Here is a 46,323-nt window from a genome sequence, read left to right on the forward strand (position 1 = left end):
ATCGCCGACAGCGCCTGGTGCGGCTGATCCAGGCGCGGGATCGCGGCGAACAGCGCGCGCGTATAGGGATGCGCCGGCCCGGCGAAGATGTTCGCGACCGGCCCTTCCTCAACGATCTGGCCCGCATACATCACCGCCACCCGGTCCGCGATCTGCGCCACCACGCCAAGGTTGTGGGTGATGAACAGCACCGCCATGCCGTGCCGTTCCCGCAGATCCGCGAGCAGCCCCAGCACCTGCGCCTGGATCGTCACGTCGAGCGCGGTCGTCGGCTCGTCGGCCAGCAGCACGGCAGGCTCGCAGGCCAGCGCCATCGCGATCATCACGCGCTGCCGCATCCCGCCCGAGAACTGGTGCGGATATTCCCGCAGCCGGGTCGCGGCCGAGGGGATCTTCACCTCCTCGAACAGCGCGCGCGCCTTCTCCAGCGCGGCGGCACGCGACAGCCCCTTGTGGATGACCAGCGCCTCGGCGACCTGGTCGCCCACCGTCATCACCGGGTTCAAGGAGGTCATCGGCTCCTGGAAGATCATGCCGATGCGGTCGCCGCGCAGCTTCTCCCACTGCTTCTCCGGCAGGCCCGCAACCTCCTGCCCCTCGAGCAGGATCTTCCCGCCCGCCACGCGGCCGAGCGGCGGCTGCACAAGTCCCATGATCGACAGCGCGGTGACCGACTTGCCGCAGCCGCTCTCACCGACCAGTGCCAGGGTCTCGTTGCGCGCAAGGCTGAAGGACACGCCGCGCACGGCCGATCGCCAGGTTCCGGCGATGCGGAACTCGGTGCGCAGATCCTCGACCGCGAGGGCAGCGGGCGCTGTCATCATCGCAGCGTGACTTCGCTGCGCGATGCTGTCCAGCATCGTCGTACACCGTTGCGGCCGCGGCGCGCCGGGGCTAGCGATGCTCCGGGCGCCGACGCCCGGCCACCAGGAGGGATCGCGCGATGCGCAGCATGGTCTTCGCCGAGGCGCTGCTGCCCGAGGGCTGGCGCCGCGACGTGCGCGTGGAAGTGGATGCGGACGGCCGCATCGCAACCGTCACGCCCGATGCGGCTCCCGGCCGCCTGGTCGCGCTGCCCGGCATGCCGGACCTGCATTCCCACGCCTTCCAGCGCGGCATGGCGGGCCTCACGGAACATGCCGGCGCCAGCGACGATTCCTTCTGGACCTGGCGCGAGCTCATGTACCGCTTCCTCGCGCACCTCACGCCCGAGGACGTCGAGGCCATCGCCACCCTCGCCTATGCCGAGATGCTCGAAGGCGGCTTCACTCGCGTCGGCGAATTCCACTACCTGCATCACGCCCCCGACGGCACGCCCCATGCCGACCGCGCCGAGATGGCCGTGCGCATCGCCGCGGCCGCGCAGGCGACCGGCATCAACCTCACCCTGCTGCCGTCCTTCTATGCCCATGGCGAGATCGGCGGCGCACCGCCCGTGCCGGGCCAGCGCCGCTTCCTCAATGACCTCGACGGCTTCGCGGCGTTGGTGGAGGGCAGCCGCCGCGCCATCGCCGGCCTGCCCGGCGCCAATCTCGGCCTTGCGCCGCATTCCCTGCGCGCCGCGACGATCGAGGAGATCCGCGCCGTCGCCGCCATGGCGCGGCACGGCGAACCTCTGCACATCCACGCCGCCGAACAGGTGAAGGAAGTCGAGGCCTCGATCCGCATCCTGGGCCTGCCGCCGATCGCCGCACTGCTTGAGGCCGGGCTGCTCTCCGACCGCTGGTGCCTGATCCATGCGACGCATGGCACGGCGGGGGAACTCGCGCAGGTGGCGGCATGCGGCGCTGTTTCGGGCCTCTGCCCGGTGACCGAGAGCAACCTTGGCGACGGCATCTTCCCCGCGCCGGGCTTCCGCGAAGCCGGCGGGCTGTTCGGCGTCGGCACGGATTCCAACGTGCTGATCTCCGCCCCGCTGGAACTCCGCACGCTCGAGTATTCGCAGCGCCTCGCCCTGCGCTCGCGCAACGTGCTCGCGCCGCGCGGCGGCTCGACCGGGCAGGCGCTGTGGCAATCGGCCGTCGCGGGCGGCAGCCGCGCGCTCGCCGCCGGTCCCGCCGGCATCGCGCCTGGCGCCTGGGCGGACCTGGTGCTGCTGGATCCCGCCGCCCCTGCCTTCGCCGCGCGCTCCGGCGAGCGGATGCTCGACAGCCTGCTCTTCGCCGCGCGCGACGGTGCGATCCACGAGGTCTGGGTGCGCGGCACGCGCGTCGTCGCGGACGGCGTCCACCCGCTGCGCGCCAGGGCGGAACGGCGCGTCGCCGCCATCCTCGCGCGCATCCTCGCGGCGTAGCGCCGTCACGCCGCGCTCATCGCCGCGGCGGCGCGGCGCAGCGTCGGGTCGAAGGGATTCAGCTGCCGGCTGATCGCCGCGGCTTCCTGCTTCAGCATGCCTGCAATGATCGGCTTGCGTTCCGCCGACAGCCGGTCGGTGGTGGTGCCGATCGACAGCGCCGCGACGGCGCGCCCGTCGCCATCCATGATCGGCACGCCCACGCCCGCCATGCCCGGGATCAGCCCGCTGGCGCCGCCGCAGAAGCCCTCGCGCCGCACCTGGATCAGCTCGGCCCGCAGCGAGGCCTCGTCCGGCCCGCCATAGTCGCGCATGCGCGGCAGGTTGTGGCGGATGATCTCGTCCTGCTCCGCCGCGGGCAGGAAGGCAAGGATCGCCACCGACCCCTGCCCGATGCCGAGCGGCACCCGCCCCCCGATATCCCCCGTGAAGGACCGGATCGGCAGCGGCCCCGCGCTGCGCTCGATGCACACCGCATCGTAGCCGTTGTGGACCAGCAGAAACAGCGTCTCGCCCAGCGAGGCCGTCAACCGCAGCAGCGTCGGCCGCGCCAGGTCGCGCAGCCCCATCACGTCCCCCGCCTTCGCCGCGAGGAGGAACAGGTCGAGGCCCAGCGTGTAGCGCTTGCCGCGCGCATCGAAGGCGACCATGCCCTCGGCGCCGAGCGCGCGCAGGATGCGATGCACGGTCGGCCGCGGCAGCGCGGCGCGCTCGGCGAGGTCGGTAAGGCGTATCCCGCCCCCGCCCGCCGCGCCGATGAGGCGCAACAGGCTGAAGACCCGCGCGACGCTACCGGCCGCACCCGCCTCCTGTTCCATCGATCCAGCGCTCATCGTTCGTCGGGCACGACAAAATTCCGTAGAATGAAATTCTTTGGCGAAAACTGCCGATGGATGAAATTAGCGCTTGCCGCGCGTCAAAATGCAACGGGATAGTCACGGCCGTTCGAAGTTTCTTCCGCGAGAGGGGCAATCAGCATGGCCCGTTGGCGTGTCGGCGTGGATTCCGGTGGAACCTTCACGGATGTCTGCCTCTTCGACGAGGAAGCGGGCCGCGTCGAGGTCTGGAAGGTCTCCTCCACCCCCGACGACCCCTCCCGCGGCATTGCCCAGGGCGTCGAGGAAGGCATGCGTCGCGTCGCCCCCGACGCCGCGCAACCCGGCGCCCCCGTCGCCTATTTCGGCCACGGCACCACGGTCGCGACGAATGCGCTGATCCAGCATCGCGGCGTGAAGACCGGCCTCGTCACCACCGACGGCTTCCGCGACCTGCTCGAGATCGGCCGCCAGAAGCGTCCCGACCTCTATGACATGCAGGCGGACAAGCCGCCGACCCTGGTCTCGCGCGACCTGCGCCACGAGGTGCCCGAGCGCGTGCGCCATGATGGCCGCATCGACCTCGCCCTCGATGAGGACCGCATGCGCGCCGCCGCCAAGGCGCTGAAGGAAGCCGGGGTCAAGGCGATCGCCGTCTCCTTCCTCTATGGCTTCATCCGCCCCGAGCACGAGAAGCGCGCCGTCGAGATCCTCCGCGAGGAGATGCCCGACGTCTTCATCAGCGCAGGCCACGAGATCGCCCCCGAATTCCGCGAGTTCGAGCGCCTCTCGACCGTGGTGCTGAACGCCTATCTCGGCCCGGTCATGCGCAACTACATCGAGCGCCTGACCCCGCGTCTGCGCGACATCGGCATGACCGCGACGCCGCACCTGACGCAGTCGAATGGCGGCGTCATCGGCTTCGGCACGGCCGCAGAAATGCCGGTCCGCGCCGTGCTCTCCGGCCCGTCGACCGGCGTCGTCGGCGCCCAGGCGATCGGCGCGCTGGCGGGCTACGAGGACCTGATCACCTTCGACATGGGCGGCACCTCGACCGACGTCGCGCTGCTCAATGGCGGGGCGTGCAAGCTGACCTCGGAGGCCATCGTGCATGGCTATCCGATCAAGGCGCCGATGCTCGACATCCACACGGTCGGCGCCGGCGGTGGGTCCATCGCCTATATCGATGCCGGCGGCCTGCTGAAGGTCGGCCCGCGCTCCTGCGGCGCGGATCCCGGCCCGGTCTGCTACGGGCGCGGCAACACCGAACCGGCCACCACCGACGCCAACGTGGTGCTGCAGACGCTGAACCCGCAATACCTGCTCGCCGGCCGCATGAAGGTCGACCAGGGCCTCGCGAAGGACGCCATCGGGCGGCTCGCCACGCAGCTCGGCCTCGGCGTGATGGAAACGGCCCAGGGCATCATCTCCGTCGTCACCGCGAACATGGCGCGTGCGATCCGCGTCATCTCCGTGCAGCGCGGCTACGACCCGCGCGACTACACGCTGATGGCCTTCGGCGGCGCGGGTCCGCTGCATGCGGCGCGCCTGGCGCGCGAGCTCGACATGAAGCGCGTGCTGGTGCCGCCCTATCCCGGCATCCTCTGCGCCATGGGGCTGCTGCTGACCGACCTGCGCGCCGACTTCGCCGCGACCAAGCTGTTGCCGGCAACGGCGGAGTCGGTCGGCGAGGTCGCGGCGGCCTTCGACGGCCTCGCGACCCGCGCCGCCGAATGGTTCGCGCATGAGGAGATCGCGGCCCCCGACCGGCACCTCACCCGCACCGCCGACATGCGCTACGCCGGCCAGAACTACGAACTCGCCGTGCCGCTGCCCGATGGCCCCGTGACCGCGGCGACCATCGCCACGCTGGCCGAAGGCTTCGCCGAGGCGCACAAGCAGCGCTACGGCTTCGTCGCGGAAGGCGAGCCAGTGCAGCTCGTCACCCTGCGCCTCGAAGCCACCGGCCGCGTGAAGAAGGCAGAACTGAAGTCCTTCCCCGACGCCGGCCCCGACGCTTCCGGCGCCATCATCGGCGAGCGCGAGGTCTGGTTCCCCGAGGCCGGCGCCTTCGTCGCCACCCCGATCTACGCGCGCGAGAAGCTGAAGCCCGGCAACACCTTCACCGGCCCCGCCATCGTCGAGCAGATGGACACCACCACGGTCGTCCTGCCCGGCATGACGGCCCGCGTGGATGCCTACCTGAACCTGATCCTGGAGGTGGCGGCATGAACGACGCGCCCGCGACCCACGCCCCCGTGCTCGACCCCATTACCGTCGAGGTGATCGGCGCCGCCCTCTCCTCCATCGTGGAGGAGACGGGCGAGGCGCTGATCCGCGCCTCCTACTCCACCAACATCAAAGAGCGGCGCGACTGTTCCACCGCGCTGTTCGACACCAGCGGCAACACGCTCTGCCAGGCGGAACACATCCCGATCCACCTCGGCAGCTTCATCGGCATCGTCCCGCACATCCTGAAGCTGCACCGCGTCGAGGAGATGCAGCCCGGCGACGTCTTCGTCGGCAACGACGCCTATGAGGGCGGCGGCACCCACCTGCCCGACATCGTCCTGGCCGAGCCGATCTTCGTCGACGGCACCATCGTCGCCTGGACCGTGAACCTCGCCCACCATTCCGACTTCGCCGACCGCGGCCACGCGCACATCTACCAGGAAGGCCTTCGGATCCCGCCCGTGCGCCTCTACCGCGCGGGCGAGCTGCAGAAGGATGTCCTCGACCTCATCCTGCTGAACTGCCAGGTGCCGCGCGAACGCCTGTCCGACCTGCGCGCGCAGATGGCGGCGAACCGCGTCGGCGTGCAGCGCTTCCAGGCACTCTGCGCCAAGTATGGCACGGCCACGGTCATGGCCGCCGGCCACGCCCTGCTCGACTACGCCGAGCGCAAGATGCGCGCTGGCATTGCCGCGATGCCGGACGGCACCTGGACCTTCGAGGATGTCTTCGAGAGCACCGAGGTCACCGAGCAACTCCCGCTGCACGTGAAGGTCACGGTGCAGGGCGATTCCATGTCGCTCCACTTCGACAGCCCGAAGCAGCTGCGCGCCGGTCTGAACATGACTTGGACCGCGCTCGCGGCGACCGCCTACTACGTGGTGAAGTCGGTGGTCGACCCGACCATCCTGCCCAATGCCGGCCTGGCGCGGCCGCTGACGGTCACCGCCCCGCCCGGCACGGTGCTGAACTGCAGTCACCCGGCCGCGGTGAACGGGCGCGTGCAGACCTGCCAGCGCGTCTCCGACCTCATCCTCGGCGCCCTCGCCCAGGCGGTGCCGGACCGCGTGACCGCCTGCTCCAACTCCGTCTGCACCGTCGCGACCTTCATCGGCCAGCGCGAGGATGACGGCGCCATCTGGGTCTATCTCGAGACCATGGGCGGCGGCGCCGGCGCACGCGCGACCAAGGACGGGCTCGACGGCGTGCATGTCCACGTCACCAACACCTCGAACCTGCCGGTCGAGGCGCTCGAGATCGAATACCCGCTGACCCTGCTGCGCTACGAGCTCGTGGACGGATCGGGCGGCGCGGGAACCTACCGTGGCGGCATGGGCCTGCGGCGCGTCTACCGCGCCGATGCCGATTGCCGCGTGCGCGTCGATGTCTCGCGCCTCTCGTCTAAGTCCTGGGGACTGTTCGGCGGTGGCGCCGGCGGCCACGGCGCCGTGGAATGCGGCCCGGGCGTGGTGTTCGACAAGGACAACGCGGTGCTGAAGGCCGGACAGTGGTTCGCCGTGGTGAGCCCCGGCGCCGGCGGCTACGGCGCGCCGGACAAGCGCGACCGCGCCGCCGTGGCGCGCGACCTGGCGGAAGGCGTCATCAGCCCCGCGACCGCCCGGGAGGTCTACGGCTACACTGGCTGACACAGGGTTCCGCCTGGGCAAGAAGCAAGGAGAGTCTCGCATGGGTCCGACCACCTCCCGCCGTGCCGTGCTGGCCGGTTCCGCAGCCGCTGCGATGCTGCCGTTCCTCCGTATCCCCGGCGCCCGCGCCGGTACGCCGGGCGAGCTGACCTTCGGCCTCTCCTCCTTCCCGCCCAGCATCCAGCCCTGGGCGAACACCGGCACCGCCGCCGCGACGGTCAAGCTGATGATCTATCGCGGCCTCACCTCCTACGCGCCGGACGGCGCGCTGCGCGGCGAGCTCGCGGAATCCTGGCAGCCGATCGGCACCCAGGGCTGGGAATTCAAGCTGCGCGACGCCCGCTTCCAGAACGGGGAGAAGGTGACCTCGGCCGACGTGAAGTGGACGATCGAACAGATCGCCGCAGAACGCTCCACCGCCTATTTCCGCGCGGAGATGCAGGGTGTCGAGCGCATCGAGACGCCTGACGACCGCACCGTACGGATCTTCCTCAAGGCCCCCGTGGCGACGCTGCCCATCATGATGGCGTCCTACCACCTGCCGATCATCTCGCGGAATTCGCCCCGCGGCAGCTTCGTCGGCGCCGGGCCCTTCACGATCAAGGCGCAGGAACGCGGCGTCTCGATCGAGCTCGAGCCTTTCGCCGGTTTCTTCCGCCCGGGCCTGCCGAAGCTCAAGCGCATCCGCGCCATCGCCTATGCCGATGAGAACCTGCGCGTCGCCGCGCTGCGCTCGGGCGATGTCGACCTGATCGAATACGTGCCCTGGCAGTCGATGGATGCCATCGCCGCCGACCCGGCGCTGAAGCTCGACACCGTCGACGGCGCCTTCATGTTCCTGGTGTTCAACGGCACCCGCGCGCCGTTCAACGACCACCGCGTCCGCCGCGCCGTCGCGCATGCGATCAAGCGCGATGAGCTCGTGCGGGCCGCCTTCTTCGGCCGTGGCTCGGCGCTGATGCAGCTGCCCGTCGCGGAATCGAGCCCCTTCTACAATGCCGAGTTCAAGGAGGGCTGGAAGTACGATCCGGACCTCTCCAAGCGCCTCCTCGCCGAGGCCGGGCACGCCGGCGGCATCTCCTGTTCCCTGCTCTCGACCGCGCAGTACGGCATGCACAAGGACACCGCCGAGGTGGTGCAGCAGCACCTTGCCGCCGTCGGCATCCGTGCGGAGTTGAACCTGCCCGACTGGGCGACGCGCGTCGCGATCGGCAACCGCGGCCAGTACGACCTCGCGGTGATGGGCACGGCGGCCGATTCCAACGATCCGGACGGCATCGCGAACTTCATCGACGGTTCGCTCTCGCCCTCCTACGTGCGCTCCTTCGGCCTCAAGATCGACCGCATCACCGAACTTCTCGCGGCCGGCCGCGCCGAGTTCGACCAGGCCAAACGCCGCGACATCTATCGCGAGATGGAACGCATCGCGATCGAGCAGGCGCCGATGGTCGGCCTCACCTGGCGCAGCCAGGGCTACGCCATGCGTCGCCAGGTCACGGGCTTCACCAACCTGCCGGGCGCCCTGACCTTCTATTCGGGCCTGACCTTCGAGACGACCGACGTCGCCTGATCCGATGCTTGCCTTCGCCGCCCGCCGGCTGCTGGTCTCGCTCGGGCTCGTCTGGGTGGTGGCTTCGCTGGTCTTCCTGGTGATCCACCTCATCCCGGGCGATCCGGCGGAACTGCTGCTCTCGCAGGGCGGCATCGCGCCGGACCCGGCGGCGGTGGAGGAACTTCGCGAGCGGCTCGGCCTCAACGAGCCGCTCTGGACCCAGTACCTGACCTACATGGGCGGCCTGCTGCGCGGCGATTTCGGCCTCTCCCTGCAGGACGAGCACCCGATCGCCGAGGAGATCGCGCTGCGCCTGCCGCGCACCCTCGAACTCGTCGGCATGGCCGGTCTGCTCTCGGTGATCTTCGGCGTGCCGCTGGGCATCGCCGCGGCGATGCGGGCCGGCGGCGCGCTGGATCGGATCCTGTCGGCCTGGGCCGGCTTCGCGCTGTCGGTGCCGGTCTTCGTCGTCGGCACCCTCGCGGTGCTGGTGCTGGCCCAACAGTTGAAACTGGTCTCCGCCGGCGGCTACGTGCCGCTGGCGCGCGACCCGGGCCGGCACCTCGCGCTGCTGATGATGCCGGCGGCGACCATCGCCGTCGGCCTCGGCGCCGTGGTCTTCCGCGTCATGCGCTCCTCGGTGCTGGAAGTGCTGGAACGCGAGCATGTCCGCGCCGCCCAGGCGCGCGGCCTCGCCCCCGCCGCCATCATCCGGCGCCACGTCCTGCGCAATGCGCTGACGCCGGTCGTCACCGTGGTGGCGCTGCATCTCGGCTCGCTGCTCGGCGGCACGGTGCTGGTCGAATTCGTCTTCAACTGGCCCGGCCTCTCCGGCTACCTGGTCCGCGCCGTGGAGGCGCGCGACTACCCCGAGGTGCTGGGCATCGTCCTCGTCATCTCGACGCTGTTCGTGCTGCTGAACTTCCTCGTGGACCTGCTCTACGCGGTGATCGACCCGCGGGTCAGGCACGGCTGATGCGCCGATCCTCCATCCGGGCGCTCGCGGTGCCGGGCGTGCTTGTCCTGTTAGTGGTGCTCGTCGCGTTGGCGGCGCCGATCCTGCCGCTCGCCGATCCGGTCCGGCAGGACGTGGCGAACCGCCTGTCCGGGCCCTCCGCGGGGCATTGGCTCGGGCAGGACGAATACGGGCGCGACGTGCTGTCACGCATCATCTGGGGCGCGCGGGTCTCGCTGACCGTCGCCGCCGTCGCGGCGGCGCTCGCCGCGATCGTCGGCACGCTGCTCGGCATCCTCGGCGGCTATTTCCGCGGCCTGGTGGAACTCGTCACGGTGCGCGTCGCGGAGATCGTCCTCTGCTTCCCGCCGCTGCTGCTGGCGCTGCTGGTCGTCACGCTGCTCGGCCCCGGTGCCGGCACGCTGGTCTTTTCGCTCGCCATCCTCTTCGCCCCCGGCTTCGCCCGCGTGGCGTACGCCGAAACGCTCTCCGCCCGCGCCCTCGACTACGTCACGGCGCAGCAGGCGCTCGGCGCGCGCACGCGGCGCATCCTGTTCCTCACCCTGCTGCCGAACATCGCGCCGCCGCTGATCGTGCAGTTCTCGCTCACCGTCGCGGCCGCGATGGTGCTGGAAAGCGGCCTGTCCTTCCTCGGCCTCGGCGTCGTGCCGCCCTCGCCCTCCTGGGGCCTGATGATCCGCGGCGCGCGGGCGAGCATGGAACAGGCGCCGCTCCTGCTCTTCTGGCCCTGCCTAGCACTGACCGGCACGGTGCTGGTGCTGAACCTGCTGTGCGACCGGCTGCGGGATGTGCTGGACCCGCGCGGCAAGGCCGCGGGTCGGCCCGGCTTCCTCGGCCGCCTCATCGCCCTGCCGCCGGCGCCCGCGCCGCGCCAGGCGCCGGGCCTGCTCACCGTGGACGGCCTCACCCTCTCCGTCCCCGGCCCCAAGGGCCCGATCGAGGTCGTGCGCGACGTCGGCTTCACGCTGGCGCCGGGCGAGACGCTCGCCATCGTCGGCGAAAGCGGCTCCGGCAAGACGCTGACCGGCCTCACGGTGATGGGCCTGCTGCCCGCCGCGGTGAAGCCGGTCGCCGGCAGCATCCTCTTCACCGGCCGCGACGGGCGCGTGCGCGACCTGCTGCGCCTGCCGGAGCCCGAGATGCGCAGCCTGCGTGGCCGCGACCTCGCGATGATCTTCCAGGATCCGTCCAGCAGCCTGAACCCGCTGCTGCGCATCGGCTCGCAACTGGCCGAGACGCTGCGCGCACATGGCGTGCGCAACGGCGTGCGGGACCGCGTCATCGGCCTGCTCCGCCAGGTCGGCCTGCCCGACCCCGAACGCGCCGCCGACGCCTATCCGCACGAGATCTCCGGCGGCCAGCGCCAGCGCGTGATGATCGCCGCCGCCATCGCCAACGGCCCGCGCCTGCTGCTCGCCGACGAACCGACCACCGCCCTCGACGTCACGGTGCAGGCGCAGATCCTCGCCCTGCTCGCCGATCTCAAGCGCGCCGAGGGCGGCATGGGCATGGCTTTCGTCACCCACAACCTCGCCGTCGTGGGCGAGATCGCCGACCGCGTGCTGGTGATGTACGCCGGCGAGGTGGTCGAGGAAGGCCCCGTCGCGGACGTCTTCGCCGCCCCGCGCCACCCCTACACGGCGGCCCTCATCGCCTCCATGCCAGAAGGCGATGCCGAACGCCTCACCGCCATTCCCGGTGCCGTGCCCCAGCCCTGGGCCATGCCGGCCGGCTGCCGCTTCGCCCCTCGTTGCACCCTTGCCGCCGAGGCCTGCCGCGCCACGGCGCCGGCGCTGACCGAGGTCGCACCCGGCCGGTCCTCCCGCTGCCTCCGGTGGAAGGAGGTCGCATGAACGCGCCACAGGACGCCCTCGTCCGCGGCGAGGGCATCACCCGCGCCTTCCATCGCCGCGGCGGGTTGTTCTCGCGCGGCACGCCGATGCTGGCGCTGCGCGGTGTCGATATCGCGGTGAAGCGCGGCGAGGCGGTCGGCGTCGTCGGTGAATCCGGCTGCGGCAAGAGCACCCTCGGCCGCGTGATGCTGCGCCTGTTGCCCCCGACGGACGGCCGCGTGCTGTTCGAGGGCGAGGATCTCGCGACCCTTCCCGCCGCCAGGCTGCGCGCGCTACGCCGGCGGATGCAACTCGTCTTCCAGGATCCCTATGGCAGCCTCGATCCGCGCCGCACCGTCGGCGCGCAGATCGCCGACGGCATGGTGATCCACGGCCTCGCGACCGGCGCCGAAGCCGCCGAGCGCGTCCCCGCGCTGCTGCGCCAGGTCGGCCTCGATCCCGACCATGCGAAGCGCCTGCCGCATGAATTCTCCGGCGGGCAGCGCCAGCGAATCGCCGTTGCGCGCGCGCTCTCGACGCAGCCCGATTTCATCGTCGCGGACGAACCGGTCTCCGCACTCGACGTCTCGATCCAGGCGCAGGTGGTGAACCTGCTCGCCGACCTGCGCGCGGAACTCGGCCTCGCGCTGATGTTCATCAGCCACGACCTGCACGTGGTCCGTCACCTCTGCGACCGCGTGGTGGTGATGTATCTCGGCCGCGTCATGGAGGAAGGCAGCGCCGCGGAGATCTTCCGCGCCCCCGCGCACCCCTATACGCGCGCCTTGCTCGCCGCGACGCCCTCGCTCCGCCATCGCGGCGCGGCCGCGGCCCCGCTCGCCGGCGAGGTGCCGAGCATCGCCCGCCCGCCTTCCGGCTGCGTCTTCCGCACGCGCTGCGCCTTCGCCCAGCCCCGCTGCGCCGAGGCCGTGCCGACTCTCGAATCCCTGCCCGGCGCCGGCGCGCGCCGCATCGCCTGTCACCGCGCCGCCGAACTTCCATGAACGAACAACAGGAGGACGCCCGATGATGGACCCGAAGGGCCGGGTGGCCATGATCTCGGGTGCAGCGCGCGGCATCGGGCGCGCGGTGACGGAACGCCTGCTCGCCGCCGGCTACACGGTCAGCGCCGGCGTGCGCGACCCGTCGCGCCTGCCCGCCCATCCCGCCCTGACCGGCCATCGCTTCGAAGCGACGGACCCCGCCAGCGCGGAATCCTGGGTCGCCGCCACGATCGCGCAGCACGGCCGCATCGACGCGCTGGTCAACGCCGCGGGCATCAACCCGAAGGCGCGGATGCTCGACACCGACGAGACGAATTTCGACGCCATGTGGACGGTCAACGCCAAGGGCCCGATGCGCGTCATCCGCGCCGCCTGGCCGCACCTCGTCGCCGCCGGCGAAGGGCGCGTCGTCAACATCTCCTCCCTCTCAGGCAAGCGCGTGCGCAACGAGAATCTCGGCTACGCCATGAGCAAGTTCGCGGTCATGGCTCTGACGCAGGAAGTGCGCCGCCAGGGCTGGGAGCACGGCATCCGCGCGACCGCCGTCTGCCCCGGCTTCGTCGACACCGACATGACCGCCCATGTCACCAAAGTCACCCGCGATGCCATGTCGCGCCCCGAGGACCTCGCCGCGCTGATCGAGGCCGTGCTGCGCCTGCCCAACACCGCGACCGTCGCGGAACTGCTGGTGAACTGCCGGCACGAGGACACGCTGTGAAACTCGTCCGCCTGCGCGATGCGTCCCGCCCCCGCATCACGCTGACGCTCGAGGGGCAGGCGATCGAGGCCCAGCAGGGCGACACGCTGCTGACGGCGCTGCTCGCCGCCGGCGCCGGCCACCTCCGCGAGAGCGAGTTTGGCGACGGCCCCCGCGCAGGCTTCTGCCTGATGGGCGCCTGCCAGGATTGCTGGGTGGTGGTCGAGGGCATGGGCCGGGTGCGCGCCTGCGCGACGCTCGCTGCCCAAGGCATGGAGGTCCGGCGCGGATGAAGGTCGCGGTGGTCGGCGCCGGCCCCGCCGGGGTGCGCGCCGTGGAACGACTGGTCGCGGCAGGCCTGTCGCCCGTATGGATCGACGAGGCCCCCGACGGCGGCGGCCGCATCTACCAGCGCCCGCCCGTGGGCCTCGCGCGCGATGCGCGCACCCTCTACGGCTTCGAGGCGAAGCGCGCGACTTCGGTGCACGACACGCTCGACGCGCTGAAGCCGAAGGTCGATTGGCGCCCCGAGACGCTGGTCTGGCACATCCGCCCCGAGGCGCGGACGCTGAACACCCTCTCCCGCGGCCGCCAGGCGGAGGTCGCCTACGACGCCGCCATCCTCTGCACCGGCGCGATGGATCGCGTCATCCCGGTGCCGGGCTGGACGCGGCCGGGTGTGACGACACTGGGTGCCGCGCAGATCGCGCTCAAGACGCAGGGCTGCGGCATCGGGCGGCGCGTCGCCTTCCTCGGCACCGGCCCGCTGCTCTGGCTCGTCGCCTACCAGTACGCGAAGGCGGGTGCGGAGGTCGTCGCGGTGCTCGACACCACCTCCTTCGCCACGAAGATGCGCGCAGCCCCTGGGCTGATGCTCGGCGGCATGACTTTCGCCAAAGGCCTCTACTACACCGCCTGGCTGCGCCGGCGCGGCATCCGCATCGCCGAGGGCGTCACGCCGATCGCCATCGACGGCGACGACAACGGCGTCACCGCCATCGCCTGGCGCGACGCGGCAGGACGCGAACACCGCGCCGAGTGCGACGCCGCCGGCATCGGCTGGGGCCTGAAGCCCGAAGCGCAACTCGCCGATCTCGCCCGCGTGCCGTTCCGCCATGACCCCGTGCAGGCGAACTGGGTGCCGGTGCGCGACGGCGCCGGGCGCACGCCGGTCGCAGGCATCTACCTCGCCGGGGACGGCGCGGGCATCGGCGGCGCCGAGGTCGCCGAGATCGCCGGCGCGCGCGCCGCGCTCGCGCTGCTGGCCGACGCGGGTCATCGCATCGACCCCATCGAGACCGTCACCCTCGACGGCCGCCTCGCGATGCAGGCGCGCTTCCGCGCCGCGCTGGAACGCGCCTTCCCCTTCCCCGCGCATCTCGCGCGCGGCATCGCCGACGACACGCTGCTATGCCGCTGCGAGGGCCTGCGCGCCGGCGAGCTCCGCGCCGCCGCCCGCGCGGAGGCCGCCACCGGCCCCGCCACCGAGGTGAACCGCGCGAAATCCTTCACCCGCGTCGGCATGGGCCGCTGCCAGGGCCGCGTCTGCGGCGCCGCGGCGGCCGAGGTGCTGGCCGCCGAACTCGGCTGCGACGTGGTCGCGACCGGGCGCCTGCGCGGACAACCCCCGGTCAAGCCGATCCCCATTCCCGCCCCGGTGAGCGCGCCATGACGACCGATTGCGATGTGCTGATCCAGGGCGGCGGCGGCGCCGGCTGCTCGGCGGCGCTGCATCTCGCGCAGCGCGGCGTGCGCGTCATCCTGCTCGAACGCGGCCTGGTCGGCAGCCAGGCCTCCGGCGTGAACTACGGCGGCGTGCGCCAGCAGGGCCGCAACCCGGCCGAACTGCCCATCGCGAAGCGATCGCGCGAACTGTGGGGACGGCTGAAGGACATCGCCGGCACGGATGCGGAATTCACCGTCACCGGCCACCTGAAGCTCGCCCGCAACGACGAGGAGGAGGCGGATCTCGTCGCCTATCTCGACGTCGCGAAGCAGTACGAGCTGCCGCTGCGCCTGGTGGGCCGCAATTCGATCCACCAGGAATATCCCTGGCTCGGCCCCAAGGTCGTCGCGGGATCCTTCGCGCCGGAGGATGGCGCGGCCAATCCGCGCCTGCTCTCCCCCGCGCTCGCCAACGCCGCGCGCGCCGCCGGCGCCGACATCCGCGAACATGCCGAGGTCGTCGCCCACGCCCATGACGGCACGCGCTTCCACCTGCGCACCACGAAGGGCGAGGAGTTCACCGCGCCCGTCCTGCTCAACATGGCCGGCTTCTGGGGCGGCAAGGTCGCTGAGGCCTTCGGCGAACCCGTGCCGATCGAACCGCTCAACCCCAACATGCTGGTGACCGAGCCGATCCGGTACTTCATCGAGCCCAACCTCGGCGTCGTCGGCGGCAATGTCTATCTGCGCCAGATCCCGCGCGGGAACGTCATCCTCGGCGGCGGGCACGGCGAATCCGATCCCTCGGTGCCCTGGTCCCGCCCGATGCCGGATGTGTCGGTCCGTGCGATGGAACTGGCGGTCGAACTCGTGCCCGCCATCGCCGGCGCGCAGGTCATCCGCTCCTGGTCCGGCATCGACGGCCGCATGCCCGACCGCATCCCGGTGATCGGGCCGAGCCGCACCACGCCCGGCCTCTTCCACGCCTTCGGCTTCTCCGGCCACGGCTTCCAGCTCGGCCCGGCGATCGGCGCGATCATGACCGAGCTCGTGCTCGACGGCCGCACCGACATCCCGCTCGAGGCCTTCCGCATCGACCGCTTCGGGACCACCGCCGCATGAAGATCACCCGCGCGCAGATCTACCTCTGCGAGATCGACGGCCGCCGCCCGCTCATCCTGCGCCTGTGGACCGATGACGGCACCCAGGGCCTGGGTGAGGCCGCACTCGCCTACGGCATCGGCGCGACCGGCGCCGTCGCGGTCATCGAGGAGATGCTGCGCCGGATCGTGCTCGGGCGGAATGCGCATGATGTCGAACCGATCTGGTCCGACCTCTACGACCACACCTTCTGGGCCAAGGGCGGCGGTCCCATCATCTACGCCGCGATCAGCGCGATCGAGACGGCACTGTGGGACATCAAGGGCCGCGCCCTCGGCGTGCCCGTCTACCAGCTGCTCGGCGGCGCCTACCGCCACGATGTCCGCTGCTACGCCAATGGCTGGTCCTTCCGCGCCGTCACACCCGAGGAGACGGCACGCGCGACCGAGATGCCGCTCAAGGCCGGCTACGACGCGCTGAAATTCTACCCGCTGGCGACGCCGATCCGGAACCACCCGAACGGCATCTTCGCCCATGTCTCCCGCCGCGAATTCGACCGTGACTTCGAGGACCTGGCCGTCGCCCGCGTGAAGGCCGTGCGCGACGCCGTCGGCCCGAAGGTCGAGCTCATGGTCGACATGAGCGCGGAACTCACGACCGACGCCATCCTCCGCCTCGGCCGCCGGCTCGAGGAGTTCGACCTCACCTTCTTCGAGGAACCCGTCGATCCCTTCGACCCCGAGGGCATCAAGACGGTCGCCGACGGGCTGCGCATCCCCATCGCCGCGGGCGAACGGCTCTACACCCGCTACGGCTTCCGTCGCCTCTTCGAACTGCGCGCGGTTGCCATCGTACAGCCCGACATCGGCATCGTCGGCGGCATGATGGAGACCAAGAAGATCGCGGCCATCGCCGAGATGTACAACATGCGCGTCCAGCCGCATCTCTGCGCCGGCCCGGTCGCGACCGCCGCGGCGCTGCAGCTCGATGCCTGCATCCCGAACTTCCTGATCCAGGAACTCTACCCCTTCCGCGTGCCGGAGCATTTCGACCTGGTCGATGCGCCGCTCGAACCGCAGGTGCGCAACGGCCGCGTCGCCATCCCGCAGCGCCCCGGACTCGGCGTCGACCTGGTCGAGGACCGCGTCGCCCCCTTCCTGCGCGCCGACATCTCCCTCGGGGACCTCTGATGACCGATACCGCCCTGCCGATGCATGTCCGCCCCGGCGTCTTCCTCCGCCGCGACCCCGCGGGCGATGCCGTCCCCGTCATCTTCGACATCCCGCGCAGCGGCGCCGAGTACCCACGGTCCTTCCGCCCGACCGCCCCCTTCGCCGACGTGCAGCGTTCCATCTCGATGTATGTCGAGGAAGCCTATGCCGGCGTGGTCGATGCCGGCGCGACCTGGCTTTACGCCTGCTTCCCCAACGTCTTCATCGACCCCAACCGCAACGAGCTCGACATCGACCCCGATGTGCTCGAGGGCGAGTGGCCCGAGCCGCTGAAGCCGGGCGAGAAGACCAAGATGGGCATCGGCCTGATCCCGATGGTCTGCGCCGGCGCCACGCGCCTCTACCCCAGCAAGCTGCCGGTCGCCGACGTGCGCGCACGCCTCGACGACTACTACTGGCCCTACCACCGCGAGCTCGGCCGCCTGCTGCAAGGCTTCCGCGACCGCCACGGCATGGCGCTGCACATGAGCTGCCATTCCATGCCCGCCATCGCCACCGCCGGCCAGGCCGATGCCGGCCAGCGCCGGTCCGACTTCGACCTCGGCGACCGCCACGGCACCACCTGCGGCGCCGAGGTGCGCGACCTCGTGGCCTCGGTCCTCAAGGGCTTCGGCTACAACGTCACCAACAACAAGCACTTCATCGGCGCGGAATGCGTCCGCAAGCATGGCGACCCGGCCAACGGCATCCACAGTCTGCAGATCGAGATGAACCGCGGCCTCTACATGGACGAGGCCGCGCGGACCCGCAGCGACGGCCTCGCCCGCGTCCGCGGCCACCTGGCCGAACTCGCCAGCCAGCTCGCGGCCTTCGCGCGGACGAAATCGCGCGGCTGACCGCGCGTCGGGCCTTGCCAGACGGCCCCGAATCCGTCGCCATGGCGCGGTTCGGGCAGACTGCGGGACAGACGGGGACCATGCACCAGGGATTGATGGAGGTCGGCGGGCTGCGGCTGTCCTTCGGCGGCCTCGCCGCGCTGGACGGCGTGTCCTTCGCCGTCGCGCCGGGACGCATCACCGCGCTGATCGGCCCGAACGGCGCGGGGAAGACGACGCTGTTCAACGCCGTCTCCGGACTCGTCCGCCCGCAGTCCGGCAGCGTCCGGCTGGAGGGGGAGGAGATCCTCGGCCTCAAGCCCGAGCAGATCACCGCCCGCGGCATGGTCCGTTCCTTCCAGATCGCCCGCGGCTTCCCGAAGCTCTCGGTCTTCGAGCACCTGATGCTCTATGGCCAGGACCAGCCGGGCGAGAACTGGACCGCCGCGCTGCTGGGTGCCGCCGCCGCGCGACGCCGCGAACAGGCGCTGGCCGAACAGGCGCTTGCCGTCGCGAAGCGGCTCAGGCTCGCCCATGTCATCGACAACCAGGTGACCGCGCTGTCCGGCGGCCAGAAGAAGCTGCTCGAGATCGGCCGCGCCCTCATGGCCGAACCGCGCCTGATGCTGCTCGACGAACCCGCCGCCGGCGTGAACCCGACACTCGCCGAGGAGATCGGCGACCTGCTCCGCGCCATCGTCGCCGAAGGCCGCACCATCCTCCTGGTCGAACATGACATGGCGCTGATCGAGCGCATCTCCGACCACGTCGTCGTCATGGCCGCCGGCCGCACCCTGGCCGAAGGCTCCTTCGCGCAGGTCCGCGACAATGCCGAGGTGCAGGACGCCTATCTCGGGGGCGCGCGATGACGGCACTGGCGGTCGAGGACCTGGTCGGCGGCTACGCCGCGGCGGACCACGTGGTGAAGGGCGTCTCGCTCGCCGTGGCGCCCGGCGAGCTCGTCTGCGTCATCGGCCCCAACGGCGCCGGCAAGTCGACGGTCCTCAAACTCCTGACCGGGCTGCTGCGCCCGCGCGGCGGCCGCGTCGCGCTCGACGGGCGCGACGTCACAGGCCTCCCGCCCCGCGCGGTGCTCGAGGCCGGGATGGTGTTGGTCCCCCAGGAACGCAACGTCTTCGGCACGCTGACGGTCGAGGAGAACCTCTCCATGGGCTGCTTCCTCGACCCGCGCCGCGCGCGGTCGCGGATGGCCGCGGTGATGGACCGCTTCCCCCTGCTGGCCGAGCGCCGCCGGCAGCTCGCGCGCACCATGTCGGGCGGCCAGCGCCAGATCCTCGCCATGGGCCAGGCGCTGATGAGCGAGCCGCGCGTGCTGCTGCTCGACGAACCGACCGCCGGCCTCTCGCCCAAGGCCGCGACCGACCTCTTCGGCCTGGTGCGCGCCACTGCCGCATCGGGCGTCGCGGTGCTGATGGTCGAGCAGAACGCGCTGCAGGCCATGGAGATCTCCGACCGCGCCCTGGTGCTGGTGGACGGTCGGAACGCACATGAAGGCCCGGCCCCCGCCCTGGCGCGGGACCCCGCCATACGCCGCCTGTTCCTCGGCGGCCGCGGGCAGGGCAGGATGGACACCACAGGGACCGCAAGGGAGACATCCCCATGATCATCACGACCCGCCGCACGGCGCTCTTCGCCGGCGCCTCGCTGCTCGCCGCCCCGGGGCTGGTCCGCGCCCAGGGCGCGCCGATCCGCCTCGGCACCCTCACGCCGCTGACCGGCGCGGGCGGCCCATACGGTCCCGTCATGGCGAACTGCGTGAAGTCTGTGGTCAGTGACGTGAATGCCGCCGGCGGCGTGCTGGGCCGCCAGGTCGCCGTGGTCAGCGAGGACGACCAGACCAATCCCGAGGCCGGCGTGCGTGCCGCCCGCAAGCTGATCGACGTGGATCGCGTCGCGGCCATCATGGGCACCTGGGCCTCGGCCGTGACGACCGCCGTCGCGCCGCTCTGCTGGGAGAGCAAGACCTTCCTCGCCACCGTCTCCGGCGCTGACTCCATCACCGCCCTGCCGCACAGCGGGTGGCTGATCCGCACCCAACCCAACACCACGCTGCAGGGCCGCAAGTTCGGCGAGTACGCGGTGGAGCTCGGCGCGAAGAAGGTCTTCTTCATGGCGCCGCAGACGCCCTTCACCCAGTCGCAGCTCGCCAACATGAAGCCACCGATCGACCGCGCCGGCGGATCGATCGAGCTGCTGATCTACGACGCCACCAAGCCCTCGCTGCGCACCGAGGTCGACCAGGTGCTGCGCGCGCGCCCAGACCTCATCGTCCTCGGCGGCTATACGCCCGACACCACGGTGCTGCTGCGCGACATCTTCCGCGCCGGCTTCCGCGGCAAGCTGCTGGCCTACGCCTATTCGGTGAACCAGCAGATGCTCTCCTCCCTGCCAAACGACGTGACCGAGGGCATCTACACCCTCGCCCCATCGCCGGCGGAAGGCTCGGGCGGCTTCGACCGCGTGAAGCGGATCGTCGGCAACGACAATCCCGACCCCTACACCTGCCAGATCTACGACCAGATCAACCTGATCCTGATGGCGATGGCGGTCGGCAACGACGCCACCGGCCAGGGCATCCGCGACAACATCCGCAAGGTCAGCCAGGGCGGCGGGGATCGCGTCGACAACGCGGTCGATGGCCTGCGCGCCATCGCGGCCGGTAAGAAGGTCGACTACGACGGCGCGTCGGGCCCCTGCGACTTCACCGATGCCGGCGACATCACCGACTGCAAGTTCCGCTACGAACAGGTGCGCGCCGGCCGGCAGACGCTGATCCGCATCGCCTGATGATCGAGGCGCTTCTCCAGGCGCTGATCAACGGGGTGATCGCCGGCACCATCCTCGCGGTGCCGGCGCTCGGCTTCACGGCGATCTTCGCGGTGCTGAACTACCCGAACTTCGCCATCGGGGCGCTGGCGACGGTCGGCGCCTATGCGGGCTGGGTCGGCAACACCGCGCTCGGCCTGCCGATGGTCGCGGCCCTTGCCCTCGCCTTCGCGGCGACGGCGGTCGCCGGGCTCGTCGTGCAATGGGCGGCGGTGAAGCCGCTCGAATCGGCTGGCGCGCTGATGATGGCGATCGCCTCCCTCGCCGCCGGGCTGGTGCTGGAAAACGCACTGCGCTTCGGCTTCGGCAACGACCTGCGCGGCTACGACCTGCCGCTGCTGCGGGACTGGCGCTTCGGCGAATTCCGCGTCGGCCCGCAGCAGGTGCAGAACTTCGCCCTCGCGCTCGCCGCCATGGGATTGCTCTGGGCCTTCCTGCGCTACAGCCGCACCGGGCGCGCGATGCGCGCGGTCGCCGACAACCGGGACCTCGCCTTGCTGCGGGGCGTCGACCCTGCGCGCGTCGCGGCGGTGACGGTCGCGGTCGGCGCCGGGCTCGCGGGCATGGGCGGGATGCTGGTCGGACTCGACACCTCGGTCGATCCGCTGGTCGGCACGCGGCTGGTGCTGTCCATCTTCGCCGCCGCCGTGCTGGGCGGGCTGGGCTCGATCCCCGGCGCGGTCGCAGGGGCCATTGCCATCGGCGTCGCCGAGGAGGTCGCCGTCCTCGCCTTCAACCCCGCCTATCGCCTGGTGGTCGGCTTCGTCGTCATCCTCGCGGTGCTGACGCTGCGCCCGGCGGGGCTTTTTGGCGCGCGGGCCTCCTGATGGTTTCCTACATCGTCTTCCTGCTCGTGGTCGCCGGCATCTATGCGCTGCTGGCGCAGAGCCTCTGCCTCGCCTGGGGCGTGACGGGGCTGGTGAACCTCGGCCTCGCCGGCTTCTTCGCCATCGGCGCCTATGCCTCCGCGACGCTGACGAAATGGGGCGGTGCGCCGGTGCCGGTCGGCCTGCTCGCGGCCATGCTCGCCGGCGCCGTCGCGGGCTTCGTCGTCTGTGTCTCCACGCTGCGATTGCGCGACGACTACCTCGCCATCGTCACCCTCGGCTTCGCTGAAGCGGTGCGCGTCGTCGCCTCCAACGAGATCTGGCTGACCGGCGGCACCGACGGCATCTCGGGCATCCCCGCCGGGCTGCCGCGCGACTGGGGGCAGGGCTTCCACCTCGCCGCGCTCGGCATCGTCACCGCGATCCTCGGCCTCGTCTGGCTTGCCTTGCGGCGCCTCGTAGCCTCCCCCTGGGGCCGTGCGCTGCGCGCGGTGCGGGAGGACCAGATCGTCGCCGCCGTCGCCGGCAAACGCGTCACGCGCCTGAAGGCCGAGGCCTTCGCGATCGCCGCGGCCATCGCCGCCCTCGCCGGCGCGCTCTACGGCCACTACACCTCCTACATCGCGCCCGAGATCTTCCAGCCGCTCATCACCATCTACGTCTTCCTCGCGGTCACCGCCGGCGGCAACGGGCGGCCCACAGGCGCGGCCATCGGCGCCTACCTGCTGATCGCCTTCCTCGAGGCGACGCGCTTCGCCGCCGAGGTCCTTCCGGGCGTCTCCGCCGTCCAGGCCGCCGCGCTGCGGGAAGCCTCGGTCGGCGTGGCGCTGATCCTGCTTCTTCGACTGAGGCCGCGCGGCCTCTTCCCCGAACTCAGCCAGAAGGCGCCCGCATGACGACCGAATTGCCGCCGGCCCTGATCGCCCTTGCCCGCGCCGCCGCCTCCGAAGCCGACCCGCGCGCCGTGTTCCGCGCCGCCGAGGCCGCCAACGCAGCCCTGCTCGGCCACCGCCTCTTCACCATCCTGTTCGTCGTGCCCGGCGGCGCGGAGGTGGAGCGCGTCCATTCCTCCGACCCCGTCGCCTATCCGCTGACCGGCCGCAAGCACATGGGCCCGACCCCCTGGGGCGACCTGGTGCTGAAGCAGGGCCGCACCTGGCTCGGCAACGGCATGGACGACATCCGCTGGGCCTTCTACGACCACGAGACCATCGCGCGCCTCGGCTGCGCCGCCTGCATCAACATCCCGGTCCGGGAGGGCGGCGAGGTGGTCGGCACGCTCAACATCCTCGACGCCGCCGATTCCTACACGGAGCGGGACGTCGCCACCGCCGAGGTGATCGGCGGCTTCCTGCCCGGCGCGCTCCGCCGTGCCGCCACCCTGGCCGCCGCCGCTGCCCGGGACTAGTTTCCCCGCCTTCCGCGCAGAGAGACCCGACGCATGACCGACGCCGTCCTGTTCGAAAACGCCGCCATCCTGGACGGCACCGCCGAGGGCGCCGTCCCCGGCCATGTCCTGGTCGAATCCGGCGCGATCAAGGAAGTCAGCGACAAGCCGATTGCGGCCTCCGCCGCGCGCCGCATCGACCTCAAGGGCCGCACCCTGATGCCGGGCCTGATCGACGCGCATGTGCATGTCGTCGCCGGCGTGGTGAATCTCGGCCTCAACGCCATGCTGCCCGACGCCGTCGTCGCCTTCCGCGCGGCGAAGATCATGAACGGCATGCTGATGCGCGGCTTCACCACGGTGCGCGACCTCGGCGGCTGCACCCACGGCCTGCGCATGGCGCGCGACGAAGGCCATTTCGACGGCCCGCGGCTCAACATCTCCGGCAAGGCGCTGTCCCAGACCGGCGGTCATTGCGACTTCCGCGGCCGCCACGACACGCGCGACACCGCCTTCTTCGCCGCGCGCCTCGGCAGCCTCGGCCGCCTGGTCGACGGCGTCGCCGATGTCCGCCGCGCCTGCCGCGAGGAGATCAAGGCCGGCGCCGACTACATCAAGATCATGGCCAATGGAGGCGTCGCCTCGCCCACCGACCCCATTGCCTTCGTCGGCTTCTCGCGCGAGGAGGTGCTGGCCGCCGTCGAGGAAGCCGAGAACGCCGGCACCTACGTCGCCGCCCACCTCTACACCGACAGCGCCATCCACCGCGCCGTCGACTGCGGCGTCCGCAGCCTCGAGCACTGCAACCTGATCCAGGCCGGCACCGCCCGCTTCGCGGCGGAGCGTGGCGCCATCGCCTGCCCGACGCTCGTCACCTACCAGGCGCTGAAGGACGAAGGCGCGACGCTCGGCCTGCCGGCGGAATCGGTCGCCAAGATCGATGACGTCCGCCTCGCCGGGCTGCGCTCGATCGAGATCATGTGCGAGGCCGGCCTGATGATGGCCTTCGGCACCGACCTGCTCGGCGACATGCACCGCCACCAGTCGGAGGAATTCGTCATCCGCGGCGAGATTCAGCCCGCCATCGAGGTCATCCGCAGCGCCACCATCAACGCGGCGAAGCTGCTGATGTCGGAAGGCAAGATCGGCTGCGTCGCCCCGGGCGCCCATGCCGACCTGATCGTGGTCGAGGGCGACCCGCTGAAGGATCTCTCGCTGCTGACCCGCCAGGGGCAGCACCTCTCCGCCATCATGCTCGGCGGCCGCTTCGTGAAGGACCAGCTGGCGGCCTGATCCGCCCAACAGGGAGACCGAACCGATGACCATCACCCGCCGCCTCGCGCTCGGCGCCGCCGCCGGCACGCTCGCCCTGCCGAACGTGGTGCGCGCCCAGGCCGAGACCTTCCGCATCGGCGCCCTGAACCCGATCACCGGCGCCGGCTCGCCCTACGGCACCGGCATGCAGCGCATGATCCAGGCGGCGGTCGAGGCCATCAACTCGGCCGGCGGCGTCAACGGCCGCCGCATCGAGGTCTTCGCCGAGGACACCCAGACCAGCCCGCAGGCCGCCGTGCTCGCGGCCAAGAAGCTGATCGAGGTGAACCGCGTGCGCGCCATCCTCGGCACCTGGTCCTCCGGCGTCTCGCTCGCGGTCATCCCGCTGACCAACGAGGCCGACATCCTCCTGATGCACACCTCGGGCGCGCCGGCGTTGTCGACGCCACCCGCCAACGCGAAGAACTTCGGCTACCGCTACCAGGCCACCAACGACCGCTTCGGCCGCGCCTTTGCCGAGATCGCGGTGCGCGAGGGCTTCCGCCGCCCCGCGACCATGGCCTTCAACAACGCCTCGGGCATCGGCAACACCGACGGCTTCCGCCGCGCCTGGGCCGCCAAGGGCAACCAGAACGGCGAGCACGTCGTCTACGAGCCGAACCAGCCCTCCTACCGCGCCGAGCTGCTGCGCGTGCTGAGCACGCGGCCCGACGTGATCGTCATGGGCTCCTTCCTGCCCGACACCACGATCATACTGCGCGAATGGTTCCAGACCGGCACGCCGGTGAAGTGGATCATCCCGGCCTGGGCGGCGAACCCGCAGCTGGTGCAGGCGCTCGGCCCGGCGGTGACGAACGGCATCATCGCGGTCGATTCCGTCTCGAACGAGGGCGCGGAGGCCTTCACCGCCTACGACGCCGCCTATCGCCGCGCGATGAACCAGCCCGGCGCGTCGAACGTCTATGCGGCGATGACCTGGGACATGGCGAACACCCTGGCGCTTGCGATCGAGCAGTCCAAGTCCTTCGAGACCGGCGTGATCAACGCCGCCATCCGCCAGGTCGCGAACCCGCCGGGCGAGGCCGTCTCCTCCTTCGCCGCCGGCAAGGCCGCGATCGCGGCGGGGCGCAAGATCAACTACGAAGGCGCCTCCTCCGTCCTCGACTTCGACGAATTCGGCGACGTCACGCCCGATTTCGGCGTCTTCTTCATCGAGAACGGCCAGTTCAACCGGCGCTACGTCGTGAAGATCTGAAACGGTGTTCGGCGCGCTCCTCGTCGCCGGCATCGTCCATGGGCTGATCATCGGCCTCGCCGCCCTGGCGGTGACGCTGGTCTTCGGCATCGCCCGCTTCCCCAACGCGGCGGCGGGCGACACCATGACGGCCGGGGCCTATGCCGGCCTGCTGGCGCACCAGGCGAGCGGCTCCCTCGCGCTCGCCGGCGGTGCGGCGGTGGCGGCGTCGGGGGCGGTGTCGCTGCTCGGCTACCTGCTGGTGTTCCGCCCGCTGGCGCGGCGGCCCGTGGCCTCGCTGCTGGTCGCGGCGATCGGCGTCGCCTTCGTCATCCGCGCCGTGCTCGGCCTCATCTTCGGCCACCAGCAGCAGGTCTTCCAGGTGCCGCTCGCCTGGCCCATCGAATTCATGGGCCTGCGCATCCCGCCCATGGACATCACGCTGGCCACGGTCGCGGCCTGCGCCCTGGCCGCGGCCTTCGGCGTGCTGCACCTGACCTCGATCGGGCGGCAGATGCGCGCCGTGGCGGACGACCCCGACCTCGCGCGCGTCTCGGGCATCCGGCCGCTGCGGGTGATGATCGCGCTCTGGCTGCTCGCCGGCGCCGCGGCGGGGATCGCGGGCCTGATGCTCGGCGTGAAGACGGTCGTCTCGCCCGAGATGGGCTGGGAAGGCCTGCTGACCGCCTTCGCCGCGGCGATCCTCGGCGGCATCGGCTCGCCTGCCGGCGCGGTGCTGGCGGGCCTGCTGCTCGGCATCGCGCAGGAAGTCTCCACTCCCTATGTCGGCTTCACCTACAAGATCGCGCTCGCCTTCGTGGTGATGCTGGCGGTGCTGCTGGTCCGCCCGCGCGGCCTGTTCGGCCGGATGGAGGGGGTCCGCTGATGGAAGCCTACCTCGTCGCCATCGCCATCATCGGCGCCATCTACGTCCTGCTGACCCTCGGCCTCACGTTGCAATACGGGCTGACGGGCCTGGTGAACTTCGGCCATGTCGGCTTCTTCGCCATCGGCGCCTATGCCTCGGCGATCGTGTCCATGCAGGGCGTGCCGCTGGTCGCCTCCTTCGCCTTCGCCGCGCTGCTCGCGGCGCTCGCCGCCTGGCCCATCGGCCTCGTCGCGCTGCGCCTGCGCGACGACTACTTCGCCGTGGTGACGCTCGGCTTCGGGGAGACGGTGCGCCTCGCCATCACTTCGGAGAAGTGGCTCACCAACGGCGTGCAGGGCATCCCCGGCATCCCGCGCACCTTCGCCGGCCTCGGCGTCGGCCTGCCCGGCGCGCTCGCGACACTCGCCGCCATCACCCTCGTCTGCGTCGCCGCCGCGCTGGCGCTGCGCCGCATCACCCGCTCCCCCTTCGGCCGCGTCATCGAGGCGATCCGCGACAATGAGGAAGCGCTGAAGGCGCTCGGCAAGGATCCCGCGCGCTTCAAGATCCAGGTGCTCGCCCTCGGCGCCGCGCTCGCCGGCATCGCCGGGGCCTTCTACGCGCACTACATCACCTATCTCTCGCCGGACCAGTTCATCCCCCTCGTCACCTTCTATGTCTGGATGGCGATGATCATGGGCGGCGTCGGGCGCGTCTCGGGTGCCGTGGTCGGCGCGCTGCTGCTGATGCTCTTCCTGGAGGGCACGCGCTTCCTGCGCGACATCGCCCCCGACGCCATCTCCGGCGTCGCGATGGCGAGCCTGCGCCTCGGCGCCGTCGGCCTCGCGCTGATCCTCTTCACCCTGTTCCGCCCACAGGGCCTGGTCGGGGACTACACCCGCCGATGAGCCTCGTCGTCCGCGGCATCACCAAGGCCTGGGGCGGCTTCCGCGCCCTGGACGGCGTCTCCTTCGAGATGGAGAGCACCGGCCTGCTCGGCATCATCGGCCCGAACGGCGCCGGCAAGTCGACGCTCTTCTCGGTCGTGTCGGGCTTCATCCCCGCCGATGTCGGCAGCGTCGCGCTGGACGGCACGTCGCTCGACCGCCTCGGCCCCGCCGCGCGCGCCCGCGCCGGCATGATCCGCACCTTCCAGGTCCCGCGCGAATTCCACCACCTGACGGTGCGCGAGAACCTGATGGCCGCCGCGCCCGGCCAGTCCGGCGAGGGCCTGCTCGGCCTCTTCCTCCGCCCCGGCCGCGTGCGCGCCGAGGAAGACGCGATCCGCGCCGAGGCAGAGGCCACCATCGACTTCCTGCGCCTCGCCGGCGTCGCGGACACCCCCGCGGGGCGCCTGTCCGGCGGCCAGAAGAAGCTGGTGGAGCTCGGCCGCGCGCTGATGGCCAAGCCGCGGCTGATCCTGCTCGACGAGCCCTTCGCCGGCGTGAACCCGGTGCTGATCGAGGAGATCATGGCGCGCATCCGCGACCTCAACGGCCGCGGCATCGGCTTCCTCGTCATCGAGCACGACCTCGACGCCCTCTCGCGCCTCGTGCCGCGCGTGGTGGTGATGGACCGCGGCCGCGTGCTGGCCACCGGCACGCCGCAGGCGGTCCTCGCCGACGCGGCGGTGCGCGAGGCCTATCTCGGGGGCGCGCCGGCATGAGCCTGCTCGAGATCGCGCACCTCACCGGCGGCTATGGCGAGACCGACATCCTCAACGGCATCGACCTCACGGTCGAGCAGGGCGAGATCCTCACCGTCGCCGGCACCAACGGCGCCGGCAAGTCGACGCTCGCCAAGGCCGTGATGGGCCTGCTGCCGCGCGCATCGGGCCGCATCGCGCTCGACGGCACCGACATCCTGGCCGAGCCGGTCGAACGCCGCCTCGCCCTCGGCATCGCCTATGTCCCGCAGGTCGGCAACGTCTTCGCCTCGCTCTCGGTGCTGGAGAACCTGCAGGTCGTGCAGGGCGTGCGCGACGCCAAGGCGCGCATCGCCGAACTGCTCGACGCCTTCCCCGCGCTGTCCGAACGTCGCCGCGCCCGCGCCGGCAGCCTCTCGGGCGGCGAGCGCCAGCAGCTCGCCTTCGCCCGCGCGCTGATGGCCCGGCCGCGCCTGATGATCCTCGACGAACCCACCGCCGCCCTCGCCCCCGCGCGCGTCGTGGAATCCTTCGAGCGCATCCGAGCGCTGCCCGCGCTAGGCGTCTCGGTGCTGATGGTGGAACAGCGCGCGCGCCAGGCGCTCTCGGTCTCCGACCGCGGCTGCATCCTCGACGGCGGCAAGGTCGCGATGCTCGGCGCCGCCGCTGGCCTGCTCGCCGATGAACGCGCCGCCGCCCTCTATCTCGGCCGGGCGGGCGGCGCGTAGCGCTCAGTCCCGGAAGCCCGGATCCGTCCGGTCAAGCTGCCGCAGCAGGCCCGGCCATTCCAGCAGCCCGTACTTCCGCGAATTGCCCGGCGCGTACATGGCGCAGGACTTCTCCACCACCTCCGGGCTCGGCATCTCGAGCGCGGTGTTGCACGCCATCGCCTGCAGCTGCGCCTGACAGGCGCGCTCCAGCCCCCACATCGCGATGAAGGCCTCCGCCACGCTCTCGCCCACCGTCAGCAGGCCGTGGTTGCGCAGGATGCAGTAGTTCAGCGACCCCAGCGACTTCGCCAGCGCCTCGCGCTCGGACGGGTCGCGCTCCGGCCCGCGGAAGTCGTGATAGGCGATGCGGCCATAGAAGCGCGTCGCCGTCTGGGTCAGCGGCAGCAGCCCGCATTTCAGCGCGCTGACTGCCATGCCCGCGATCGTATGCGTGTGCATCGCCGCGCCCACATCGGGCCGCGCGCGATAGATCGCCGAATGGATGGTGAAGCCCGCCGGATGCAGCCCATAGGGCAGGTCCGGGCGATAGAGGATCTCGCCCTCCGTGTTCACCTTCAGCAGGGAGGAGGCGGTGATCTCGCTGAACAGCATGCCGTTCGGATTGATCAGGAACTGCCCCGGCGCATCCGGCACGCGCGCCGTGATGTGGGTGTAGATCATGTCCGACATGCCGTAGCGGTCGCACAGCCGGTAGCAGGCCGCGAGGTCCACGCGCGCCTGCCACTCCGCCTCGCTCACCGAACCCTGGATCGGCGCGATCTCGAGCGCCTGCACCTTCGTCATTGTCCCGTCCTCCCTCAGTCCGCCTCGCGCGGGGCCAGGTCGATGCGCTGCGTCTCCTCGAGCGTCTCCCCGAACCAGGCGCGGATCGCCGCCTGGTGCCGGCCGAGCGGCCGCGGCACGCCGTTCTCCACCACCATCGGCAGGTCGTGGCCCGGGATCAGCAGGCAGCCCGGCCGCGACCGGCAGATCTCCCACACCATGTCGATCGTCGCGCGACTCACTGCCGGGTCGTAGGTCATGTCGGTCTGCCGCGTGGTCAGCTCGACGCGGTTCTTCACCGCATCCTGCAGCAGCACGCAGTCCTGCCCGTCGCCGGCGATGAGGAAGATCAGGTGCCCCGGCGTATGCCCGGGCGCGAGCCGCGCCACGATGCCGGGCAGCACCTCGTCCCCCTCGTCGATCAGGTGCAGCGTCGGCCAGTGCGCCAGGGCCTCGACCGCATGCTCGGGCACCGAGGTCTCGCCCCAGGCGACGCCGCGCGCCCAGGCGAGCTCCTTCCGCCCGATCGCGATCCGCGCCTCGCGGAACATCGGCCAGTTCACGCAATGGTCGTGATGCGCATGGCTCAGCAGCAGATCGGTAACGTCGCCGGGCCGGATGCCGCGCTCCTTCAGCGCCGCGGCGAGCGGCTTGCGCAGCCCGTAGCCGCCGCCGTCGAGCACCACGATGCGCCCATGGCCGCGCAGCAGCACGACCGTGCTCCAGCCGAGCCCGCCATGCGGCACCACCTTGCCCGGATAGCCGTTGACCAGGATCTCGAGGTCCCAGCCGCCGCCGCTCCATTTCATGGACATCTTCTCCCTGCCGCGAAGCGTAGAACCGCGCGCGTCGCCCGGCCAGCCCGCCCCCTGGACCGCGCCGCGCCGACAGGACAGGCTGGCGCGGAGAACGGAGGACGCATCCATGGATCTCAAGGGCGCAGTGGCCCTCGTCACGGGCGGCAATGGCGGCCTTGGCCAGCGCATCTGCCACGCCCTCGCGCGCGAAGGCGCCGACATCGCCGTGATGTACGCGCAGAGCCGCGAAGCGGCCGAGGCGGTGGCGCGCGACCTCGCCGCAACACATGGCGTCCGTGCCCAGGCCTTCGGCTGCGACATCACCGACGGCGCCGCGGTCGCCGCGCTGGTCGATACCGTGGCGAAGGCCTTCGGCCGCCTCGACATCCTCGTGAACGACGCCGCCTACAACAAGTCGATCCCCTTCCCCAACCTCGACGGCCTCACGGAGGAATTGTGGGAGAAGATCATGGCCGTGAACCTCACCGGCCCGATGCGCCTGACCAAGGCGGTCGCGCCGGTGATGAAGGCGCAGGGGCGCGGGCGGATCGTCAACATCGCCTCGGTCGCCGGCCTCGGCCCGACCGGTTCCTCCATCGCCTATGCCGTCTCCAAGGCCGGATTGATCCACCTGACGAAGTGCATGGCCGTGGCGCTGGCGCCCGAGGTGCTGGTGAACTGCGTCGCCCCCGGCCTGCTCGAGGGCACGCGCGCCACCGCGAACCTCCGCCCCGAGCAGATCGAGCGTTCCGCCGCCACCTCCCTGCTGCGGAAGGCCGCCGACAAGGACGATTGCGCCGACATGGTCGTCACCATGTGCCGTACCGAGACGATGACCGGCCAGACCACCGTCATCGACGCCGGCCGCGTCTTCCACTGACGACACCCCCCACACCGCTGCCGCGCATGCCCTGGGCGCTGCTGGCGGCGGCCTGCCTCGGCATGTTCGCCGCCTCCTCCTCGGGGACGACGCGGGCGCCCTTCCTGCTGGACATGTCGCGCGATCTCTCGGCGAGCCTCGCCATGGTCGCGAACCTGATGGCGATGACGTCCATCGCCTGGGGCGTGAGTTCGCTGTTCGCCGGCGCCTGGTCCGACCGCTGGGGCCGGCGGCCCTTCCTGATCGGCGGGCCGCTCGGACTCGCGGCCTCCCTCGTCGGCGTCGCGGTCTCGCCGGGCTACTGGTCGGTCGCCGTGGCGGTCACGGCGGCGGGCACCTTCGCCGGCGGCTTCACCGGCGTGATCATGGCCGAGGCCTCCGCCCGCACCGTGGACCGCCAGCGCGGCCGGGCGCTCGGCTGGGTGATGGCGGGGCAATCCTTCTCGCTGCTGCTCGGCGTGCCGCTCGCCGCCTGGGTCGGCACCTATATCGGCTGGCGGGGCGTCGCCCTCGCCGTCGGCGGCATCGCGGTGCTCGCCGCGATCGGGCTCCTCGTCACCACCCTCACCCCCGCCGAGGCCCCGCGCCGCGGCTCCGCCGCGCGGCCCAGCATGCGCGGCGCCATGAGCGGCCCGGTGCTGCGCCTGCTCGCCATGGGGGTCGCCGAGCGGCTCTGCTACGGCATCTCGGTCGTCTATTTCGCGACCTTCCTGCAGGCGACCTATGGGCTGACGCCGGCGGGGGTGGCGATCCCGCTCGCGGTCATCGCGGTCGGCAACATCCTCGGCACCGTGGTCGGCGGGCAGATGGCGGACCGGATGCGCAACCGGCTGCACGTCTTCGCCGGGGCGATGGCGGCCTCCGCGGTCGTGGCGCTGGCGCTCTACGGCTGGACACCGGGCCTGGTCACCACGGTCGGCCTCGGCTTCGCCTATGTGTTCGTCAACGCCATCGCCAGGCCCAGCCTGATGGCCGCGCTCGCCAACGTGCCGGACGAGATCCGCGGCACCGTCCTTGGCCTCAACGTCACCTCGGCCTCCTTCGGCTGGCTCGGCGCCGCGGCGCTGGGCGGCTGGGTCATGGCGGCGGCCGGATTCGGCGGTTTCGGGCCGCTCTCGGCCGCAGCCGCCATCGCCGGCGCCGCGCTCGCCCTCGCCCGACCGGCATCGCGGGGCTGAATCCGCCGCTTCCGGCTTTCCTTCCCGGCCATCCCGCGCGACCATCGCCCCACCCAGCAGCCGGGAGGCCCCGACCATGTCCGTCACGAACCAGCCCGATCCGGAAGAACGCCGCCGCGTCGTCGCCCAGGACCTCGAGAACGTGATGCACCCGATCGTGCAGCACCGCGCGCTCGAGAAGTCGCAGATGGTCGTCACCGGCGCCCAGGGCTCGACCATCGTGGACGCCGACGGCTCGACCTACCTCGACGCCATGGCCGGCCTGTGGTGCGTCAACATCGGCTATGGCCGCACCGAGCTCGCGCAAATCGCCGCCGAGCAGATGGAGCAGATGGCCTACTACCCGCACACGGCCATGAACCTGCCCGCCGCGCGCCTCGGCGAGCAGATCAACACGCTGATGGGCGGCGGCTACCACACCTACTTCGTGAATTCGGGCTCCGAGGCGAACGAGGCCGGCTTCAAGGTCGCGCGGCAATACGCCAAGCACGAATTCCCCGGCCAGTTCCGCTTCAAGACCATCGCGCGCCACTACGCCTATCACGGCACGACGCTCGCCACGCTCGCGGCCGGCGGCATGGGCGAGCGCAAGATGAAGTTCGAGCCCTTCGCCGGCGAGTTCATCCACGTCCCGGCGCCGACCTGCTACCGCTGCCCGCTCGGCCTCGAATACCCGTCCTGCAAGACCGCCTGTGCGACGGCCATCGAGGCCGCGATCCAGGCGGAAGGCCCGCAGACCGTCGCCGAGGTGATCGTCGAGCCGATCATGTCCGGCGTCGGCGTCGCCGTGCCGCCCGACGACTACCTGCCGAAGGTCGAGGCGATCTGTCGCAAGTTCGACGTGCTGCTGCATGTCGATGAGGTGATCAACGGCTTCGGCCGCACGGGGAAGATGTTCGGCCACCAGCACTATGGCATCAGCCCCGACATCATGGCGGTCGCCAAGGGCATCGTCTCCGCCTACCTGCCGATCGCCGCGACCGTGGTGAAGAACCGCGTCTTCGACAGCTTCCTCGGCGAGGTCGCCGAGGCGCGCCAGGTGATGCAGGTGAACACCTATGGCGGCCACCCCGCCGCCGCCGCCGTCGCCGTGCGCAACATCGAGATCATGCTCGAGGAGAAGCTGCCCGAGCGCGCCGCGACCATGGGCGCCTACCTGATGGACGGCCTCAAGGCGACGCTGTTCAAGCACGGCATCTGCGGCGACGTGCGCGGCAAGGGCCTGCTGATCGGCATCGAACTCGTTACCGACCGTGAGAGCAAGGTGCAGCTCGACGGCGCGCTGGTCGGCGGCGTGGTCGAGTTCTGCAAGGCGAACGGCGTGATCGTCGGCCGCTCCGGCGGCGGGTCGCGGCACTCCAACACCATCGTGCTGTCGCCGCCGCTCATCATCACGCGCACGGAATGCGACACGCTCATCGAGGTGCTCGACAAGGCGCTCGCGCACACCGTCGCGAAGATGGCCGGGAAGGCCTGACGACCATCGAGAGGGGCCCTGCCCCTCTAGAACTCTTGGGTTCCGAGGGCCTTTCGGCCCTCGGCGGGGTGGTGCGGAGGGGCGGCGCCCCTCCGGCAGCGCCGTCACTTCACCGGCGGCGCCAGCACCTTGTCGTTGTAGTTGCAATACGCCCGCGCCACGCAGCGCCAGCATTCCGGCGCCCTTGCCTTGCACACATAGCGCCCGTGCAGGATCAGCCAGTGATGCGCGTCCCGCAGCAGCTCGGGCGGGCAGCGCTTTACCAGCTTCTCCTCCACCTCGCGCGGCGTCTTCCCCGGCGCCAGGCCGCAGCGGTTGCCGAGGCGGAAGATGTGCGTGTCGACCGCCATCGTCTCCTGCCCGAAGGCGACGTTCAGCACGACATTCGCGGTCTTACGCCCGACGCCGGGCAGGGCTTCCAACGCCTCGCGATCACCCGGCACCTGGCCGCCATGCTTCTCGACCAGGTCGCGCGCCAGCGCCGCGACATTCTTCGCCTTGCCCTGCCACAGCCCGATGGTTCGGATGTAGGGACCGATCCCCTCGGCCCCGAGCGCGGCCATCTTCTCGGGCGTCGGCGCCGCCGCGAACAGCGCCGGCGTGCACTTGTTCACCGCCGCATCCGTCGTCTGCGCCGACAGCACCACGGCGACAAGCAGCGTGAAGGGGTCGTGGTAGATCAGTTCCGTCTCGGGCGCCGGATTGGCGACGGCGAGGGCACGGATGAAGGCCTCCGCCTGCGCGGGCGGCATCAGGCGGGCGCGGCGCGGCGCCGTTGCGGTTCCGTGGTTCGGCTTCTTCGGCTTGGTCGGCATGGCTGGCACGGGCGCGATCCTCGCCTATCTTGCCCGGGCATGGCAGCCCCCGCAGAGCCCGTCCTGTTCCAGGCCATCTGCACCCCGCCGCGGTCCCTGACGCCGGCGGGCTACCGGGCGCTCGCGCTGCTGCTGGTCTTCTTCACCGGGCTGACGGGGGTGCTGTTCTACCTCCTCGGCGCCTGGCCGATCCTGCCCTTCCTGGGTGGCGAAGTGATCTTCGCCCTCGGCCTCGTGGCGCTGCATGCGCGCCGCTCGGCACGGACCTCCGAGTTCCTGCTGCTGACGCCGGGGCGTCTCGCGGTCATCCGCACCGACCGGCGCGGACGGCGGGAGGAGATCGCGCTCGACTCCTATTGGGCGCGGCTCACCTACCTCGAGGACCCCGGCCATGCCGGCGTGCTGCGCATCGACAGCCGCGGCCGCAGCCTCGAGATCGGCCGCGACCTGGCGGCGGAGGAGAAGAAGTCGCTGCACGACGCGCTGCGCGACGCACTGGCCGCCGCGCGCCGCCCGACCTTCGACAATCCGCAGCTGCGCGACGACTGATCGCCGCCGGCGGCCCCGAACGCGACGCCCCGCAGCCCGGCCCGGCAGGGCCGAGGCCGCGAAGGCGCCCCTGGCGAGCCAAGGACCGCGGACGCCGCCCGCTCGGCGTCCGAGAGGACCAAGAAGAACCGCGAAGGCAGCGCCTTCGCGCGCAGCATCAGAACGTCACGCGCCGCACCGGCTCCACGCCGCCGCCCGGCATCGCGCCGCGCCGCGTCATGCAGTCGCGCCAGGCGCGCGGCAAGGCGACCAGCATCTCCTGCCGCACCCGCTCGTTCCATGCCTCGTTGCCATTGGCGGTGAATTGCGACGCGATGCGCCGCACTTCCGGATCCTGCTCGGCCTCGCGCCGGCAGGCCTGGCCGTCAGGGGAATTGTCGACCGGGACGTTGGCCCAGACGCCGCCTGTCTCGCAGGCGGCCAGGGCCAGGAGGGCAGCGGCCAGCGCCGCGCCGCGCCAGCGCTCGCTCATGACTCCATCCAATCCTCGATGAGGCGCCGGGCGATCGAATCCGCCCGCGGCAGCGAAAAGCCGAGCGCCTGGTGGTTGCGGATCTCGTCGCGCGAGAACCACCGCGCATCCTTCAATTCGCCCGGATCGATCCGGATTTCCTCGGTCAGCCCCTCGGCATGGAAGCCGAGCATGATCGAGGACGGAAAGGGCCAGGGCTGGGAGGAGTGATAGAGCACTCGCCCCACCTCGACCCCCGCTTCCTCCTTCACCTCGCGCCGCACCGCTTCCTCGAGGCTTTCGCCCGGCTCCACGAAGCCCGCGAGGGTCGAGTACATCGTCACGTTCGGGAAGCGGTGCGAATGGCCGAGCAGGCAGGACCCGTTGCGCACCACCAGCATGATCACCGCGGGGTCGGTACGCGGGAAATGCTGCGCGCCGCAGCCGGTGCAGACCATGACGTTGCCGGCCGACCGGGGCTCGCAGCGCTGGCCGCACACGCCGCAGAAGCGGTGCTTGGTCCGCCAGTGCATCAGCCCGCGGGCGTGGGCGAGAACGCTCGCCTCGCCCGGCGGCAGCAGCCCCGCGACCTGGCGCAGGTCGGTGAAGGCGCCCATCCCATCGGGCAGCAGCGGCAGCGGGTCGTCGGCGTGGGAACAATCCACCGCGAAGACCGGCCGTCCCTCCCACAGGCCGAGGAAGGCCCAGGGGCCATCGGCCATGCGCACCGCCTCGGCCGCGCCGCCGGTCAGCAGCACCGCCTCGGGGTGTCCCTCGGCGACGCCCTTCATCAGGCTGCGCGCCCGCCAGACGGGGGCGAAGAGGCTGTCGGGATGGTGCAGCGCGGCGCCGATGAATTCGGCGTCGTCGCGCTTCTCGGCAGCCCGGTCGAGCGGGCTGCCCGTATAGGCATTGGGGCGGCTGGCGGGGATCGAAAGCATGAGGCCCGGACCCTGCCAGAAGGCCGCGCCTCCGTCCATCCGAGGGGGCTTTTGCGTGTCGATATCGGCGCCGGCCCACACCCCTACCCGGCCAGCCATCCAGGATACTGTTGTTGGGTGGCCGGGTGGGGGCGCGGGCCGGCGCCGCTCACGAGCAACGCGCCCTACCGGACCCAGGCCCCCTTGCGCATCACCGGCTCCTCGCGCCCTTCGGCGTCGATCCCGTCCACGTCGGTCTCCGACGAGCCGATCATCCAGTCGACATGGATCAGGCTGCGGTTCGCCCCGCGCTGCGCGAGCTCCGCCTCGGTCAGGTCCTGGTCGACGAAGCACTTGGAATAGGCCTGGCCGAGCGCGATGTGGCTCGCCGCATTCTCGTCGAACAGCGTGTTGAGGAAGAGGATCCCGCTCGCCGCGATCGGGTTCGCCGCCGGCACCAGCGCAACCTCGCCGAGGCGCCGCGCGCCCTCGTCGGTGTCGATCATCCGCTGCAGCACATCCTGGCCGCTGCTCGCCTGCGCCTCGACGATCACGCCGCCCTCGAAGCGGACGCGGATGTCGCGGATCAGGGTGCCCTGGTAGGACAGCGGCTTCGTTGCCACCACCGTGCCCTGCGTCTTCGCGGCATGCGGCGTGGTGAACACCTCCTCGGTCGGGATGTTCGGATTGCCGGTCGCGCCGTTGCGCGCGGTCGTCACGCCGCCCGACCAGGCATGCCCATCCGCCAGGCCCACCACCAGGTCCGTGCCCGGCCCGCGGAAGCGCAGCGCGGCATAGCGCCGCTCGTTCAGCATCGCGCGCCGCGCCACCAGCGACGCGTTGTGCGCCGCCCAGGCCGCCACCGGATCGGGCGCATCGGCGCGCGAGGCGGCGAGGATCGCATCCCACAGCCGCGCCAGCGCCGTCGCCTCGTCCAGGTCCGGGAAGACCGCCCGCGCCCAGGCCGGCGTCGCGCCCGCGACCAGCGTCCAGTTGATCGCCGATGTGGTGATCAGCTCGAGCGCCGGCTGATACGCCTTCGACCGCGCCTTGTTCGCCCGCGCAACCTTCGCCGGGTCCTCGCCCGACAGCAGCGTCGGATCGTCGCCGACGATCGCAAGCCGCGCCGCCCCGCCGCGGAAGGCCGCCGCCATGCCGTCGAACAGCCAGCCCGGCGCGACGTCGAAGGCGTCATCCGACGCCAGCCGGTAACGCGACAGCGCCGACTGCTCGTCATGGAACAGCGTCGTCACCAGGGATGCGCCGGCGCGATAGGCCTGCTCGGTGATGCGCCGCGCCAGCGGCACATGCTCGAGCGAAGCGGTCATCACCAGCTGCTGCCCCTTCTGCAGCCCAAGCCCGACCTTCACGGCAAGTTCCGCGAGGCGATCGAGCCGCGCCTCGAAGCTCAGCGGCGTGGCGACGGTGGTGTGGTCGTTCATGCGGTCACCCTTGTGCGCGCCCCGGTCGTCACGAAGCCTTCATAGCCCGCGGCGGCGACCTCGTCGCAGATCCGCCGATAGGCCGGCATGCCGCCGGCATAGGGCATGAAGACCCGCGGCTTGCCGGGGACATTCGCCCCCAGATACCAGGAATGCCCCGCCTGGGGCATCAGCGTCGCATTCGCGACGTCGTTCACATGCGCGACCCAGCGGTCGCAGGCCTCCTCGGTCGGCTCGATGGTCGCCACACCGCGCGCGCGCATCGCCGCGATGCAGTCGGTGATCCATTCGACATGCTGCTCGATCGCGACCGGCATGTTCGTCAGCACGGACGGGCTGCCGGGCCCCGTCACGGTGAACATGTTCGGGAAGCCCGCCACCTGCAGGCCGAGCTGGGTGCGCGGCCCGGCCGCCCAGGCGTCGCTCAGCGCCAGCCCGTCGCGCCCGGTGATGCCCATGCGCAGCAGCGCGCCGGTCATGGCATCGAAGCCGGTCGCGAAGACGATGATGTCGAGCACATGTTCCGCGCCGCTCTTCAGCCGGATGCCGGTGGGCGTGATGCGTTCGATCGGGTCGGCGCGCACATCGACCAGCGTGACGTTGTCGCGGTTGAAGGTCTCGAAGTAGCCGGTGTCGATCGGCGGGCGCTTCGTGGCGAAGGGATGGTCGATGTCGGTCAGCATCGCCGCCGTCTTCGGGTCCTTCACCACTTCCCGGATGCGGGCGCGGATGAATTCCGCCGCGGTGTCGTTGGCGCGCCGGTCGGTCAGGATGTCGCGGAAGGTCGCGCGCAGGCGCAGCCCGCCCTTCTCCCAGGCGGCACGGAAGATCGCCTCGCGCTCGGCGTCATCGACCTCGAGGGCCGAACGCTCGCTCACCGGCCAGGGATGGCCGTTGCCGGTCGCATGCATCGCTTCGCGGATCTCGGCCGCGTTCTCCTTCGCCCAGCGCTTGAACGCCGAGGTCAGCGGCGTGTTGCGCGCGGGGATGGAATAGTTCGCGGTGCGCTGGAAGACCGTGAGATGCGCCGCGCTCCCGGCGATCACCGGCGCCGCCTGGATGCCGGTCGACCCGGTGCCGATCATGCCGACGCGCTGCCCGGCGAAGTCCACGCCCTCATGCGGCCAATGGCCGGTATGGACCCAGCGGCCCGCAAAGTCGTCGCGCCCGGGAATGTCGGGAATGTTGGCCGAGGACAGGCACCCCACCGCCGTGATCAGCCAGGTCGCCGCCCGGCGCCGACCGTCCGCGGTCGTGACATGCCAGAGATTGTCCTCCGCATCCCACCGCGCGGAGGTGACGCGCGCGTTGAAGGTGATGTCGCGCCTGAGGTCCAGCCGGTCCGCCACATGGTTCAGGTAGCGCAGGATCTCCGGCTGCTCCGGATAGCGTTCCGACCACTCCCAGGACTGCAGCAGCTCCTCGGAGAAATAGAACGCATAGGCATGGCTTTCGGAATCGCACCGCGCGCCGGGATAGCGGTTCCACCACCAGGTGCCGCCGACGCCGTCCGCCGCTTCCAGCACATGCGCCGACAGCCCGAGCCGGTCCCGCAGCGCATGCAGCTGGTACAGGCCCGCGAACCCCGCGCCGACGATCAGCGCGTCATGGACCGGCACCTCGACGGCCTTGCGGCCCGCGCCTTCGGACATTCCGTTTCCCTCACGTCGTGACGTTGCTTGGGACGAAGTGTCGGGGTCCGGGGCGGGTCGCGCAAGGCGGGGGCACACCGACAGCGCTCAATCCGGCGCGACGTCCTCGGCGCGGTATTCGAGCAGGTCCCCCGGCTGGCAGTCGAGCGCGGCGCAGAGCCGTTCCAGCGTCTCGAACCGCACGCCCTTCACCTTGCCGGATTTCAGCAGGGACAGGTTCTGCTCGGTGATGCCGATGCGCGCGGCGAGGTCGCGCCCGCGCATCTTCCTCCGCGCCATCATCACGTCGAGGTTCACGAGGATCGGCACGGGGTCACACGAAGCCCTGGTTTTCCTCCAGCGCCGTCGCGGCGCCGCGCAGCACCGGCCCCAGCGCCATCAGCGTCGCGCCGAGCGCGACCAGCAGCACGGCGTTGGTCGAAACGCCGATCTCGATCGCCAGCCGCCCCGGCGCCAGCGTCAGCGCGGCGAGCAGCACGGCCCGCCCGATCGGCTCATACAACCCGACCAGAAGCACCGACAGGCCAAGCCGCTGCAGCGCGGCGCCGACACGCGGCACCACCTCCCCCCGCCCGATCGACCGCAGCGCCGGCATCACGCCGAGCAGCCCCCAGGCGAGGCACAGCGACGGCAGCAGCGTCGTCACGATCCCGACCGCACGCAGCGTCGGCGAGAGCGACCCCAGCACCACCCCCTGCCCGAGCAGCGCCAGCGCGACCAGCCGGTCGTCGAACCAGATCGCCACCGGCGCGACCACGCTGAAGGCGATGGCGGCGATCACCGCCACGCCGGCGCGGTGGGCGGCGGGAGTCGCGAGCGTTGGCATGTCGGCCCTCCGTTGACAGGCCGAATTTTACTGTTTTACGATAAGAAATCAATGTTGGAAACGAAGATGCGCCTGCCGACGCTCCTCCTCGCCCTCGCGGCCACCGCCTGTGCCGCCATCCCGCGCGCCAGCCAGCAGGCCCTGCGGACGACGGACCCGGCCACCACCGACCTCGCCGCCCTGCGCGCCGCCGTGGACATGCCCGACGCCCTGCGCCCCCGGCGAAGCACGGCACGGCTGGCCGTCCAACTCGGCAGCCGAACCGGTCATTTCGCGTTGGAGGAAGACGAGGCCGCGTCCCGCGCGGCGCAGCAGGATGCGCCGCCCGCGCCGGGCCGCCGCATCGTGGCGTTCCGCCTGACACCGGCGGCGCGCGAGGAGATGGAAGACTTCCGCCGCTCGGCGGCGCGACGCATGACCATCGGCATCGCCGCCGATGCCTGCCGCGCCGGCCCGATCGAGGCCGGGCCGCTCATCATCGGCACCTGGCTGAGCACGGCGCAGACCGGGCGCTTCGTCGCCCTCGCACAATTCGACCTGCGCCGGCTGGCGGGCGAGGCCGCGATCGCCGCCCTGCCGTCCTGCGTCCCGCCGGGCACGGACCCGGCGTGACGTCCGGCGTCGTTACGCCGCTTCGGATTCCGCCCGCCGGGCGTGCTTCTTGCGCTCATGCGGGTCGAGGAAGCGCTTGCGCAGGCGAACGGCCGACGGCGTCACCTCCACCAGCTCGTCGTCCTCGATGTAGGCAATCGCCTGCTCGAGCGACATCTTCCGCGGCGGGATCAGCAGCAGCGCCTCATCCTTGCCGGCGGCGCGGATGTTGGTGAGCTTCTTTTCCTTGATCGGATTCACGTCGAGGTCGTTGTCGCGCGAATTCTCGCCGAGGATCAGGCCGACATAGACCTTGTCGCCCGGGTTCACGAACAGCGTGCCGCGCTCCTGCAGGTAGAACAGCGCGTACTGGATCGCCTCGCCATCGGCGTTGCTGATCAGGGACCCGTTGCGACGGCCCTCGATATGCCCGGCCCAGGGCTGATAGCCGAGGAACAGCCGGTTCATCATGCCGGTGCCACGCGTGTCCGTCAGGAACTCGCCATGGTAGCCGATCAGACCGCGCGACGGGATGTGGAAGGTCAGGCGCACCTTGCCGCCGCCCGACGGCCGCATGTCCTGCATCTGGCCCTTGCGCAGCGACATCTTCTCGACGACGACACCCGAATAGGTCTCGTCGACGTCGATGAGGACCTCCTCGTAGGGCTCCTCGCGCTCGCCGGTCTCCTCGTTGTTGCGCGTCAGCACGCGCGGGCGGCCGATCGTCAGCTCGAAGCCCTCGCGACGCATCTGCTCGATCAGCACGCCGAGCTGCAGTTCGCCGCGGCCCGCCACCTCGAAGGCGTCGACCTCGTCCGAGACCTTCACCTTGATCGCGACGTTGCCCTCGATCTCCTTCATCAGGCGATCGCGGATCTGGCGCGACGTGACCTTCTTGCCCTCGCGCCCGCCGAGCGGCCCGTCATTGATGCGGAAGGTCATGGCCAGCGTCGGCGGATCGACCGGGATCGCCGGCAGCGGCGCGGCCACTTCCGGCGCGGCGATGGTGTCCGGGATCGTCGCATCGGACAGGCCGGCGATGGCGATGATGTCGCCCGCCTTCACCTCATCGACCGGCACGCGGTCGAGGCCGGAGAAGGTCATCAGCTTGGTCAGGCGGCCGGATTCCACGACGGTGCCGTCCTGGCGCAGCACGCGCACCGGCATGTTCACCTTCGCCACACCCTGCGCCACGCGCCCGGTCAGGATGCGGCCGAGGAAGTTGTCGGATTCCAGGATCGAGGCGTTCATCGCGAAGGGCGCGTCGAAATCGACCTGCGGCGCCGGCACATGCGACAGGATCAGGTCGAACATCGCCGAGAGATCCTTGCGCGGTCCCTCCAGCGAGGTGTCCGCCCAGCCCTGGCGGCCCGAGGCGAACAGCGTGTGGAAGTCGAGCTGCTCGTCCGTCGCGCCGAGCGCGGCGAACAGGTCGAACACCTCGTCATGCACCTCGTGCGGGCGGGCGTCCTGGCGGTCCACCTTGTTGATGACGACGATCGGCTTGATCCCGCGCGCCAGCGCCTTGGTCAGCACGAACTTGGTCTGCGGCAGCGGGCCCTCGGCCGCGTCGCAGAGCACGATCGCGCCATCCACCATGGACAGGATGCGCTCCACCTCGCCGCCGAAATCGGCGTGGCCGGGCGTGTCCACGATGTTGATCTTCACGCCCTTCCACTCGACCGCGGTCGACTTGGCGAGGATGGTGATGCCGCGCTCGCGCTCGAGGTCGTTGCGGTCCAGCGCGCGCTCGGCGACCTGCTGGTTGGCGCGGAAGGCGCCGGCCTGCTTCAGCAGCTGGTCGACCAGCGTGGTCTTGCCGTGGTCGACATGGGCGATGATCGCCACGTTGCGGATCTCAGCGGCGCTCATCGCGCACTCCTCTCGCCCCCCGGGGGGCCCTGCCATGAACACGGCCACCCGCCTGCCCCGGTCGTGGGCGGGCGGCGCGGCCGGACGTCTGTCGGATTGTTGCGGCGCACACATAGTCGCTCGGCCGCCCCATGGCGAGAAAAAAAGCCTGCGCCAGTCATGGCGCAGGCGCATGGCGGCCTCCGGAAGGCGCCGTCAGGCGGCGGGCGGGGCGAAAATGGCGGGAATGCTCCCGATGACGGTCGCGGCCTGGATGGCGTTGTAGACGATCCCGCCCAGTTGCAGCCGGCGCAGCCGGCCGGTCGCGCCACGATCCCCCGCATCCCGGGCGCGCACCTGCTCGTCCACCCGCCGGAGGAACCACGGCCGGGCCACGACCGCGCAGGCGACGAGGACGCCGAAGCCGAATGCGACGGACGGCCGCCCGGCCGCCGCGAAGACGACCGCCCCCAGCGCGCAGCAGACCGCGACGGCCAGGAAATACACGTTGAACAGGCCACGCAGCATCCAGGTCACGATCGGGTCGTCGAACTTCCGGAAATAGAAGGTCAGCGACGCGATGGCGAAGTAGAGCATCGGGAACAGCAGGATGACCGTGACGAGCAGCGGGATATCGAACCTGGCCATGGCAAGCCTCGTGGTGCCTTGCCTGCCCGGTCCCGGCTGCCGGCGGCAGCGGATTCATTACCGCGACCGTCGCAGCGGCGCCATGACCCGACACCCCCACGGGAAAGCGCCCGCGCCGAGCATGGCGCAGGCGCATGGCGGCCCGCGGCGTTGGGGGATGGGGGGCGTTCGCCGCGGGCCGCCTGGTGGCGGAACCGCACGGGGCCAGGGGGGAAACCGGCCCCGCGCGGCGGCCGTCACAGCCCCTGGGCGCGGGACAGGCTGGCCGCCTCGGCGATCAGCATGGCCGCGGTCGAGTTGTCACGCCGGGCGATCGCCGCGCGGGCCTCCGCCATCCGGGCCACCGGGCCCGAGGTGACCGGCTGGGTCTCCGTCCCGGCGATGGTCGACCGGGTCAGGGCCAGGGCCTCGGCACGCTCGACCAGTTCATTGGCCAGCGGCAGGCGGCCCTGGCGCACGGCCTGTTCGGCCTGCTGCAGCAGCGGCTCGACCTGCTGGGTCGCGATCGCGTCGGCCTGGGCCGAGACTCGGTCGCCGCCGTTCAGCGGGGAATCCCCCGCCACGCCCTGCGCGAGGGCCGGCATGGTCACCAGGCTCAGGCCGAGCATGGCGCAGCGGATGGCATGGTGGCGCATGGTTGCTCTCCTCTCGTTGCCTGCCGTGACAACGAGGGAGCGGGGCGAAGGTTGCGCCCGCCCTCACACGCCTGCGTGAGGCCGGGCCCCGGTCAGCGCGCCGCGACCAGCGCCTTGAGGTCCGCCTGCGGCCGCGCCCCGAAATGGGAGATCGCCTCCGCCGCCGCGACCGAAGCCCAGCGCCCGCATTCCGGCAGCGGATGCCCCGCCGTCAGCCCCGCGAGGAAGCCGGCCGCATAGGCATCGCCCGCGCCGGTCGTATCCACCACCTTGGTCGGCACGACGGACACCGCATGCGTCGTCTCGCCGGCGATGATGACGCTGCCCTGCTCGCTGCGCGTCAGCGCGGCGAGTGCCACGTCCCTGCGCGCCGCCGCCGCCGCTTCCTCGAAGCTATGGGCGTGATACAGCGCGCGGATCTCGGATTCATTTGCGAAGAGGATGTCCGCCTCCTCCCGCACGAAGGCGAGGAAGGCATCGCGGTGCCGCTCGACGCAGAAGGCGTCGGACAGCGTGATCGCCACCTTCCGCCCCGCCGCATGCGCGATGCGCGCCGCGGCCCGGAAGGCCGCCTGCGCCGCCGGCGGGTCGAACAGATAGCCCTCGAGGTAGGTCACCTGCGCCCCCGCGATCGCCGCTGCATCCAGGTCCTGTTCCCCGAAGGTCACGCAGGCGCCGAGGAAGGTGTTCATCGTCCGCTGCCCGTCCGGCGTCACCAGGATCAGGCAGCGCGCCGTCGGCGCCCCGCCCTGCAGCGGCGCGGTCGGGAAATGCACGCCGGCGGCAGTGATGTCGTGGCGGAACACCTGGCCCAGCGCATCGTCCGCCACCTTGCCGAGGTAGCCGACCTTCGCCCCCAGCGCCGCCGCCGCCGCGCAGGTGTTCGCCGCCGACCCGCCGCTGCTCTCAACGCCCGGCGCCATGTCGGCATAGATCGTCTCGGCCTGCTCGGTGCCGATCAGCGCCATGCCGCCCTTGGCCATGCCGTGGCGGACCAGCATGTCCTCATCGGCGCGCGCCAGCACGTCCACGATGGCATTGCCGATGCCGAGGATGTCGAGGGTGGTCATGTCGCGGGGGCCTTCCGGTCGGGTCGCCGCCGCATAGCCGCCGCGCGGGCGGCCGGCAACCGCCTGGCCGGCCTGCGACGGCATCCCCGATCGGGTGGCCGGGTGGGGGTGCGGGCCGGTGCAGCGCCAACACCTACGCCGCGGCCGCCTCGACGATCCGCCCATCCTCCATCGACACCACCCGGTCCGCGATATCCAGGATGCGCGGATCGTGCGTCACCATCAGGATCGGCGTGCCCCGCGACTTCGCCATGTCGCGCAGCAGATGCGCGACCTCCCCGCCTGACACCTTGTCCAGCGCCGCCGTCGGCTCGTCCGCCAGCACCAGGCCCGGCGCCGCCACCAGCGCGCGCGCGATCGCGACCCGCTGCCGCTGTCCACCCGACAGCTTCGCCGGCGGCTTGTCCTCATGCCCGACGAGACCCACCGCCGCCAGCATCGCCCCCGCGCGCTCCAGCCGCTCACGCTCCGGCACCGCCGCATCGACCTCGAGCGCCATCGCGACATTCTGCCGCGCCGTCAAAAAGCCCAGCAAATTGTGGTTCTGAAAGATGAAGCCGATCGACCGGCGCAACCGCACGCGTTCGCGCTCGCTCGCTCCCATCAGCTCACGCCCGAGCACCCGGCAGGACCCCTCCTGCATCGCCCGCAAGGCGCCGATCAGCGTCAGCAAGGTCGTCTTGCCCGACCCCGACGGCCCGGTGAGCAACACCACTTCGCCGGCATGCACGCGCAGACCGACATCCCGCAGCACCGGCCGCCGCAACTCGCCCTCGCCATAGGCGTAGTTCAGGCCGGAGATACTGATGGGGTCGGTCATCGCGACGCAGGCGGAGAGGGGCGCCGCCCCTCTCCGAACCTCTCCCCGCCAGAGGCCGAAAGGCCTCTAGACACCATGAATTGGGTGGTTGGGGGGAGGGGCGTGGCGGAACCGCCGCGGCCGGCGCGCGCGCAGTGCCCCTCCCCCCAACCACCCAAGTATCGGGTCCCGAGGGCCTTTCGGCCCTCGGGGGGTGGGGGTCCGGGGGGGGCGGGGCCCTCCCCCCCGCGCCCGGCGCCGCCCCTCCGGACATGGCCGCCCGACTGGGGGCGGGGAGCGTGCGCG

The 46,323-nt window shown here is 71.3% G+C and carries 46 protein-coding genes (1 of these 46 only partly in view); 30 read left to right on the forward strand and 16 right to left on the reverse strand.

Translation table 11 applies throughout. The features are described from left to right. Positions 1–824, reverse strand: partial view of an ABC transporter ATP-binding protein gene (locus GWK15_RS18570; RefSeq protein WP_245211741.1) — the 5' portion only. It extends 196 nt beyond the left edge of the window; 824 of the gene's 1,020 nt are visible here — the first part of the coding sequence; it begins with the start codon at positions 822–824; the stop codon falls past the left edge of the window. A gap of 119 nt (positions 825–943) precedes the next feature. Between GWK15_RS18570 and GWK15_RS18575 the strand changes: the two genes are divergently transcribed. Beyond that, the gene (locus tag GWK15_RS18575; RefSeq protein WP_168042867.1) at positions 944–2,293 is read left to right on the forward strand and encodes a formimidoylglutamate deiminase; all 1,350 of its coding nucleotides are present in this window, start codon (positions 944–946) and stop codon (positions 2,291–2,293) included. Positions 2,294–2,298: 5 nt separating this feature from the next. On the opposite strand, the gene GWK15_RS18580 is transcribed toward GWK15_RS18575, so the two are convergent. Further along, the gene (locus tag GWK15_RS18580; protein WP_168042868.1) at positions 2,299–3,111 is read right to left on the reverse strand and encodes an IclR family transcriptional regulator; all 813 of its coding nucleotides are present in this window, start codon (positions 3,109–3,111) and stop codon (positions 2,299–2,301) included. 159 nt (positions 3,112–3,270) lie between these two features. Between GWK15_RS18580 and GWK15_RS18585 the strand changes: the two genes are divergently transcribed. The 24 genes from GWK15_RS18585 (at position 3,271) to GWK15_RS18700 (ending at position 28,671) form a co-directional block, all read left to right on the forward strand. Continuing rightward, on the forward strand, positions 3,271–5,340 hold the full coding sequence (locus GWK15_RS18585; RefSeq protein WP_168042869.1) for a hydantoinase/oxoprolinase family protein: 2,070 nt from the start codon (positions 3,271–3,273) through the stop codon (positions 5,338–5,340). Further along, positions 5,337–6,986 (forward strand): hydantoinase B/oxoprolinase family protein, encoded by a 1,650-nt coding sequence (locus GWK15_RS18590; RefSeq protein ID WP_168042870.1) that lies wholly within the window; start codon positions 5,337–5,339, stop codon positions 6,984–6,986. Before GWK15_RS18585 ends, GWK15_RS18590 begins: the two co-directional genes overlap by 4 nt. A gap of 40 nt (positions 6,987–7,026) precedes the next feature. Then, complete coding sequence (locus GWK15_RS18595) at positions 7,027–8,556, forward strand: ABC transporter substrate-binding protein (RefSeq protein WP_168042871.1); 1,530 nt, start codon at positions 7,027–7,029, stop codon at positions 8,554–8,556. Between the two features lie 4 nt (positions 8,557–8,560). Then, complete coding sequence (locus GWK15_RS18600; RefSeq protein WP_168042872.1) at positions 8,561–9,514, forward strand: ABC transporter permease; 954 nt, start codon at positions 8,561–8,563, stop codon at positions 9,512–9,514. Next, positions 9,514–11,367: a dipeptide/oligopeptide/nickel ABC transporter permease/ATP-binding protein gene (locus GWK15_RS18605; protein ID WP_168042873.1), complete on the forward strand. Its 1,854-nt coding sequence runs from the start codon at positions 9,514–9,516 to the stop codon at positions 11,365–11,367. Before GWK15_RS18600 ends, GWK15_RS18605 begins: the two co-directional genes overlap by 1 nt. Continuing rightward, positions 11,364–12,350 (forward strand): ABC transporter ATP-binding protein, encoded by a 987-nt coding sequence (locus tag GWK15_RS18610; protein WP_168042874.1) that lies wholly within the window; start codon positions 11,364–11,366, stop codon positions 12,348–12,350. Before GWK15_RS18605 ends, GWK15_RS18610 begins: the two co-directional genes overlap by 4 nt. Positions 12,351–12,372: 22 nt before the next feature. After that, positions 12,373–13,068 (forward strand): SDR family NAD(P)-dependent oxidoreductase, encoded by a 696-nt coding sequence (locus tag GWK15_RS18615; protein ID WP_168042875.1) that lies wholly within the window; start codon positions 12,373–12,375, stop codon positions 13,066–13,068. Beyond that, the gene (locus GWK15_RS18620; RefSeq protein ID WP_168042876.1) at positions 13,065–13,340 is read left to right on the forward strand and encodes a 2Fe-2S iron-sulfur cluster-binding protein; all 276 of its coding nucleotides are present in this window, start codon (positions 13,065–13,067) and stop codon (positions 13,338–13,340) included. Before GWK15_RS18615 ends, GWK15_RS18620 begins: the two co-directional genes overlap by 4 nt. Continuing rightward, positions 13,337–14,719, forward strand: coding sequence for an FAD-dependent oxidoreductase (locus tag GWK15_RS18625; protein ID WP_168042877.1), 1,383 nt, complete (start codon positions 13,337–13,339; stop codon positions 14,717–14,719). The genes GWK15_RS18620 and GWK15_RS18625 overlap by 4 nt, the downstream gene beginning before the upstream one ends. Then, complete coding sequence (locus tag GWK15_RS18630) at positions 14,716–15,834, forward strand: NAD(P)/FAD-dependent oxidoreductase (protein ID WP_168042878.1); 1,119 nt, start codon at positions 14,716–14,718, stop codon at positions 15,832–15,834. The genes GWK15_RS18625 and GWK15_RS18630 overlap by 4 nt, the downstream gene beginning before the upstream one ends. After that, entirely contained in the window at positions 15,831–17,003 is a 1,173-nt protein-coding gene (locus GWK15_RS18635; RefSeq protein WP_168042879.1) for a mandelate racemase/muconate lactonizing enzyme family protein, read from the forward strand. Before GWK15_RS18630 ends, GWK15_RS18635 begins: the two co-directional genes overlap by 4 nt. Next, complete coding sequence (locus GWK15_RS18640; protein ID WP_209442293.1) at positions 17,003–17,881, forward strand: N-formylglutamate amidohydrolase; 879 nt, start codon at positions 17,003–17,005, stop codon at positions 17,879–17,881. The genes GWK15_RS18635 and GWK15_RS18640 overlap by 1 nt, the downstream gene beginning before the upstream one ends. An 80-nt stretch (positions 17,882–17,961) precedes the next feature. After that, positions 17,962–18,729 (forward strand): ABC transporter ATP-binding protein, encoded by a 768-nt coding sequence (locus GWK15_RS18645; RefSeq protein ID WP_168042880.1) that lies wholly within the window; start codon positions 17,962–17,964, stop codon positions 18,727–18,729. Next, positions 18,726–19,484, forward strand: a complete 759-nt coding sequence (locus GWK15_RS18650) for an ABC transporter ATP-binding protein (RefSeq protein WP_168042881.1) — start codon at positions 18,726–18,728, stop codon at positions 19,482–19,484. Before GWK15_RS18645 ends, GWK15_RS18650 begins: the two co-directional genes overlap by 4 nt. Next, positions 19,481–20,668 carry an ABC transporter substrate-binding protein gene (locus GWK15_RS18655; protein ID WP_168042882.1) on the forward strand — a complete coding sequence of 396 codons (1,188 nt, stop codon included), beginning with the start codon at positions 19,481–19,483 and terminating at the stop codon, positions 20,666–20,668. Before GWK15_RS18650 ends, GWK15_RS18655 begins: the two co-directional genes overlap by 4 nt. After that, entirely contained in the window at positions 20,668–21,534 is an 867-nt protein-coding gene (locus GWK15_RS18660; RefSeq protein WP_168042883.1) for a branched-chain amino acid ABC transporter permease, read from the forward strand. Before GWK15_RS18655 ends, GWK15_RS18660 begins: the two co-directional genes overlap by 1 nt. Beyond that, on the forward strand, positions 21,534–22,430 hold the full coding sequence (locus GWK15_RS18665) for a branched-chain amino acid ABC transporter permease (RefSeq protein ID WP_168042884.1): 897 nt from the start codon (positions 21,534–21,536) through the stop codon (positions 22,428–22,430). The genes GWK15_RS18660 and GWK15_RS18665 overlap by 1 nt, the downstream gene beginning before the upstream one ends. Next, complete coding sequence (locus GWK15_RS18670; protein ID WP_168042885.1) at positions 22,427–22,942, forward strand: GAF domain-containing protein; 516 nt, start codon at positions 22,427–22,429, stop codon at positions 22,940–22,942. The genes GWK15_RS18665 and GWK15_RS18670 overlap by 4 nt, the downstream gene beginning before the upstream one ends. Positions 22,943–22,975: 33 nt before the next feature. Then, positions 22,976–24,214 carry a metal-dependent hydrolase family protein gene (locus GWK15_RS18675; RefSeq protein ID WP_168042886.1) on the forward strand — a complete coding sequence of 413 codons (1,239 nt, stop codon included), beginning with the start codon at positions 22,976–22,978 and terminating at the stop codon, positions 24,212–24,214. Positions 24,215–24,239: 25 nt separating this feature from the next. Beyond that, positions 24,240–25,451: an ABC transporter substrate-binding protein gene (locus tag GWK15_RS18680; protein ID WP_168042887.1), complete on the forward strand. Its 1,212-nt coding sequence runs from the start codon at positions 24,240–24,242 to the stop codon at positions 25,449–25,451. Positions 25,452–25,455: 4 nt separating this feature from the next. Continuing rightward, a complete protein-coding gene (locus tag GWK15_RS18685; protein WP_168042888.1) occupies positions 25,456–26,316 on the forward strand; it encodes an ABC transporter permease subunit in 861 nt (286 codons plus the stop codon). After that, positions 26,316–27,206, forward strand: a complete 891-nt coding sequence (locus tag GWK15_RS18690) for a branched-chain amino acid ABC transporter permease (RefSeq protein ID WP_168042889.1) — start codon at positions 26,316–26,318, stop codon at positions 27,204–27,206. The genes GWK15_RS18685 and GWK15_RS18690 overlap by 1 nt, the downstream gene beginning before the upstream one ends. After that, positions 27,203–27,964 (forward strand): ABC transporter ATP-binding protein, encoded by a 762-nt coding sequence (locus GWK15_RS18695; RefSeq protein ID WP_168042890.1) that lies wholly within the window; start codon positions 27,203–27,205, stop codon positions 27,962–27,964. Before GWK15_RS18690 ends, GWK15_RS18695 begins: the two co-directional genes overlap by 4 nt. Then, positions 27,961–28,671 carry an ABC transporter ATP-binding protein gene (locus GWK15_RS18700; protein ID WP_168042891.1) on the forward strand — a complete coding sequence of 237 codons (711 nt, stop codon included), beginning with the start codon at positions 27,961–27,963 and terminating at the stop codon, positions 28,669–28,671. The genes GWK15_RS18695 and GWK15_RS18700 overlap by 4 nt, the downstream gene beginning before the upstream one ends. A 3-nt stretch (positions 28,672–28,674) precedes the next feature. Here the strand turns inward: GWK15_RS18700 and GWK15_RS18705 are convergent, their stop codons facing one another. Continuing rightward, the gene (locus GWK15_RS18705) at positions 28,675–29,457 is read right to left on the reverse strand and encodes a class II aldolase/adducin family protein (protein ID WP_168042892.1); all 783 of its coding nucleotides are present in this window, start codon (positions 29,455–29,457) and stop codon (positions 28,675–28,677) included. Positions 29,458–29,471: 14 nt separating this feature from the next. Then, the gene (locus tag GWK15_RS18710; protein WP_168042893.1) at positions 29,472–30,245 is read right to left on the reverse strand and encodes an MBL fold metallo-hydrolase; all 774 of its coding nucleotides are present in this window, start codon (positions 30,243–30,245) and stop codon (positions 29,472–29,474) included. A 115-nt stretch (positions 30,246–30,360) separates the two neighbouring features. On the opposite strand from GWK15_RS18710, the gene GWK15_RS18715 reads away from it, so the two are divergent. The 3 genes from GWK15_RS18715 (at position 30,361) to GWK15_RS18725 (ending at position 33,768) form a co-directional block, all read left to right on the forward strand. Next, positions 30,361–31,113 carry an SDR family NAD(P)-dependent oxidoreductase gene (locus tag GWK15_RS18715; RefSeq protein WP_168042894.1) on the forward strand — a complete coding sequence of 251 codons (753 nt, stop codon included), beginning with the start codon at positions 30,361–30,363 and terminating at the stop codon, positions 31,111–31,113. A gap of 26 nt (positions 31,114–31,139) precedes the next feature. Next, positions 31,140–32,291 (forward strand): MFS transporter, encoded by a 1,152-nt coding sequence (locus GWK15_RS18720; RefSeq protein ID WP_168042895.1) that lies wholly within the window; start codon positions 31,140–31,142, stop codon positions 32,289–32,291. 76 nt (positions 32,292–32,367) lie between these two features. Continuing rightward, positions 32,368–33,768: an aminotransferase gene (locus GWK15_RS18725; RefSeq protein ID WP_168042896.1), complete on the forward strand. Its 1,401-nt coding sequence runs from the start codon at positions 32,368–32,370 to the stop codon at positions 33,766–33,768. 104 nt (positions 33,769–33,872) lie between these two features. On the opposite strand, the gene nth is transcribed toward GWK15_RS18725, so the two are convergent. Further along, the gene (gene nth / locus GWK15_RS18730; RefSeq protein ID WP_408891900.1) at positions 33,873–34,583 is read right to left on the reverse strand and encodes an endonuclease III; all 711 of its coding nucleotides are present in this window, start codon (positions 34,581–34,583) and stop codon (positions 33,873–33,875) included. 39 nt (positions 34,584–34,622) lie between these two features. Between nth and GWK15_RS18735 the strand changes: the two genes are divergently transcribed. Next, positions 34,623–35,132 carry a DUF2244 domain-containing protein gene (locus GWK15_RS18735; protein WP_168042897.1) on the forward strand — a complete coding sequence of 170 codons (510 nt, stop codon included), beginning with the start codon at positions 34,623–34,625 and terminating at the stop codon, positions 35,130–35,132. Positions 35,133–35,289: 157 nt separating this feature from the next. On the opposite strand, the gene GWK15_RS18740 is transcribed toward GWK15_RS18735, so the two are convergent. The 6 genes from GWK15_RS18740 to GWK15_RS18765 all read right to left on the reverse strand — a co-directional run bounded on the left by GWK15_RS18740 (position 35,290) and on the right by GWK15_RS18765 (position 40,423). Then, entirely contained in the window at positions 35,290–35,604 is a 315-nt protein-coding gene (locus tag GWK15_RS18740; RefSeq protein ID WP_168042898.1) for a phosphoribosylamine--glycine ligase, read from the reverse strand. Further along, on the reverse strand, positions 35,601–36,524 hold the full coding sequence (gene nudC, locus GWK15_RS18745) for an NAD(+) diphosphatase (protein WP_168042899.1): 924 nt from the start codon (positions 36,522–36,524) through the stop codon (positions 35,601–35,603). The genes GWK15_RS18740 and nudC overlap by 4 nt, the downstream gene beginning before the upstream one ends. Positions 36,525–36,688: 164 nt before the next feature. Then, complete coding sequence (locus GWK15_RS18750; protein ID WP_168042900.1) at positions 36,689–37,945, reverse strand: aminopeptidase; 1,257 nt, start codon at positions 37,943–37,945, stop codon at positions 36,689–36,691. Next, positions 37,942–39,597 (reverse strand): flavin-containing monooxygenase, encoded by a 1,656-nt coding sequence (locus tag GWK15_RS18755; RefSeq protein WP_168042901.1) that lies wholly within the window; start codon positions 39,595–39,597, stop codon positions 37,942–37,944. Before GWK15_RS18755 ends, GWK15_RS18750 begins: the two co-directional genes overlap by 4 nt. Before the next feature lie 87 nt (positions 39,598–39,684). Next, on the reverse strand, positions 39,685–39,906 hold the full coding sequence (locus GWK15_RS18760; protein WP_168042902.1) for a helix-turn-helix domain-containing protein: 222 nt from the start codon (positions 39,904–39,906) through the stop codon (positions 39,685–39,687). Positions 39,907–39,910: 4 nt separating this feature from the next. Next, positions 39,911–40,423, reverse strand: coding sequence for a hypothetical protein (locus tag GWK15_RS18765; protein WP_168042903.1), 513 nt, complete (start codon positions 40,421–40,423; stop codon positions 39,911–39,913). Between the two features lie 51 nt (positions 40,424–40,474). Between GWK15_RS18765 and GWK15_RS18770 the strand changes: the two genes are divergently transcribed. After that, a complete protein-coding gene (locus GWK15_RS18770; RefSeq protein ID WP_168042904.1) occupies positions 40,475–41,035 on the forward strand; it encodes a hypothetical protein in 561 nt (186 codons plus the stop codon). A 12-nt stretch (positions 41,036–41,047) separates the two neighbouring features. On the opposite strand, the gene typA is transcribed toward GWK15_RS18770, so the two are convergent. From typA to GWK15_RS18795, 5 genes are all read right to left on the reverse strand, one after another. Next, positions 41,048–42,886, reverse strand: coding sequence for a translational GTPase TypA (gene typA / locus GWK15_RS18775; protein ID WP_168042905.1), 1,839 nt, complete (start codon positions 42,884–42,886; stop codon positions 41,048–41,050). Positions 42,887–43,081: 195 nt separating this feature from the next. Beyond that, a complete protein-coding gene (locus GWK15_RS18780; RefSeq protein ID WP_168042906.1) occupies positions 43,082–43,513 on the reverse strand; it encodes a hypothetical protein in 432 nt (143 codons plus the stop codon). A gap of 236 nt (positions 43,514–43,749) precedes the next feature. Continuing rightward, positions 43,750–44,148, reverse strand: coding sequence for a hypothetical protein (locus GWK15_RS18785; protein ID WP_168042907.1), 399 nt, complete (start codon positions 44,146–44,148; stop codon positions 43,750–43,752). Between the two features lie 92 nt (positions 44,149–44,240). Continuing rightward, complete coding sequence (locus GWK15_RS18790; RefSeq protein WP_168042908.1) at positions 44,241–45,218, reverse strand: adenosine kinase; 978 nt, start codon at positions 45,216–45,218, stop codon at positions 44,241–44,243. Between the two features lie 133 nt (positions 45,219–45,351). After that, positions 45,352–46,038 carry an ATP-binding cassette domain-containing protein gene (locus tag GWK15_RS18795; protein ID WP_168042909.1) on the reverse strand — a complete coding sequence of 229 codons (687 nt, stop codon included), beginning with the start codon at positions 46,036–46,038 and terminating at the stop codon, positions 45,352–45,354. Positions 46,039–46,323 lie beyond the last annotated feature (285 nt).

Source organism: Neoroseomonas oryzicola, assembly GCF_012163135.1.
GTDB classification, from domain to species: domain Bacteria; phylum Pseudomonadota; class Alphaproteobacteria; order Acetobacterales; family Acetobacteraceae; genus Neoroseomonas; species Neoroseomonas oryzicola.

Coding starts and splice junctions, on each gene's coding strand:
- GWK15_RS18665 (WP_168042884.1), top strand. CDS start 21,534: ATGGTTTCCTACATCGTCTTCCTGCTCGTGGTCGCCGGCATCTATGCG.
- GWK15_RS18585 (WP_168042869.1), top strand. CDS start 3,271: ATGGCCCGTTGGCGTGTCGGCGTGGATTCCGGTGGAACCTTCACGGAT.
- GWK15_RS18795 (WP_168042909.1), bottom strand. CDS start 46,038: ATGACCGACCCCATCAGTATCTCCGGCCTGAACTACGCCTATGGCGAG.
- GWK15_RS18595 (WP_168042871.1), top strand. CDS start 7,027: ATGGGTCCGACCACCTCCCGCCGTGCCGTGCTGGCCGGTTCCGCAGCC.
- nth (WP_408891900.1), bottom strand. CDS start 34,583: ATGCCGACCAAGCCGAAGAAGCCGAACCACGGAACCGCAACGGCGCCG.
- GWK15_RS18735 (WP_168042897.1), top strand. CDS start 34,623: ATGGCAGCCCCCGCAGAGCCCGTCCTGTTCCAGGCCATCTGCACCCCG.
- GWK15_RS18720 (WP_168042895.1), top strand. CDS start 31,140: ATGCCCTGGGCGCTGCTGGCGGCGGCCTGCCTCGGCATGTTCGCCGCC.
- GWK15_RS18610 (WP_168042874.1), top strand. CDS start 11,364: ATGAACGCGCCACAGGACGCCCTCGTCCGCGGCGAGGGCATCACCCGC.
- GWK15_RS18700 (WP_168042891.1), top strand. CDS start 27,961: ATGAGCCTGCTCGAGATCGCGCACCTCACCGGCGGCTATGGCGAGACC.
- GWK15_RS18770 (WP_168042904.1), top strand. CDS start 40,475: ATGTTGGAAACGAAGATGCGCCTGCCGACGCTCCTCCTCGCCCTCGCG.
- GWK15_RS18635 (WP_168042879.1), top strand. CDS start 15,831: ATGAAGATCACCCGCGCGCAGATCTACCTCTGCGAGATCGACGGCCGC.
- GWK15_RS18705 (WP_168042892.1), bottom strand. CDS start 29,457: ATGACGAAGGTGCAGGCGCTCGAGATCGCGCCGATCCAGGGTTCGGTG.
- GWK15_RS18625 (WP_168042877.1), top strand. CDS start 13,337: ATGAAGGTCGCGGTGGTCGGCGCCGGCCCCGCCGGGGTGCGCGCCGTG.
- GWK15_RS18750 (WP_168042900.1), bottom strand. CDS start 37,945: ATGAACGACCACACCACCGTCGCCACGCCGCTGAGCTTCGAGGCGCGG.
- GWK15_RS18655 (WP_168042882.1), top strand. CDS start 19,481: ATGATCATCACGACCCGCCGCACGGCGCTCTTCGCCGGCGCCTCGCTG.
- GWK15_RS18680 (WP_168042887.1), top strand. CDS start 24,240: ATGACCATCACCCGCCGCCTCGCGCTCGGCGCCGCCGCCGGCACGCTC.
- GWK15_RS18600 (WP_168042872.1), top strand. CDS start 8,561: ATGCTTGCCTTCGCCGCCCGCCGGCTGCTGGTCTCGCTCGGGCTCGTC.
- GWK15_RS18650 (WP_168042881.1), top strand. CDS start 18,726: ATGACGGCACTGGCGGTCGAGGACCTGGTCGGCGGCTACGCCGCGGCG.
- nudC (WP_168042899.1), bottom strand. CDS start 36,524: ATGCTTTCGATCCCCGCCAGCCGCCCCAATGCCTATACGGGCAGCCCG.
- GWK15_RS18755 (WP_168042901.1), bottom strand. CDS start 39,597: ATGTCCGAAGGCGCGGGCCGCAAGGCCGTCGAGGTGCCGGTCCATGAC.
- GWK15_RS18780 (WP_168042906.1), bottom strand. CDS start 43,513: ATGGCCAGGTTCGATATCCCGCTGCTCGTCACGGTCATCCTGCTGTTC.
- GWK15_RS18765 (WP_168042903.1), bottom strand. CDS start 40,423: ATGCCAACGCTCGCGACTCCCGCCGCCCACCGCGCCGGCGTGGCGGTG.
- typA (WP_168042905.1), bottom strand. CDS start 42,886: ATGAGCGCCGCTGAGATCCGCAACGTGGCGATCATCGCCCATGTCGAC.
- GWK15_RS18605 (WP_168042873.1), top strand. CDS start 9,514: ATGCGCCGATCCTCCATCCGGGCGCTCGCGGTGCCGGGCGTGCTTGTC.
- GWK15_RS18590 (WP_168042870.1), top strand. CDS start 5,337: ATGAACGACGCGCCCGCGACCCACGCCCCCGTGCTCGACCCCATTACC.
- GWK15_RS18690 (WP_168042889.1), top strand. CDS start 26,316: ATGGAAGCCTACCTCGTCGCCATCGCCATCATCGGCGCCATCTACGTC.
- GWK15_RS18725 (WP_168042896.1), top strand. CDS start 32,368: ATGTCCGTCACGAACCAGCCCGATCCGGAAGAACGCCGCCGCGTCGTC.
- GWK15_RS18675 (WP_168042886.1), top strand. CDS start 22,976: ATGACCGACGCCGTCCTGTTCGAAAACGCCGCCATCCTGGACGGCACC.
- GWK15_RS18710 (WP_168042893.1), bottom strand. CDS start 30,245: ATGAAATGGAGCGGCGGCGGCTGGGACCTCGAGATCCTGGTCAACGGC.
- GWK15_RS18660 (WP_168042883.1), top strand. CDS start 20,668: ATGATCGAGGCGCTTCTCCAGGCGCTGATCAACGGGGTGATCGCCGGC.
- GWK15_RS18670 (WP_168042885.1), top strand. CDS start 22,427: ATGACGACCGAATTGCCGCCGGCCCTGATCGCCCTTGCCCGCGCCGCC.
- GWK15_RS18695 (WP_168042890.1), top strand. CDS start 27,203: ATGAGCCTCGTCGTCCGCGGCATCACCAAGGCCTGGGGCGGCTTCCGC.
- GWK15_RS18740 (WP_168042898.1), bottom strand. CDS start 35,604: ATGAGCGAGCGCTGGCGCGGCGCGGCGCTGGCCGCTGCCCTCCTGGCC.
- GWK15_RS18715 (WP_168042894.1), top strand. CDS start 30,361: ATGGATCTCAAGGGCGCAGTGGCCCTCGTCACGGGCGGCAATGGCGGC.
- GWK15_RS18575 (WP_168042867.1), top strand. CDS start 944: ATGCGCAGCATGGTCTTCGCCGAGGCGCTGCTGCCCGAGGGCTGGCGC.
- GWK15_RS18785 (WP_168042907.1), bottom strand. CDS start 44,148: ATGCGCCACCATGCCATCCGCTGCGCCATGCTCGGCCTGAGCCTGGTG.
- GWK15_RS18615 (WP_168042875.1), top strand. CDS start 12,373: ATGATGGACCCGAAGGGCCGGGTGGCCATGATCTCGGGTGCAGCGCGC.
- GWK15_RS18630 (WP_168042878.1), top strand. CDS start 14,716: ATGACGACCGATTGCGATGTGCTGATCCAGGGCGGCGGCGGCGCCGGC.
- GWK15_RS18790 (WP_168042908.1), bottom strand. CDS start 45,218: ATGACCACCCTCGACATCCTCGGCATCGGCAATGCCATCGTGGACGTG.
- GWK15_RS18640 (WP_209442293.1), top strand. CDS start 17,003: ATGACCGATACCGCCCTGCCGATGCATGTCCGCCCCGGCGTCTTCCTC.
- GWK15_RS18580 (WP_168042868.1), bottom strand. CDS start 3,111: ATGGAACAGGAGGCGGGTGCGGCCGGTAGCGTCGCGCGGGTCTTCAGC.
- GWK15_RS18645 (WP_168042880.1), top strand. CDS start 17,962: ATGCACCAGGGATTGATGGAGGTCGGCGGGCTGCGGCTGTCCTTCGGC.